A 56,923-nucleotide genomic window follows, 5' to 3' on the forward strand; every position below is an offset into this window, starting at 1 on the left:
CCGTCCCCCCGTCCCCCCGTCCCCCCGTCCCTTCGGCGCGGCCGCGCGGCAGACACTCCGTCACCACCGGAAGCGGGATACGGAAACGTTCATCCGGCAGATCAGATCGGCGAACCGGATCGGCGAATCGGATCGGCGCCGCATTCGCCTGCCCTTGTGTGCGCGGACCGCCGGATGAAAGGACCGCGAACAATACCCGCACGGACCTCACGGAATCGACCGGCCGCGCGCCGCGCATATTCCATCCGTCAGGATCCGCCGGTCCGGCCGCAAACCATTTCTTCGAACTCCCCGGCAATGCCCCGCGGTTGGCTAGCCTGGCTGCCATGACCCTTTCCTTACTGGAATACACCCGATTCGGTTTTCCGCTCTACATGGCCATGCGCTGGGGTCTCGCGCACCGGGAGCGGCCGGCGGTGTATCCGGTCAATACCGTGCTGCGCGACCGGGCCGAGATCGACGCCGCGGTCGCGGAGGCCGAGCGGCTCGGGCTGCCGCCGGTGTGGGACGCGCCAAAGTCGTGGGACTCGCTGGGCGCGCTGCACGAGGTGCTGAGCCGCACCGGTCCGCGGGCGCGGGTGCTGGACGCGGGCGCCGAGTACTACTCGCAGATTCTGCGCTGGCTCTATCTCTACGGCTATCGCGACCTCACCGGTATCAATCTGGTCTTCGAACGCCCGGTCCGCTGCGGCCCGATCCGGCTGGAAACCGGCGATCTGACCGCCACCCGGTTCGCCGACGGGTCCTTCGACGCGGTCACCTGCCTGAGCGTGATCGAGCACGGCGTCGACCCGGCCGCGTATTTCCGGGAGATGGCGCGGATCCTGCGACCGGGCGGAGTGCTCGTCACCTCCACGGATTATTTCGCGGAACCCACCGACACCCGTGGCCGGCAGGCCTACGGCGGGCCGGTCCGGGTTTTCGACCGGCGGGAAATGGAGGCGATGTTCGCGCTGGCGGCGGAATTCGGGCTGGAACTCACCGGACCGGTGGATCTCACGTCGGAAGAGCGCTGCGTGCACTGGGCGGAACAGGATCTGCGGTATTCGTTCCTGATCTGGACGATGGTCCGGATCTGATCCGGGCCTGATCCGGGCCTGATCCGGGTCGGGTTTCCCCCGTCCGGATCGGGCCGGCCCCCGCGGACCCGGCCTGATCCGGAGGCGGGGTCTACGCCCCGGCCGCCCGACGCACCTGGGCGGCCGCGTGCTCGGGCAGGTACCGGCCGAGGTGCAGGCGGCTCGCGGCGGCGGCCATCGCGGTCCTGCGGGCCCGGTCGGTGAGCAGGTCGGCGCAGTGCCGGGCCAGTCCGTCGGCGGTGTCGGCGACGGCCAGGTGCTCCCCGGTGACAACGTCGAGGCCCTCGGCTCCGATCGTCGTGCTGACCACCGGGACGCCGTGCGCGAACGCTTCCAGGATCTTGATACGGGTCCCGCTGCCGACCCGCAGCGGGACCACGACCAGGTCGGCGGCCCGCAGACAGGGCGTCATGCTCGGTACGGCGCCCGCGACCTCGACATGCGGGCCGGCCAGGGCGGCCACGTCCGGGGTGGACGCGCCCGCCAGCACGACCTTCGCCTCCGGCACCCGCTCGTGGATCAGCGGCAGGATCTCAACCGTCAGCCAGCGGGCGGCATCCGCGTTGGGCGGCCAGTCGAAGGCGCCCTGGAACAGGATGGTCGCGCCGCCGGCACCGGCATCGCCACCGTCTCCGTCACCTCCGCCGGGGCGCGGCGGCATCGGCGGTGGAGCGGGGTAGGTGTTCGGCACCACCACCGTCCGTCTCGCGCCGAGCCGGGCCGCGTCTCCGGTGGCGGCGAGCACGGCCACGTCGGCCTCCCGCGCCACGCGCCGGTGGACCCGGCCCCACCAGCTGATCGAACGGCGCGCCTGCACACGCTGCCACGGGGTCAGCGGTACGCCCCAGACGCCCCGGCCGAGCCGCGTCCAGCGGCGGATCAGTACGTCCTCGAAATCGTCCACGTCGACGACGGTGCGGCCGGTGAAGCGGCCGCGCAGTGGCAGCCAGGCGCGTTCCCGGTTGAACCACACCAGGTCGTAGCGGGTGCCGGTCGACCAGCGGGGCAGGGCGGGGGCCAGCGTGCGCCGCTGGTGGCGGGCGTAGGCGGCCGAGGGTCCGCGCGCGGTGATCTCCAGGAAGGCGCGCGGGCCCGTGTACGCCGGCACGGTGGCGATCCCGGTCCGGGCGAAGCGGGTGGTCTCCTCCGCGGGCAGCACGGCGTCCGGCGGGGCGAGGAAGAGGGCGTCGACCGGCCCCAGTCCGGTGAGTGTTCCGGTGACCACGTCCATCCGCCGCACCGCGCCCCCGGCGGGGCGGCGGGGCAGGATGTCGCTGACGAAGAGCGACCGGATCACCGCTCGGCCCTCCTGCCCGGCTCGGGCACCGGCTCCGGTTCCGGCGCCGGTTCCGGCGCCGGTTCCGGCATCGGCTTGGGCACCACCAGCGGCCCGGGCTCCGTCACCGGCTTCGGCACCGTTACCGGTACCGGCTTCGGCACCGCCGCCGGTTCCGGCACGGGCTGCGGCACCGACACCGGCTTCGTCTCCGTCACCGGCACCGGCTTTGCCACCGTCACCGGTTCCGGCACGGGCTTCGGGACCGTCCCCGGCGCCCTCCCCGGCCCGGACTCGGTCACCGGCACCGGCGCCGGCGTCCCCGGCTCCGTCGTCCGTCCGCCGTCGCCGCCCCGGTCACCCCGGCCGCCCCGGCCGCTCCACCCGCCCCGTGGTCCGGTCGCCGTGGACCGGGCCGCCAGCAGTGTGTAGCCCAGGCCCACGGCCCAGCCGATCGCCGTCGCCCACATGACGCCGTCGACCCCCCAGGCGTGGCCGAGCGCGTACGACAGCGGCAGCCGGACGACGCCGAGCGACAGCACCGTGCAGATCAGCGGCACGACGGTGCGGGCGATGCCGTTGAACCAGCCGTGCAGCACCACCGTCAGCGTGTAGCACAGGAAGAACGGCGCCGTGATGAGGATGTACCGCTCGGTCACCATCCGGGTCTCCTCGCTGCCGGAGAACAGCGCGGCGACCGGCCCGCGTCCGGCGAGCAGCAGCAGGGACACCAGCACGGTGAGCGCGGTGCCCAGCCAGACGGTCCTGCGGACCCCTTCGCGGACCCGCGCGGTGTGGCCGGCGCCGGTGTTCTGCGCGGTGAACACCATCAGCGCGCCGGACAGATTGAGGAACAGCACACTGGTCAGCAGTTCCAGCCGGGAGACGACGGTCAGCGCGGCGAGGGCCTCCTCCCCGAACGGCGTGATGATCCACACCAGCGCCAGGACGCCGACGCCGATCAGCAGGTACTGCACGGCCATCGGCGTGCCGATCCGCAGGCCGCGCCGCACTTCGGCGCCCACCGTGGCGGCCGTGACCGCCGTGTCCCCGGGCGGGCGGCGGCGCTGCTCGCGCACCAGGCGGGCCAGGCCGGCCGCCGCGGCGAGGGCGTTGGCGGCCACCACGGCCAGCGCCGCGCCCGCGATCCCGAGCCCCCAGGCGCCCACGAACAGCCAGGCGAAGAGAGCGTTCAGCACGCTGGCGGTGATCAGCAGACCGGTGGCCCGGCGGGCGTCGCCGCGGCCGGTCAGGACGGCGCAGACCGCGCCGAGCGCGTAGACGGCGGCCAGGCCCGAGCACAGCGTCACCACGAAGGTGCGGGCCTCGGCGGCGACCTGGCCGGTCACCCCCGCCAGCGCCAGCAGCGGCCCCGTGACCGGCACGGCGACCGCGGCGCAGAGCGCCGACCACACTCCGGTGCACAGCGCGAGCGCCAGCAGCGCACTCGGGTCGTCGCGCCGCCCGGCGCCGGCGAGGTGCCCGAGCCGTACCGCGAACGCGCCGGAGACACCGGTGAAGAGGGAGGTGAGGATCGCGTACAGCGGCTGGCCCGCGCCCATCGCGGCCAGTCCGGTGACACCCAGGTACTGGCCGACGACCGCGCTGTCCACCAGCAGATAGCCCTGCTGGAGCAGGTTGGCCAGGGCCAGCGGGGCCGCGATCCCGGCGACGCCGGCCAGGACCGGGCCCCGCGTGAGGTCCGGCACGTCAGTCTCCGGGCGTGGTCAGGAGGTCGTCGAGCCACGCGTCGTCCCCGCCGCCTTCATCGTCCGGTGCGTCCGTGGCGTACTTGGTCTCGATGAGCCGGGCGACGGCGGTCACGGTGCGCTCGCTCATCAGATCGACGGTGTCGAACGGGCGGCCCAGGCAGGCGGAGATGCTGTTGCCGACGGTCAGCGCCATGATGGAGTCGGCGCCCAGGTCCCGGAAGTCGGCGTCCACGTCGATCGCGGGGTGGCCGAGGGCGTGCGCCAGGCAGCGGCCCACCATCCGTTCCGTGTCGGTGTACTCGCCGTCCGGACGCCCGGTGAGCCGGACCTCGGTGGCTTCCACGGTCTCGCGTATGCGCGCGTTGTTCCGCTCGATCCGCTCCGTGAGCGCCGCCATGGCCGTCTCGATCTTGCTCTGGATGTCCGCGGAGAGAGCCAGGTCGTAGGAGGGGAGCACGCTCATCAGCTCGCTGCCGTAGTTGATCTCCCCGGCCAGGAAGTTCGCACGGTCCCCGCGCAGCGCCACGTCGATCAGGTCGAGGCCGGTGCGGGTGGGCAGCGAACGAAACGTCAGATCGTCGTTGACGCCGGAGCCGACCGCCATGCCGGTCTCCCGCCAGGCCACCCAGTTGACGCTGACCACTCGGTGCTCCGGCGTGTCCAGCGTCCGGGCCAGGTGGTCCAGGTAGAGGTTCGCGGCGGCGTAGTCGGCCTGGCCCAGGGCCGGGAAGACCGCGGCCACCGAGGACATGTGCAGGACGAAGTCGGGCCGGTCGTCCCGGGTCAGCCGGTGCAGCAGGAACGCGCCGCGCACCTTCGGCCGCAGCACGGACGCGAACCCGTCGGCCTCCCGGTACGCGATGAGGTTGTCGCCGGGCACACCGGCGCCGTGCACGATGCCGTCCAGCCGGCCGTGCGCGGCGCGGATCATGGCCAGCACGCCCGCGAGCGCGGTCTCGTCGGCGACGTCGGCGGCCACCGGGTGCACGGTGGCACCGAGCGCGGCGATCTCGCGGACCGCCGCGACCCGCGCGGCGGCGGGATGGCGGGGGTCCGCGGCGACCGCTTCCCACTCGGTCCGCGGCGGCAGGCCGGTGCGGCCGAGCAGATACAGGTGAACGCCGGGGGCGCCGGCCGCGAAGTGCCGGGCCGTCTCCAGGCCGATGCCGCCGAGACCGCCGGTGATGAGGTAGGCGCCGCCGGGCCGCAGGTACGCGTCGCGGACCGGCGGGATCTCCGGCAGTTCGGCGAAGGACTCGCGGTACTTGTCCTTGCCGCGCAGCGCGAACACCCCGGCCTGCGGGGCGAGGATCTCCTCGCGCAGCAGCGCGGGCGGCACCGCGTCGTCGGCGTCCAGGAAGCGGACGGTCGCGTACGGGTACTCCCGGCCGATCGCCTTGGCCAGCCCGGCGAGCGCCGCGTGTTCCGTGACGACGCCGGGCTCGCCGGGAACGACCGCCAGCGCCCGCCGGGTCAGCACCACGAGTTCGATCGCCGCGCCCGCGTGCATCAGCGCCTTCGCCAGCCGGAAGAGGCCGGTCAGATGCTCCTCGACGCGGCGGTCCAGCTCCGCGAGTCCGGCTGCCGGTTCGTCGTCGCAGGCCGCCGCGTACACGAGATGGGTGTATCCCTCGTCGACGAGTTCCTCGGCGAGCCGGTCCGGTTCGGCGTCCGCGGCGCCCGGCGTCCGCAGCACCGCGTCCGCCGGCAGGGCGGTGGCCACGGCGTCGGCCACCGCCGGGTTGACCAGCGCCAGCACCCGGGCCGCAGGATCACCGGACTGCGCGAGCGGCGCCGGCGCGAACTCCACCGCGTGGGTCACCGGGTGGGTGATCCGCGGCCCGGCGAGCGCGAAGCTGTCGCGCCATGTCTCCGGGAAGTCGACCCAGGCGCGGGTCTCGTCGAACTCGTACGGCGGCAGGTGCACGGTGCGGGGGCTCTGCCCCTCGTACAGGGCGCGCGGGTCGAGGTCGGAGCCGTCGGTCCAGTCGCGGGCGGCCGCGGTGCGGGCGGCGTCCGGCACCGTACCGGCCTCGGTGGCCGCCAGCGCCGCCCGCAGCTCGCCCAGGTCGGTGACCGTGTAGGCGAGCCGGTGCTTGTGCCCGGCGCGGGAGATGTTCGACGTCCAGCACACGTCCCGGATGTGGCCGTCGACGCGGCCGGCGTCGATGGCCTCGCGGTAGCGGGTGACCAGCCGGGCGAGGGACACCGGGCTCTGCGCACTGAGTGTGAACAGGTACGGCGGCCGGCCCCCGCCGGACTCCGCCGGGGCCGGGGCCGCCGGGGTGAACTCCTCCAGCACGACATGCGCGTTGGTGCCGCCGAGGCCGAAGGCGCTGACGCCGGCGCGGCGGGGGTGCTCCTCCTCCGCCGGCCACGCGCGGGCCTCCCGCGGCACGTACACCGGGCCGTTGTCCAGGTCGATCGCGCTGTTCGGCCGCTCGTGGTTGGCCAGGGGCGGGATCACGCCGTGCCGCAGCACGAGCGCGGTCTTGATCACGCCCATGACGCCCGAGCCCTCGAAGAGATGGCCGATGTTCGCCTTCACCGTGCCCACCGCGCAGAACCGCCGGTCGTCGGTCCGGGCGGCGAACGCCCGCCGCAGTCCCTCGAATTCGATCGGGTCGCCGACGCGGGTGGCGGTGCCGTGCACCTCCAGGTAGCCGATCGTGCGGGGATCCACCCCCGCCTCCCGCCACGCCGCCTCCAGCAGGTCGGCCTGGGCCCCGGCATCCGGCGCGGTCATCATCTCGGACCGGCCGTCGTGGTTGACCGCACTGCCCTTGACGACCGCGTACACCTGGTCGCCGTCCGCCAGCGCCCGGTCCAGCCGTTTGAGGACGACCGCCCCCGAGCCCTCGCCGAAGCCGGTGCCGTCCGCGTCCTCGTCGAACGTCCGGGTCACGCCGTCGGACGACTCGATGCCGATCCGGGTGTGCGGGTGCCGTGCCGGCGCCGGCACGACCCGGGTGCCGGCCACCACGGCCATGTCGCAGTCGCCGAGCAGCAGCGCGGCCCTGGCCTGGTGCAGCGCCAGCAGCGACGCCGAGCAGGCGCTGTCGATCACCATGCTGGGTCCGCGCAGGTCGAACAGGTACGAGAACCGGTTGGCCAGCATCGTCACGATGTTGCCGGTCAGGCCGAGCTGGCCCAGCGCGGGATCGATACGGCAGAAGTAGTCCAGGTACGACCAGCCGGGGTTGCCCGCGTAGCCGACGTACACGCCGGTGCGGCTGCCGGCCAGCCGGTCGCCGGTGTAGCCGGCGTCCTCCACCGCGCGGTACAGCGTCCGCAGGACCAGCCGCTGGTGCGGGTCGGTGACGGCGGCCTGCTTCGGGCTCATACCGAAGAAGGCGTGGTCGAACAGGTCGATCCGGTCCAGGAAGCTGCCGTCGTGGAACGCGATCCGGTCCTCGGCGTCCGGCGTCAGCGACGATTCCCAGTGGTAGCGCAGATACTCCTCGACCTCGCGGCGCCGCCGCGCGGGGAACGGCCGGGTGAGGCTGCGGCCGGTGCGGACGATGTCCCAGAAGGCGTGCTGGTCGGACGCGTCCGGTACCTCGACGGAGAGTCCGACGACAGCGATGTCCGTGGTCATACCCGTTCCTCCGTCGGCCGAGCCGGGATCCGTGCGATGAAGTCGGTGAGCGTGGTGCCGCCCACCTCGTCGAACTGGCGGACGCCGGCCGCGCGCAGGGCGCGTACCGTGCGCACCCACTCCACCGGGCGGGAGATCTGCCGGCTGAGCAGCTGGACCGCCTGGTCCGGGTCGAACACGGTGCCGGAGACGCTGGACATCACCGGTGTGTGCCCGGGGCGGAACGCGTGGGCGCTCAGGACGGTGGCGAACGCCCGTCCGGCCGAGGCCATGAGGGGCGTGTGGAACGGGCCGCTGACGCGCACCGGGACGACCCGGGCGCCCGCGCCGCGCAGCGCCTTGACCGCGAGGGCCAGCTGCCGCCGGTCTCCGGCCACCGTCACCTGCTGCTCGCTGTTGCGGTTGGCGACGTGCACCCTGTTGAGCCCGGCGCCGCGCAGCGTCGCCTCGGCCCGTGCCGCGCCCGGCCCGATCACCGCGGCCATCGCGCCGCCCGTGATGCCGGCCATCAGCTCGGCGCGGCGCCGGACCAGCGCCAGGCCGTCCATGAGGCCGATGACGCCGGCGGCCACGAGCGCGTTGAACTCGCCCAGGCTGTGCCCGGCGAAGTAGTCGTACCGGCGGCCCTCGCGTTCCAGGTCCATCCAGGACAGCGCGTTGACGAGGAAGACGGCCGGCTGTGCGTAGCGGGTGTCGGCGAGCCGGTCGCCGGGGTCGTCGCGGCACAGCCGGGCCACCGGGTAGCCGAGCAGTTCGGTCGCGGCCGCGGTCTCCCGCGGGTACCGCTCGAACAGCCCCTGTCCCATGCCCTTGTGCTGTACGCCCTGACCGGGGAAAACCAGACAGTGCATGCGTGGACGCTCCTCACTCAAGCGGTTGGTGCGGGAACGCTGCGGTAGCGCAGGCCGTCGTGGCTGCCGCGCAGGCTTTCCCTGGTGAACACCCGGGCTGCCAACCCCGGGCCGAAATCGATCACTTGCTCGGGCCGGGCGTCCTCGATCGCGGCGCGGACCGTGCCGGGCCAGTCCAGTGGACGGCTCACCGCGTGGGCGAGGATGTCCGGCAGCAGGTCGCCGCGGTGCTGGAGGTTGACCGGCTCCTCGGCGACGTACACCGGTACGGCCAGCCGCTCGCCGAGGAGCGGGAACGTCATGAGGTGCCGGTCCGCCAGGGTCGCCCGTACCGCCGGCTCCATCAGCGGGGTGTGGAACGGCACGGTGCTGCGCAGGTACGTCCACTGCGCACCCGGTGCGGCGAGCCGCCGCGCGTGCCGTTCCCGGAGCGCGGCCAGGTCGGCCGGGTTCCCGGCCAGTACGTGGGAGCGGCCGGAGTTCGCGAGGGCGAGGTGCACCGGGGAGTCCGCCACCAGCTCGCGCAGCTCCTCCGTCGGCACCCCCAGGACGGCCGCCATGGGCGTGGCGTCACCCGTCGGCGGCGGTGCCGCCTGCTGGCAGCGGACCAGTGTCAGCACGGTCATCGCGATGAGGCCGTGACAGAGTTCCGTGTACTGCCGGCGGCCGGCGATCCTCAGGCCCGCGGCCACGGCACCGATCAGGCCCAGGCTGTGGCCGATGGCGGCCACCGGCGCGGGCCGGCCGCCGTCCGCGCCGCCGATGGCGGGCTGCAGCAGGCAGAGCTGGTAGATGTGGGCGCACAGACCGTCCACGATGGAGTGCTCCAGGGCGCCGGCGTCCGGTGTGCCGCCGCGCAGCCAGGCGGTCAGCGGGATGCCGCCCGGCAGCTCCCGGCGGTAGGCGTCCGCGCCGGCGTGGTCGAGCGCGCGTTCCACCGCCTCGGCCGCGGCGGTGAAGTACCGCGCGTTCTCCGGCCGCGCGTACAGCGCTCGCAGGGCGGCGAGCGGTGGGCCCTGGAGGCCCGCCATGCCGCTGAACAGGTATAACTGGCGCACGTGTGTCCTCTGTTGTCCGGCTACCGGCCGCGGACCGCGGTCGGCAGGATGTGCGGGAGGGCGGCCGCCTCGTCGGCGAGCAGCCGCGCCGCCCGCTGTTCGAGCAGCCGCAGCTGGGCGAGGCCGTGGCGGAGCCGGTCCGCCGGCGGCGCGGGCTGACCGGCCTGGAAGGCGCTGACCCGGTCCGACAGCGCGGCGGCCAGCCGTGCGATGCGGGTGTAGGCGGCGCGGACCGGCTCGCTGTGTTCGGTGAGCTCCAGGAAGCGGCGGAAGAGGGCCCGTGAACCGGCCAGCAGCGCCAGGCTGTTGACACCGGGTGCCCGGTAGAGGGCGACGTTCGACGCCCGTTCCAGGACGAGGTTGCCGGCCACGATGTCGTACAGCTCGAAGCCGTCGCGGAACCCGTTCAGGAACGCCCGGTAGGCGGCCTCGAACCCCTCGCGGTCCGGCTCGGAGACCTGCTCGACCGTGACGCAGCCGGTGAACCAGCGGCCGGGTTCCCGCGCGTAGCCCTCGCGCAGCACGTCCCAGCCCACGGTCACCGTGAAGTACTCGTGGTCGTCGGCGATGTTGTCCACCAGCAGGACGTCGGTGCCGCTCACGCCGCAGACGAGGAACGAGTGCGGCAGCCCGTACTCCTCGGGGACCGTGCCGACCCGGCGCATGAACTCCACCCAGTAGGGGAAGTGGTGCCGGGGCGCGTAGAAGAACACGGGCTGTCCGGCGGCGAGGAACTCGGCGGCTCCGGCCTCGAAGAGGGGCAGGGCCACGGTCCCGGCCGAGAACACCTCGAACCCGAGCAGGCGCAGGTCGTCGTCGGTCACATACGGGGTGTCGAACGCCCAGCGGTCCCCGCCGCGCAGATAGCAGTGGCGGTGGATGGCCGCGGTGGAGCCCAGCGCCCCGTACATGAGCAGGTCGGACCAGGGGGTGCGGCTGCCGGCGTACGCCAGGAGCTGGCCCTTGCGGCAGTGCAGGTGGTTGTTGGGATCCCGGGTGCGGATGCGGTGGACATCCGGCAGCGTGGTCATCCGGTCGGCGGACAGCAGTGCGGACCTCCCTTCGGTGACGCCCCCGCCGTGCTCGCGCGGCCGGCCGGCGGTCCCGCGGGTCCGGTCCGCCGCCGGTGCGACCGGCGGTGCGACCGGCGGTACCGGGGCAGGCGTCATCGTGCGGCCATGTCATGGATCCGCGGTGGTTGTCGTGGCTCAGTGGCTCAGTGGCTCACGCCGTGGAGTCCCGCCATTGGGCTCTCCGCTGAGGCGTCCGGCCGGGACGGGCGGACGGTGGTCCGGCGGCGTCCGGCCGGCGCATGTCCCGACCGCGGCGCGGGGGGCCATGCGTTGGTTTCTGGTTGCGCTTTGAACGATGGCAGCCGTCCCGGGGCCGGTCAACGGAAACCGGCGCGGTGCGGGACACACCGGTTTTCCGGGGCAATCCGGCGGACCGGACGGCCTCGATCACGGCCTTGAGCTGGGAGAACGCGGAAAGGCGCGCCCTGGGGCGCGCCGTCGGGCGGTCACGCCGTCACGGGACGGTGTCCGCACTGGTCAGCCAGCTGATCGGGGCGAGTCCCGCGCCGTCGTGAACGGCGTGCCGCGGTGGGGCCATTGTCTTCCCGAAAGGCACCCCGTGCCAGGGCCGGCGGACAGGCGGGAGGGACCCCCGGGCCCCGGGTGCCGGCTCCCGAGCGGGCCGGCACCCGGGGCCCTCCCGCCCGGGGGCGGCTCAGGAACGCCGGTACAGTTCCTCGACCTCGGCCGTGAAGTCCCGCAGGATGACCCGGCGCTTCAGCTTCATCGACGGCGTCAGATGGCCGGTGTCCTCGGTGAAGTCCACCGGCAGCACCCGGAAGCGGCGGATCGACTCGGCCCGGGAGACCGAGGCGTTCGCGTCGTCCACGGCACGCTGGATGTCGGCGAGGAGTTCCTCGTCCCGTACCAGCTCCGCGACCGGGACGTCCTCCTTCTTCCGCATCCGCCGCCAGTGCAGCAGCCCGTCCGGCTCCAGGGTGATCATGGCCGTGATGTACGGGCGGTCGTCGCCGACCACCAGGCACTGGCCGACCAGCGGATGGGCCCGCAGCCGGTCCTCCAGGGGTGCCGGGGCGACGTTCTTCCCGCCCGCGGTGACGATGATCTCCTTCTTGCGGCCGGTGATGCTGAGATAGCCGTCCTCGTCCAGGGCTCCGAGGTCGCCCGTGGCGAACCAGCCCCCGGCGTCGGTCTCGGCGCCCCGGACGGCCTCGCCGCGCGCCGCGTCCCAGTAGCCGCTGAACACCTGGCCGCCGCGGAGCAGCACCTCGCCGTCCTCGGCGATCCGGACCGCCGCGCCGGGCAGCGGTCGGCCGACCGTGCCGAGCCGCGGCTTCAGCGGCGGGGTGACGGTGGCGGCGGCGGTGGTCTCGGTGAGTCCGTAGCCCTCGAAGATCTCGATGCCCGCGCCGGCGTAGAAGGCGGCGAGCCGCCGGCCCAGTGGGGAGCCGCCGCAGATGGCGTAGCGGACCTTGCCGCCGAGCGCGGCCCGGATGCGCCGGTAGACCAGCGGGTCGTACAGCGCGCGGGCGGCCCGCAGGCCGGGGCCCGGGCCGGGGCCGGTGCCGTGCTGCTCGGCCTCCCGCGCCTCCCCGTAGCGCTGGGCGATTTTCGCGGCGCGGTCGAAGGAGGCGGCCCGGCCCATCTTCTCCGCGGTGGCGCGGCCGGTGTTGTAGACCTTCTCCAGGACGTACGGGATGGCGAGGAGGAAGGTCGGCTTGAAGCCGGCCAGCGCGGTCAGCAGTTCCTCGGTCTGGATGCTGGGCTGGTGCCCGAGGCGGACCCGGGCGCGGAGGCAGCCGATGGCCACCATCCGGCCGAAGACGTGCGACAGCGGCAGGAAGAGCAGGGTGGAAGCGGGCTCCTTGCTCACCGACTTGAAGACGGGGTGCAGCAGTTCGACGGCGTTGTCCACCTCGGCGAAGAAGTTGCCGTGGGTCAGCACGCAGCCCTTGGGGCGCCCAGTGGTGCCGGAGGTGTAGATGAGGGTGGCGATGGTGTCCGGGCCGAGGCCGGCCCGGCGGGCGGCCACCTCGGAGTCGGGGATGTCCTTGCCGGCCGTCACCAGGAGGGGGACGGCGTCGGTGTCGAACTGCCAGAGGTGCTTGAGCCCGGGCAGGTCGGGGCGTATGCCGCTGATCAGCCGGGTCTGGCCGACGTCCTCGACGGCGCAGGCGACGGCGCCGGAGTCCTGGATGATCCAGCGGGCCTGCTCGGCGGAGGAGGTCGGATAGATGGGCACGGTGACGAGGCCGGCCGCCCAGGCGGCGAAGTCCAGCAGCGTCCACTCGTAGCTCGTGCGGGCCATGATGGCCAGCCGTTCGCCGGGCGCGAGGCCGTGGGCGATCAGGCCCTTGGCGACGGCCAGCACCTCCTGGGCGAAGGTCGCGGCGCTGACGTCGCGCCAGCTCCCGTCCCCTTGGACCCGGCTGAGGACGATCTCGCCGGGGGCCTCGACGGCGTTGCGGAACGGGATGTCGGCGAGCGAGCCCTCTTCGACGGGCGCGACGAGCGGGGGAACGGCGACCTCGCGGACGGTGCCGTCGGCGTCCGCGGTCAGCGACGGCTCCGGCGTCTCGGGCGGCATGGCGCCGTGGCGGGGACGAAGGCGGGGGGTACGGGACACGGGCGGCTCCTCTTGTCTCGGCCGCCCCCGCGCGGACGGCGCCGGACGGGTGGTCCGGGCGCCCGGGGGCCGGGGGCGGCGGCCCGGCTCCGCGGGGGGGGCGGAGCGGGCGGCGGGATCAGCGGGGGCGTGCGGAGGGGGCGGGTCCTGCGGTGGTGCGGGGTTCCGTGTGGGGGGTTGGCTCACGCGATGAGAGGTGGGAGTCGGTGTCGGTGCGGGCGGGGAACCGCCCGCCGGGTCACGGCCGTTCGAGGATCGCCGTCACCCCCTGGCCGCCGGCCGCGCAGATGGAGATCAGGCCACGCCCCGGCGCGTCGCGCTCGGCGAGCAGCTTGGCCAGGGTGGCGACGATGCGCGCGCCCGTCGCGGCGAAGGGGTGGCCGGTGGCCAGGGAGGATCCCGCGACGTTGAGCCGGTCCCGGTCGGCCTCGGGCAGGCCCTGCTTGCGCCAGGCCGCCAGCGTCGCCAGCACCTGGGAGGCGAACGCCTCGTGGATCTCCAGCAGATCGAAGTCGTCCAGCCCGAGGCCGGCGCGTTCCAGCATGCGCGGTACGGCGTATGCGGGCGCCATCAGCAGACCGTCTTCGCCGTTGACGTAGTCGACGGCCCCCGTCTCGTAGGCCGTGAGGTAGGCCAGCGGTTCGAGGCCGCGTTCGGCCGCCCACTCCTCGCTCGCGAGCAGGACGGTCGCGGCGCCGTCGGTGAGCGGGGTGGAGTTGCCCGCCGTCATGGTGGCGCCGCCGTCCCCGTCCCCGCCCCCGTCCGCGACGCCGAACACCGGCTTCAGGCGGGCGAGTTTCTCCGGGCTCGCATCGGGGCGCAGATTCTGGTCCCGCTCCAGGCCGCGGAAGGGGACCACCAGGTCGTCGAGGAAGCCGCGGTCGTACGCGGCGGCGAGGCGGCGGTGGCTGGTGGCGGCCAGCTCGTCCTGCTCCGCGCGGCCGATGCCCCACTCCTTGGCGGTGCGGGCCGCGTGCTCGCCCATCGACAGGCCGGTGCGGGGTTCGGCGTTGCGCGGGATGTCGGGGACGAGGTGGCGGGGCCGGACCCCGGCCAGCTGCCGGAGCCGCCCGCCGAGGGAGCGGGCACGGCGGGTGGCCAGCAGCAGCCTGCGCAGTTCGTCGTTGACGCCGAGCGGGGCGTCGCTGGCCGAATCCACGCCGCCGGCGACGGCCGAGTCGATCTGCCCCAGCGCGATCTTGTTGGCGGCGGCGATGACGGCCTGGAGCCCGGTGCCGCACGCCTGCTGGACGTCGTACGCGGGGGTGCGCGGGTCCAGATCGCTGCCGAGCACGGTCTCCCGGGCGAGGTTGAAGTCCCGGCTGTGCTTGAGGACGGCACCCGCGGCGAACTCCCCGAGCCGCACGCCTTCGAGACCGAAGCGCTCGACCAGCCCGCCGAGCGCGGCGGTCAGCATCCGCTGGTTGGAGGCGGTGGCGTACGGGCCGTCGGCCCGCGCGAAGGGGATCCTGCTGCCGCCGAGAACGGCGACGCGCCGCACCCCGGAGGCGAGGAGGGCATTGCGGGTACTCATCTCGACCAACTCCTGACCCGGCAGTAACCTTACTGCGAAGTAAATTTACGCCACGGTGAGGAGTTGGCCAATGGCCGATCGCTATCTTCGTTTCACCGGGACCGCCCCCGGCCGGTTCCTCACCCGCCGGCTGGGCCTGCCCCGGCCCGCGCCGCTGCACCGCTGGACCGCCGAACGGCCGTCCCTGGACGGAGCGTTGCTCCACCTGACGGCGGCCGCGCCCTGCCCCGGACTCGCCGACGTACTGGCCCGGACCGGGCTGCCGGTGCGGACGGAGCACCGGAGCGGGGACGGGCACGGTGCCGGAGCCGGTGCCGGTGCCGATGGCGGGCGCGGCACCGGAAGCGGCGAGAACGCCGGGGCGCGGGGCGCCGCCCCGTACGCCGCGGTCGTCGTCGACGCCACCGGCGTGGACGGCCCGGACGCGCTGCACGGGGTGCACGCCGCGCTCCACCCGGTGGTGCGCTCGGTCGCCGCCGGCGGACGGATCGTCGTCCTCGGCACCGTGCCCGACCCGGCGGACCATCACCGGGCCGCCGCCCAGCAGGCGCTGGAAGGCTTCGTCCGGTCGCTGGGCAAGGAGATCGGCAAGGGCTGCACGGTGAACCTGCTGCGGCTGGACCCCGGTGCGGACGGCGCGGCCGCGATGGGCGCCGCGGCAGCGGCGGCGGAGTCGACGCTCCGCTTTCTGCTGTCGCCCAAGTCGGCCTATGTGAGCGGGCAGCCGATCACCGTGCGCGGAGACGCCGCCGGCGCGGGCGAGGCGGACGGCCCGGCGGCCGGAGACACGGACCGGTCCCGGCCGCTGGCCGGCCGGACCGCGCTCGTCACCGGCTGTGCCCGCGGCATCGGCGCGTCGGTCGCCGAGACCCTCGCCCGGGACGGCGCGCGGGTCGTCTGCCTCGACATACCGTCCGCGGAGGGCGAGTTGGCCGCTCTCGCCGGCCGTCTCGGCGGCACGGCGCTGCCCCTGGACATCACGGCGCCCGACGCCGCCGAGCGCATCGCCGCCGCCGTGCCCGGCGGGCTCGACATCCTCGTCCACAACGCGGGCATCACCCGGGACCGCCGGCTCGCCAATATGGCGGCCGACCGCTGGGACCAGGTGATCGACGTCAACCTGGGCAGCGTGCTGCGGGTGACGGACCGACTGCTGAAGGCCGGTGTTCTGCGCCGGGGCACCGGCCGGATCATCGCCACCGCCTCGATCGCCGGCATCGCCGGCAACGCCGGGCAGACCAACTACGCGGCGAGCAAGGCCGGGATCATCGGCTTCACCCGCTCGCTGGCGCCGCGCGCGGCGGCCGAGTACGGGGTGACGGTCAACGCGGTCGCCCCCGGCTTCATCGAGACGAAGATGACGGCCGCCGTGCCGCTGCTGATCCGGGAGGCGGGGCGGCGGATGAACTCCCTGGCGCAGGGCGGCCTGCCGGTCGACGTCGCCGAGACGACGGCGTGGCTCGCCCAGCCGGCCTCCGGCGGGGTCAACGGACAGACGGTACGGGTCTGCGGGCAGAGCCTCCTCGGGGCGTAGCGCCTCCGGCGCGGGCCGGCCGGCGGACGGGGCGGCCGCGGGCCGGCCCGGGGCGGCGGTGTCGCGCGGGGTACCGGGTACGGGTTCCGGGGCGGCGGTGTCGCGCGGGGTGCCGGGTACGGGTTCCGGCCGCGACCCGCGCGGGTCGCGGCCCGGGCTGGTATCCGGGTCCTCCGCGCGGATCGCGGCCCGGGCTGGTACCCGGGTCCCCCGCACAAGACGCCACCCGGGGCCGTCCCCGGCGCCCCGCACGGAGACCCGCCCGAGCCACTCCCGCCACCCCGCACGGGATGCCATCCGGGGCCCGTGCGGAAAGCGGCGCGGGTCCCGCGGCCGCGGCGCCGCCGGCTCTCCTCCCGCGCTGCGCGCGGACGTTGACCCTCCCACCCGTCCGATACCCCGTACCGGCAACGCAGCGCGAACGCGGCAGGGCCCTCCGGAAGCGGCCCCGCCCGGACCAGCCCCGACCAGCCCGGACCAGCCCGACCCGACCCCGGCCGACCCGGCCGAACCAACCCCGGCCCGCCCCGACCCAGCCCGGCCCGGCCCGGCCCGACCGGGCCAGACCCGACCGGACCCGACCGGACCCACCGCACACGATCCCGACGGAGCCCCCATGACCGCCCCGACCACCCAGCGCCTCACCCGCTCACCGCGCCTGATGCCCGCCCTCGGCCGGGGTGTGCTGACCGGGATCGGCAAGCGCCCCTCCCCCGGCGCCCCGCTCCCCGGCACCCGGCTCCTGCTGCCGGCCGCCAGGATCGACGCCGGCCGCGTCGTCCGCTACGCCCGCGTCTGCGGCTTCCGGGAGACCGATCCGCTGCCGCTCACCTATCCGCACATCCTGGGCTTCCCCCTCGCCGCCCGCCTCATGGGCGACCGGGCCTTCCCGCTGCCCCTCCTCGGCCTGGTCCACACCGGCATCGAGATCACACAGCACCGGGCGCTGCGCCCGCACGACCGCCCCGAGCTGACCGTCGCCATCCCCCGCCTGCTGCCCCACCGGCGCGGCACGGAGGCCGAGGTCGTCACGGAGGCCCGGATCGACGGCGAACTGGTCTGGACGGACCGCAGCACGTACTTGGCCCGCCACCGCACCGCGGAAGCCCCGGAAGCCGCGGAAGCCGGGCACGGCGCGGACGCCTCCGGCGCGGCGGAGACCGGCGGCGCCCGGGAGTCCGCCCCCGCCCCGGAGTCCTCCCAGTCCGCGTCCCCCGCCCCCGAGTCCGCCGCGCCGGAGGCTTCCGCGCCGGACGCCCGCGCCTCTCGCGGCGATGGCGCCGACGGGCTCCCCGCCGCCGCCGTGTGGCAGCTCCCCGCCGGACTCGGACGGCACCATGCCGCCGTCTCCGGCGACTACAACCCGATCCATCTCCACCCGCTGACCGCCCGCCCGCTGGGTTTCCCCCGGGCCATCGCCCACGGCATGTGGACGTTCGCCCGCTGCGTGGCCGAGACGGACGCGTCGAGCGCGGAACGGGTCACCGTGCGCGCGGAATTCAAGGCTCCGGTCCTGCTTCCGTCGACCGTCGTCTACCACAGGCTCGGCGCTGCCTTCGAACTGCGCGGCGGCCGGGACGGCTCCCGTCTCCACCTCACGGGGACGGTCACGACCCCGGCCGGGGCCTGATCCGCGCGGGGCCCGGCGTTCCGGCGCGGGCCCCCGGGCTCTCCCGGGCCGCGGCCGGCACCGCGCGGCCCGGCCCGCCACGGGGCCACTCGGCCGGCCGGCACGCCTCCCGGCTCAGGATCCGCGGGTGGCGCTCTTCCCGCGCGGGTGCCAGGGGCGGCCCTCCATCAGGTTCGCGAGGCCCGCCCAGGCGAAGTTCATCAGCAGCGCCGCGGTCTCCTTCGCCGACGGCCGGTCCGCGCCCCCGCCCGTGGAAGCACCGGCATCACCGACACCGCCACTGGCACCGCCCCCACCACCGGCTCCGCCGCCCCCGGGCTCGTTGGCCCATCCGGCCAGCGATTCGGCGGCCCCGACCAGGGCGTGCGCCAGCCCGGCCACCTCGCGGTCGGCCAGGTCCGGAACGCAGTCGTCCTCGCGCGCCGCGGCGGCGATCAGCTGCGTCACGAAGGTGACGATCTCCTCCCGCATCGCCGCGAACTCGCTCACGAACGGCTCTCCGTGCGTACGGGCCTGGTTGTGCAACACGGCCCAGCCGTCCGGGCGTTCTGCGGTATGGGCGAAGAAGCCGCGCAGCCCGCTCCAGAGTTGCTGGTCCGGTGGTGCGTCCCGCGGCTCGACGGCCTCCCGCACGGCGGCGACCAGGGCCGCCGCCTCGCGCCGGATGCAGGCGCTGAACAGCTCTTCCTTCGAGTTCAGATAGAGGTAGACCAACGGCTTCGAGACACCGGCCAGTTCCGCGATCTCGTCCATCGAGGCGGCCCGGTAACCGCGCCGGGCGAAGATCGTCACGGCCGCGTCGAGCATCTGCTGCTCCCGCACCGCCCGCGGCATCCGCTTGCCCTTGGTGCCCGCCACTGTCCCGCCCCTCCGCCTTGCCTACCGAGAGGTAAGTTTACGGCCCGCTCCCCTCGCCGCATATGCCAAACACCTTTCCCGCACGGCGAGAAGCGCTCACCGGCTCCGGTGGCTCGCGGAGATCCTGCCGGACAGGTCGCGGCTGCCGGCCATGCCGGCACCCACGGCCTCGTCCGGCACGGCGAGGGCCCGCACCGAGCCCCCACCGCACCGGGGCCCTACCGCACGAACGCGTCCCTGCGCGCCGTGCCGTCCCAGCCGCCGGCCGGCCGTCGCAGGCCGTACAGCGCGGCGACCGTGGGGGCGACGTCGATGGTCCGGGCCGGGGCGTCGCTGACCGCGCCGCGCCGGACCAGCGGTGAACCGCCGGACACGAAGAAGGGGATGGGCAGGGTGGCCGGGTGGCCGTGGTTGCCGGGGATGGGGTTGGAGATCGGCAGCGGATCGGAGAAGCGGTAGCCGGGGCGGACGTACGCGACGAGATCACCGGCCTCCGGGCCCAGCCGCAGCTCCCCGGGCGTGTGCACGGACAGCACGCCCTCCTCGGCGAGGACGATCTCCCGCATCCGGGCCACGGCCCGGGCCCGGTCGGCCTCCGGCCCGGTCCAGTAGAGGAGGTCCGCACCGCCGTTCTGCGCGATGACGCAGCGGTCCTTCAGCAGCGGGTCCCGCGCCAGCAGCGGGGCGAGGCTCACCATGGCGAACGGCAGCGACCAGTCCATGGAGTGGTCGGCGAGGACGAGGAGGACGGAGTTCTCCCAGCGGCCGGTGTCCCTGAGGTGCTCGACGACCCGGCCGATCTGGTAGTCGGTGCTGATCAGGGCGGCCCTGCGGGCGAGGTCGAGCGTGCCGCCGGTGAGGTCGCTGTGCCCGACCCGGTCGACGTCACCGAAGTTGACGAACATCAGATCGGGGTCGGCGCTGTCGATCATCGAGATCACCGCGTCGGCCGTGAAGCCGTCCGGCGCGTGCTCCGTGATGGGCAGCATCGGCTCCGGTTTCCAGTGGAAGTCGGCCCGGGTGTCGAAGATCCCGTGCAGATAGCGCTTGGACAGCACGGAGCCGCTGGTGCGCCCGGTGGCGCGGAGCAGTTCGAAGAGGGTGACGGCCCGCAGGTCGGTCGGCCGGTCCAGGTCGCGCACGGTCTGCTCGGCCCGGTCGTACACCGCGTTCGCGGGCACACCCGAACGGTCGGGGCGCACGCCCGTCATCATCATGACGTGGTTGGGGATGGTCTCCATGACCGGCAGCGACTGGGCGGCCGGGTAGGTCGTGCCGGTGTCGCGCAGCTTGGACAGCCGGGGCATGTACAGCGGCCGGATCTCGTCGGGCCGGCAGCCGTCGACGACGATGACGTAGGTGCGCAGCCGGCCGGCGGCGCGCGCGGTGGGGGCGCCGAGGCCGCCGACGATGACGCCGCCGGCGCCGCCGGCGACCGTGGCGAGGAACGAACGGCGGGACCAGCGGGACCGCTCGGTGGGGGGCATGGAGGGCTCCGGGTGGGGCTGGGCCCGCGGCCGGCGGTGGGCGCCGGACTGCGGGCGGGCGAGGGGGACGGGGCGGCCCCCGGTTCCGTCGGAGAACGGCACCGCCACCGCGGGCCCTTCCCCGCGGTGGCGGGGCGGACGGCCCGGGGCGGAGCGGCGGCGGCGCGGGGGTGGTGCGGCCCGCCGCTGCGAGGGCGTGCGCCGCATTCCAGGGCACGCGGGTGTCCTTACGGCAACTCGCCGGTAACTTCTCGGTCCCAACCGGACGGTGTGGCGCATCCGACAGCCCCGGGCCCGGCCGGTAGCTGCCCGCATGCCCCGATTGCCCTCCTTGCGGCGCGAGTTGACGCCGCCTCCGGTCCAACGCGGAGGGCCGCCGGGGCGGGTGAACGCGTTCACCCGCCCCGGTGGCCCTCACACGGAACCCGGTTCTCGCTACCGCGGTCCGGTCACGCCCGCCCGGCGGCGGCGCCCACGGGCTCGCGCCCGGCACCGCCCTCCGGCGAACTCCCCGCACCCGGGCCCGCGTCGGGGCCGACCGGGTCGAACAGGGTGGCGCTGTCGTACGCCTCCCGGTCGAGGATCTTCTCCCGGGCCGCGACGACGATCGGCACGGCCGACTGCCCGGCCACGTTCGTCGCGGTGCGCATCATGTCCAGCACCGGGTCGATGGCCAGCAGCAGGCCCACACCCTCCAGCGGGAGGCCCAGCGTGGAGAGGGTCAGGGTGAGCATCACGGTGGCACCGGTCAGCCCGGCGGTGGCCGCCGAACCGATCACCGACACGAACACGATCAGCAGGTAGTCCCCGATGCCGAGCTGCACCCCGAAGATCTCCGCGATGAAGATCGCGGCGAGGGCCGGGTAGACCGCGGCGCAGCCGTCCATTTTCGTCGTCGCGCCGAACGGGACGGCGAACGACGCGTACTCGCGCGGCACGCCCAGGCGTTCGGTGACCCGCTGGGTGACGGGCATCGTCCCGACCGAGGAGCGGGAGACGAAGGCCAGCTGGATCGCGGGCCAGGCACCGCGGTAGAACTGCAGCGGGCTCACCTTGGCGACCGTGGCCAGCAGCAGCGGGTAGACGCCGAACATCACCAGCGCGCAGCCGATGTACACATCGGCGGTGAAGGTCGCGTACTTGCCGATCAGGTCCCAGCCGTACGCGGCGATGGCGTTGCCGATCAGGCCGGCGGTGCCGAGCGGGGCGAGCCGGATGACCCACCACAGGGCCTTCTGCAGCAGCGCGAGCACCGACTCGCTGAACTCCAGGACGGGGCGCGCCGGTTCACCGATCTTCAGGGCGGCGATGCCCGCCACGGCCGCCATGAAGACGATCTGCAGCACGTTGAGCTCGGTGAACGGCGTGATGACGTTCGCCGGGACGATGCCGGTCAGGAAGTCGAGCCAGGAGCCGGCGCTCTCCGGCCGGGCGCCGTCGGCGGGGGTGAGCCCGGTGCCGGCGCCGGGGTTGGTGAGCAGGCCGATGGTGAGGCCGATGGCGACGGCGATCAGCGAGGTCGCCATGAACCAGAGGAGGGTGCGGGAGGCCAGCCGGGCCGCGTTGTTGACCTTCCGCAGATTGGTGATCGACACGAGGATCGCGAAGAAGACGAGCGGGGCCACCGCCAGCTTCAGCAGCTGGACGAACAGGCCGCCGGTGCGCTCCAGGGTGGCGGCCAGCCAGGCGACGTCCCAGGTGCGGGCGGCCCAGCCGAGCAGCACACCGAGGACGAGGCCGAGGAGTATCTGGGCCCAGAAGGGCACCCGGGGCAGCCTCGGCGTCCGGCCGGATGTCCGTGCCGTGCCGGACGGGCCCGGGGAGCCGGAGGGCTCGGGCGTATCAGGGGAGTCGGGGGAGGACGCGGTGGTCACGGACACACTCCGTCGGTAAGGGGTGGAAGGGGAGGAGGGGGACGGGCCGCACCGCCCCGGACCGCGCCCCGGCCGCCGCGGACCCCGGCGGCGCGGACGCGCGGAGGACGACGGCAGGGACCCGGGGGACGGAACGATCGCCGGGGACGGGACGGACGCCGAGGGCGGCGGCCGTCCGGCCGGCCGGGCCCCGGAGCAGACCGCGCCGGAAGCACGAGGCCGTGCGGGAACCGGGGGACCCGGGGCGGTGGGCGGCCGTGGTCGCACCCGGCGCCCTCACTCGGGCGGTACGGGGCGGCAGTACGGCTGCTCGGTCGCGTCAGTGGCGGCGACAGGCCGCGGAGAGACAGCGGCAGAGATCGACATGCAGGCGCGCCACGAGCGGGATGCCCGGTGTGCAGGGGCGCGCGGTCGTCGTCATGCGCACTACCGTAACACCGGGCCTGGGAACCGCAAAGATGAGCGGCGGAACTGCTTCACATCGAAGGCGCGGAGGCGGTCCTGCCTGGAGATCATCCGCCTTCGGGCCGGCCGGCTCCACCGGAAGCGGTCGCGTCGTCGGCCGGGTGCCGGACCGGCGTGCGGGACCGGAGAGCCATGTCGACGACGGTGCCCCGGGCCGGAGCCGGATCATCCGGAGCGCACCTCCCGGCGGCTCGGGCCGGGACGCGCGTGGGGGCGAAGAGGGCGGGAGGACGGGAGGACGGGATAAGGGGGCGCCGGGAAGCGACGCGGGGAAAGACCCCGGAGCCGGCGCGAGCCCCGGCCGGGAAACAACTCGGGGCGGGAACTCGGCCCCGGTCCCTGGGCCCGGGGCGCCGGATCAGCCCCGGGCCCGCAGCGGGCTCAGCCCTGGGCGCGGGCGGCGTCGTCGGCGCCGTCCTCGCGGCTCTGGTCGGCGGACAGCCGCTGCTTGGCCCGCTCCACCTTCTCCACGACCTGCTCCGACATCGCCAGACGCTGCTTCCGCAGCAGCACCCAGCTCAGCGGGGCGGAGAGCACGAGACCCAGCAGGATCACCCAGAACACCTGCGAGTCCCCCACCCCGGCCGGCACCACACCGAGGTAGCTGAGCCCCCAGGCCGCCAGGAAGCAGGCGGCGAACAGGGCGAAGCGCAGAAGGGTGTAGCGGATCGCGGCATTGGCGTTCCGCTTGTCGGTGCCAGTGCCACTGCCGCCACTGATGCTGCTCGTGCTGCTGCTCAAGGGAGGAACCTTCTTCTCGGCTGCGACCGAAAGGGCCGGTATGGCTGGTATGGCTGTCCTCCAGTGAAGCACAGCGCTTTCGCCGTCAATCCAGCGGCAGCCACATGGTGACGTCGTCCCGGTAGTCGTCCTCCGCGACCTTGATCGCGTCGGGCACCCGGCCGGCCTCCTGGTAGCCGCAGGCGGCGTAGAAGCGGTCGGCGCCGGTGCCGCCCCGGCAGGTGAGCCGGATGCCGCGGATGCCGTCGAGACCGCGCGCGGCGTCCGCGACGGCGGCCATCAACTCCCGGCCCACGCCCCGGCCCTGGAGGGACGGATGCACCATGACGGTGTACACCCACAGCCAGTGGCGCATCAGCCGGTGGGTGTTGAGGGTGAGGAAGGCCGTGGCCACCGGGCGCCCCCGCCCGTCGGTCCCGACGAGCAGACGGCTGCGCCCCTCCGCCATCGCCTCCAGCTGTTTCAGCAGCTCCGGCCGGATCTCCTCGGCGGTCACCGGCGGCACGAAGCCGACGGCGCCCCCGGCGTTGGAGACGTCCGCCCACAGCGAGAGGACCCCGTCCCGGAGTTCGGGGGTCACGGGCGGGTCCAGGGTGAAGACGAGCGGGGAAAGGGCAGAGGTAAGCGGCATGGGCCGATGCTAGGTCTTACGCGATGACCGCGGCGACGGCTTTCCACTCCGTGGACACCCGGGCCGCCGGCCCCGTCACGGGCCCTGTCACGGCCCCCGGCGCGGCTCCCCGTCCGTACGGGCACCGGACCGTCACGCGGCGAGTCCGGGCGTACGGCCGGGCGCGCCTCCGCCCGGGCAAGCGCCGCCGCCCCGGGCGGTGGCTCCGCCCCGGACACACGTCCGCCCCGGACACACGTCCGCCCCGGACGGCGGCGTCGTGACGCGTCCGGGGCGGGCGGGAGGGCGAAGGGCGGAACAGGACGGAGAGCAGGCCGGAAACCGGCCCGGTTCAGACCCGCATGGCCTGCGGCGTCTCGCGCCGGTCCGGGTCCGGGCCCGGGTACTCCTTGATGATCTCGTAGCGGGTGTTCCGCTCGACGGGCCGGAAACCGGCGTCGCGGATCAGCTCCAGCAGATCCTCACGGGTCAGCTTGTCCGGCGTGCCGTAGTTGTCGGCGTCGTGGGTGATCTTGTACTCGACGACCGAGCCGTCCATGTCGTCCGCCCCGTGCTGGAGCGCGAGCTGCGCCGTCTGCACGCCGTGCATCACCCAGAAGACCTTGACGTGCGGCACGTTGTCGAACAGCAGCCGGGAGACCGCGAAGGTCTTCAGCGCCTCGGCGCCGGTGGCCATGGTGGTCCGGGCCTGGAGCCGGTTGCGGATCTTGCCGTCCTTCATGTCCACGAAGTCGTGCTGGTAGCGGAGCGGGATGAAGACCTGGAAACCGCCGGTCTCGTCCTGGAGTTCGCGCAGCCGCAGCACGTGGTCCACGCGGTGGCGCGGCTCCTCGATGTGCCCGTAGAGCATGGTGGAGGGCGTCTTGAGGCCCTTGGAGTGGGCGAGGCGGTGGATGCGCGACCAGTCCTCCCAGTGGGTGCGGTGGTCGACGATGTGCTGCCGCACCTCCCAGTCGAAGATCTCGGCGCCGCCGCCGGTCAGCGACTCCAGACCGGCGTCGATCAGCTCGTCGAGGATCTCCGAGGCGGACAGGCCCGAGATCGTCTCGAAGTGGTGGATCTCCGTGGCGGTGAACGCCTTCAGCGAGACGTCCGGCAGCGCCTTCTTCAGCTCCCGCAGCGAACGCGGGTAGTAGCGCCAGGGCAGCGTGGGGTGGAGGCCGTTGACGATGTGCAGCTCGGTGAGGTTCTCGCTCTCCATCGCCGTGGCGAGGCGGACGGCCTCCTCGATGCGCATCGTGTACGCGTCCTTCTCGCCCGGCTTCCGCTGGAAGGAGCAGTAGGCGCAGGAGGCGGTGCACACGTTCGTCATGTTGAGGTGCCGGTTGACGTTGAAGTGCACGACGTCGCCGTTCTTGCGCGTGCGCACCTCGTGGGCCAGACCGCCCAGCCAGGCCAGGTCGTCGCTCTCGTAGAGGGCGATGCCGTCCTCCCGGGTCAGCCGCTCCCCGGCGAGAACCTTCTGCTCCAGCTCGCGCTTGAGGCCCTCGTCCTGAGCAGATGCAGCCATGCGGCAGCCTCCCATTACCTCGTCAATCGGACTCCGTCGAGCCTACGCCCTCGCGCCCGGCTCTCATTCCCCGGGCAGTTCCCCGACCCGGTCCTCCCACTTGGTGGAGAGCACGATCGTGGTGCGGGTGCGGGAGACGCCCTTGATCGCGGAGAGGCGGCGGATGATCGACTCCAGCCCGTCCACGTCGGTGGCGCGCACCTTGAGCATGTACGAGTCGTCACCGGCGATGAACCAGCAGTCCTCGATCTCAGTGAGATCGCGCAGCCGGTGCGCCATGTCCTCGTGGTCCGTGGCGTCCGAGAGCGAGATCCCGATCAGCGCCGTGACGCCGAGGCCGAGGGACGCGGAGTCGACGGTCGCCCGGTAGCCGGTGATGACGCCCGCCGCCTCCAGGCGGTTGATCCGGTCGGTGACACTCGGCCCGGAGAGCCCCACCAGCCGCCCCAGCTCCGCGTACGAGGCCCTGCCGTTCTCCCGCAGGGCCTGGATGAGCTGCCTGTCCACCGCGTCCATGACGTTGAAGCCTTCCGATGCTCAGCACTGTCGCGCGATGCGCGAAGATCGTGGATGAGGGTTGTGATTCCAAGAATCGCAGGGCCCGCCGCCTGCGAAGCACCCGGCCCATCGGGGACGGGCCTTCGGATGCGGGTTTCACTCACCCGCGCCGCCCGTTCGGGGCCCGGGACGGTCCGCGGCGGCCCGGCCTTCGGTGCCGGCGGCACCGGCCGCGGCCGCGCCGCCGAGCGCCCCGTCCCACCGGCGGTACAGCTTGTGGGGTACGCCCGCCGCGTCCAGCACCCGGCCCGCGACGAAGTCGACCAGGTCCTGGATGTCCGTCGCGCCCGCGTAGAAGGCCGGTGAGGCGGGGAGCACCACCGCGCCCGCCTCGTCCAGCGCCACGAGCTGGCGCAGCGTCGGCCCGCTCAGCGGCGTCTCCCGTACGGCCATCACCAGCGGGCGGCGCTCCTTGAGGGTGACGCTCGCCACCCGCTGCAGCAGGTCCTTCGACAGCCCGAGCGCGATCCCGGCCACGGAGGCCGTGCTCGCCGGGACGACCAGCATGCCCCGCGCCGGATACGAGCCGGAGGACGGCCCCGCCGCGAGATCCCCGGCCGGCCAGTACCGCACCGCGTCCAGGTCCGGCAGGCCCGCCTCGAAGCGGTCCAGGGTGCCGTCCGCGCCGCGGGCCAGCCAGGCGCGCAGGTCGTCCCGCCAGTGCGCGTCCCGGAAGGAGATGCCCGTCTCGTCCAGCAGCGTCAGCCGGGAGGCGCGGCTGACCACCAGGTCCACCGCCTCGCCGGCGTGCAGCAGCGCCCGCAGCACCGCGGCCGCGTAGGGCGTGCCCGACGCCCCGGACACCCCGACGACCCAGGGGCGGCGCCCCGCGCGGGCCGGGGGCGCGCCGGTCGTCTCGTACGGTTCTTCGTGCGGCGGCTCCACGGTTCGAGCCTATCGGGAGCCTCCGAGCGGAACAGGACAAGGTACCCCGGCCGTTCTTCTGGGCAGAAGTACACGGAGTGTGAGGGGGCACCATGACCTACGGAAGCCACGGATCCGCCTGGCCGCCACCGGGACGGCCGGCCCGGCGGCCCGAGCGCGGCGGCGGCGAGAAGGCGAAGGCCGCGGCCGGGCTGATGGCCGTCTGGGTGGCGCTGCTGTGGCTGCTGGAGTTCATCGACGTGGCCACCGGCAACTCCCTCGACACCTACGGCGTCTCCCCGCGCGACGTGGACGAGCTGCGCGACGTGGTGCCGGCGTCGTTCCTCCACTTCGGCTTCGACCACGTCGCGGCGAACACCGTTCCGCTGGCCCTGTTCGGCTTCCTCGCCGCGCTGCGCGGCATCGGCCGCTTCCTGGCCGTCGTGGGCGTGATCGTCGTGACCGGCGGGCTCGGGGTCTGGCTGACGGCACCCGCCGGGTCCGTCACCGCCGGGGCCTCGATCGTCGTCTTCGGCCTCTTCGGCTATCTGGTGGTGCGGGGCTTCATCGACAAGGTGGTGACGGACGTCATCGTCGGACTGGTGATCGCCGTGCTCTACGGCTCCATCATCTGGGGCGTGCTGCCCACCGCGGGCTCCGTGAGCTGGCAGGGGCATCTCTTCGGACTGATCGGCGGCGTGCTCGCGGCGGTCGTGTTCCGCCGCCGGGCCGGTGCGGGCGGGCGCCGGGAGACCATCGTCGGCTGACCGCCGCGGACGGGCCCGGGACGGCACCGGCCGCCCCGGGCCGTCTCACACCGTCAGCCCGCGCACCACCAGGTCGAGCAGGGCGAACACGAACAGCACCACACCGATCACACCGTTGACCGTGAAGAACGCCCGGTTCAGCCGGGACAGGTCGTGCGGCCGCACGATCGAGTGCTCGTAGACGAACGCCACGACCACGATCGCCAGACCCGCCCAGAAGAACGCGCCGGCGCCCGTCACCGCCCCGTACCAGGCGAGCAGGCCCGTGGTGACGACGTGGGCCCCGCGCGCCCCGTGCAGCGCGGCGGGGACGCCAAAGCGGGCGGGCACGGAGCGCACGCCCTCGGCGCGGTCCGCCGCGACGTCCTGGCTGCCGAAGATCAGGTCGAAGCCGCCGATCCAGACGCCGACGGCGAGCCCGAGGATCACCGCGTCCCAGGACCAGGCCCCGGTCACCGCGATCCACGCCCCGACCGGGCCGATCGCCTGGGCCAGCCCCAGGATGGCGTGCGGGAAGTCCGTGAACCGCTTGCCGTACGGATAGACCACCATCGGTACGACGGCGATCGGCGCCAGCGCCAGGCAGAGCGGGTTGAGGAGGGCCGCCGCGGCCAGGAAGACGGCCAGGGCGATCAGCGCGCCCGTCCAGGCGGAGCGCACCGACACCGCGCCCGTCACCAGTTCACGCCCCGCGGTGCGCGGATTGCGGGCGTCTATCTCCCGGTCGATGATCCGGTTGGCGGCCATGGCGAAGGTCCGCAGCCCCACCATCGCCACGGTGACGAGGAACAGCTCCCACCAGTGGACGGTCCCGTCGGCCAGGAACATCGCGGTGAGCGAGGCGATGTAGGCGAAGGGCAGCGCGAAGACCGAGTGCTCGATCATCACCAGCCGCAGGAAGGCCCGGACCCCGCCCCTCCCGGACCCCGCCCCGGCGGGCCGCGCGGGCACCGGCCCCGGCTCGGGTACGGGCTCCCGCTCCGGGACGGGGCGCCCGGAGGCCGCGGATTCCGCGCTCACAGCCCGTACTCCGCCCAGCGCCGGCTGACCAGCTCGGCGGTCTCCGGGTCCGGCAGCACCATCCGCGGCCAGCCGCCGTCGCGCGTGTAGCCCTCCTCCGGCAGCTTCGCGGTGGCGTCGATGCCGGCCTTGCCGCCCCAGAACTGCTGGTAGGAGGCGTGGTCGAGATGGTCCACCGGGCCCTCGACGACCGTCAAGTCGCGGGAGTAGTCGGTGTTGCCCAGCGCCCGCCAGGCCACCTCGTGCAGGTCGTGCACGTCGCAGTCGGAGTCGACCACGATGATCAGCTTGGTCAGCGACATCATGTGGGCACCCCAGATGGCGTGCATCACCTTCTGCGCGTGCTTCGGGTACTTCTTGTCGATCGAGATGATCGCGCAGTTGTGGAAACCGCCCGCCTCGGGGAGGTGGTAGTCCACGATGTCCGGCACGATGATCTTGAGGAGCGGCAGGAAGAACCGCTCGGTGGCCCGCCCCAGCGGACCGTCCTCCGTCGGCGGCCGGCCGACCACGATCGACTGCAGCAGCGGCCGCTTCCGCATCGTCACGCAGTCGATGGTCAGTGCGGGGAACGGTTCCTGCGGGGTGTAGAAGCCGGTGTGGTCGCCGAACGGCCCCTCCGGCAGCATGCGCCCCGGCTCCAGCCAGCCCTCCAGCACCACTTCGGCCCGGGCCGGCACCTGCAGCGGCACCGTCTTGCAGTCGACCATCTCGACCCGCTTGCCCTGCACGAAGCCGGCGAAGAGGTACTCGTCGATGTCGCCGGGGAGCGGGGCCGTGGAGGCGTACGTCACCGCCGGCGGGCAGCCGAAGGCGATGGCGACCGGCAGCCGCTCACCGCGCCGGGCGGCCGTCTGGTAGTGGTTGCGGCTGTCCTTGTGGATCTGCCAGTGCATGCCGATGGTTCGCCGGTCGTGCCGCTGCAGCCGGTAGAGGCCGAGATTGCGGATCCCGGTCTCCGGGTCCTTCGTATGGGTGAGGCCGAGGTTGAAGAACGAGCCGCCGTCATCCGGCCAGGTGAACAGCGCGGGGAGCTGGTCGAGGTCGACGTCGTCGCCGGTGAGCACGGTCTCCTGGACCGGCGCGTCCTTCACCTTCCTCGGCGGCACGTGCGTCATGCCGGCGAGCTTCCCGAACGCCTCGCGCATGCCGACGAAGCCGTGCGGCAGCTCGGGCTTCAGCAGCCCGCCGATCTTGTCGCTGATGTCGGAGTAGGAGGTCAGGCCGAGGGCCTTGAGCAGCCGGCGGTCGGTGCCGAAGACGTTCATCGCCAGCGGCATCGAGGAGCCCTTGACGTTCTCGAAGAGCAGTGCGGGACCGCCGGCCTTGTTGACCCGGTCGGTGATCTCCCCCACTTCCAGATGGGGATCGACCTCGGCCTTGACGCGCTTGAGGTCACCGTCGCGCTCCAGCGCCCGCAGCAGCGAGCGCAGATCGTCGTAAGCCATGCGGACCAGTATCCGTCACCCCGTACGCTGGACTTGTCACCGGGGCTGCCCCGGATCCGCCACCGTACTTCAGGGGGCCTGCTCCGACATGTTGAGGTATCTGCCGTTTCTCCTGGTCCTGGCGTTGTGGATCTACGCGTTCATCGACTGCCTCAACACGCCGGAGGACCAGGTCCGCAAGCTGCCCAAGCCGGTGTGGGTGCTGATCGTGGTGCTCTTCGGCTATGTCCTGTTCGGCTCGCTCGCCTGGCTGCTGGCCGGCCGCCCACGGCGCACCGCGGGAGCGGGCGGCGGCTGGGGCGGACGGGGCGTGCGGGGCGGCGGGCAGTGGATCGCGCCGGACGACAACCCGGACTTCCTCCGCTCCCTCGACGACGAGCACAAGGACCGCAAGCGGGACGGGAACGGCCCGGACGACGGCCCGAAGGGCTGAACTGACGGCCGCACCGGCTCGTGCGCGCGGCCGGGCCCGGCCCGTACAAGCGCCCGTGCGGCACCCGTTCAGCGCGCATGCCGTTCAGCACGAACGAGAAGGCGCCCCCGGTGACCGGGGGCGCCTTCTCGTGTTCTCGTGTCGCTGCCGCGCGGAGGGGTCCGAGGGGACCCCGCTCGGACCCCGCGCTCACACCCCGGCGTAGGAGTGCAAGCCGGTCACGAACATGTTGACGCCGTAGTAGTTGAAGAGGAAGCAGGCGAAGGCGGCCAGCGCGATGTACGCGGCCTTCCGGCCCTTCCAGCCGGCCGTCGCGCGGGCGTGCAGATAGCCGGCGTAGGCGACCCAGGTGATGAAGGACCAGACCTCCTTCGGGTCCCAGCCCCAGTAGCGGCCCCAGGCGGCCTCGGCCCAGATGGCGCCCGCGATGATCGTGAAGGTCCAGAGCGGGAAGATCAGCGCGTTGACGCGGTACGCGAACTTGTCGAGCGTGGCGGCGGCGGGCAGCCGGCTCAGCACCGAGTCGGCGAAGGCGCCGGGCTGCTTGCCCGCCGGGTCCGCCAGCTTGGCCTCGTAGCGGTCGCGGAAGAGGAAGAGCACCGTGGAGACGGCGCCGAGGTAGAACACCCCGCCGGAGATGATCGCGCAGGAGACGTGGATCCACAGCCAGTACGAGTCGAGGGCCGGGACGAGCTGGTCGCTCTCCGTGTAGAGCACGGAGACGGCGAGGCCGAGGTCGAGCAGCACCGTGGTGACCAGCGGCAGACCGAGCCAGCGCACCGGCTTCTTCGCGAGGAGCAGAGCGAGGTAGGAGCCGACCACGACCATCGAGAAGGTCGTCGAGAACTCGTACATGTTGCCCCAGGGGGCGCGCTCCACGGACAGGGCGCGGGTCAGCACCCCGCCGGCGTGCAGCAGGAAGGCGAGGGTGGTGAGCGACACGGCGATCCGGCCGTAGAGGTCGCCGCCCTCGTCACCGCCCGCCGCGCCCGGCCCGTCGGGTACGTCCCGGCTGCCGGCCGGGCCGCGGGTCACGACCTCGGGCCGTTCCAGCACGGTGGTGCCGCCCCGGCCGGTGACCTTGACGGCGGGCGCGGAGGCGGTGCCGGACGCGGCGCCCGCCGGCCCGGCGGACCGGTCGGTCAGGGCGGCGGCCGTGCGGCCGACCTTGCTGCGGCTGCCCAGCACCCACTCCGCCATGTGGGCGCCGAAGGCCAGGGTGTAGACGGCCATCGCGGAGTAGATCAGCACATTGCTGATACTGGCCAGGTTCTCATTGGCTGCGGCTGCCAGGTTCACGCGCGCGCTCCTTCGGCGGGACCAGCGGGATCATCAGGGTTCTCACGGTCGTCGCCGGCTGCTTCTCCGGCGGCAGTCTCTGCTGCCGGCTTCGCGGCGGCGGTTTCTCCGGGCGGGGTCTTCCCGGGCGGGGTCTTCCCGGGCCGGGGGTCCGTCGCCGCGGGGGTCTCCGCCGGCCCCTCCGGCTCGGGTGCCGGCGGGGCCGTCTCCCGCAGGGCCACGGCCAGCTCGGCCAGCTCCTCCGGGAGCCGGGCGGACTCGCTGCGGCCCAGCGCGGCCATCTCCACGACCGTGCCGCTGCCGTCCGCGGCCGGCCGGGCCCGGACCCAGACCCGGCGCCGCTGGATGAAGAGGGAGGCCGCGAGCCCGAGCAGCGCCGCGACGGAGCCGCCGAGGGCCCAGCCCTTGCCGGGCTGGCTGGAGACCTGGAAGCTGGCCCATTCCTCGACGCGGTCGAAGGTCAGCGAGCCCTGCCCGTCGGGGAGCTGCGCGGTCTCGCCGGGCCGCAGGAACTTCCGGTAGAGGTCGCCGTTCTCCTTGAACTGCTTCATCTTCCGGGTGTCGAGCTGGTACACGTTCTGCGGGATGCCCGAGTCGACGCCCAGGCTGCCCATGAAGGCGTTGATCGACAGCACCGGGTAGTCCAGCGCCGGGAAGGTGGAGTGCGGGCCCTGCACCTCGTCCAGCGCGAAGGTCGGCAGGAAGCGGCCCTGGAAGCCGAGCTGGGTCTTCTTGCCGTCCTTGTCGCGGGCGTCGGGCACCTTGACGACGCCGACGGAGGTGTTGTTGGTGTCCTGCGGCAGGAACGGCACCGGCCCCCGGTACGCGATGTCGCCCTGGCCGTCCTTGACGGTGACGACGGGCGCGTAGCCGTAGCCGATCAGATAGACCTTGGTGCCGTCGACCTCCAGCGGGTGGTTGACCTCGATGCTCCCCTTCTTCTCCGCGCCGTCCGCGCCCTCCCAGTGGGTGACGTCGGCGCGGAAGGTGCGCGGGGTGCCCTTCTGCGGGCCGCCGCGTTCGAAGGTGGCCTCGAAGTCGTCCAGCCGGAAGCCGAACGGAGTGAGCTCGTCGGTGTCGTAGAGGCTCGCGGCGCGGAAGTCGTCGTACTGCGGGAGGGTGTTGGTGAAGCCGTCGCCCTTGACGATCAGCTTGCCGCCCTCGGCCTTCCACAGGCTGCCCGCCGCGAAGGCGATGAGCATCACGATCAGCGCGATGTGGAAGACGAGGTTCCCCGCCTCCCGCAGATAGCCCTTCTCCGCGGCTGCGGTGTCCCCGCCCCGCCAGGCGCGGAAGCGCCGCCGCCGCAGCGTCCGGTGGGCGGCGTCCAGCACCTCCTCCGGCGCGGCGGCGGTCCGCCACGTCGTGTACGCGGGGAGCCGGGTGAGCCGGCTCGGCCCGGCCGGCGGGCGGCCGCGGAGCTGGCCGGTGAACTGCCAGGTGCGCGGCACGATGCAGCCGATGAGGGAGACGAACAGCAGGATGTAGATCGCCGAGAACCACACCGAGCTGTAGACGTGGAACAGGCCCAGCTTGTCGTAGACGGGGGCCAGCGTCTCGTTCTCGGCCCGGAACTCCTCGACCGCCATCGGGTCCACGCCGGTCTGCGGGATCAGGGAGCCGGGGATGGCGCCCAGCGACAGCAGGAACAGCAGCAGCAGCGCCACCCGCATCGAGGTGAGCTGCCGCCAGAACCAGCGGGCCCAGCCGGTGACGCCCAGGCCGGGCAGCGGGGCGCTCTCGTCGGGAGCGGTGGACAACTGGGACCCGGCCGCGCCGAGCCCGGAGGCCGCGGGGTCGTCCGGCTTCGCCGCGGCGCCGGCGTTCTTCGCCGTCTTCGCCGTCTTCGTCGTCTCGGCCATGGTTCAGATTCCCGGAGTGAAGGTGGAGGACCAGACCTGGAGGCCGCCGATCAGCCGGTCCCAGACGCCCGTGACGAGCAGCAGGCCGACGAGGACCAGCATCAGGCCGCCCGCCCGCATCACCCACACATAGTGCCGCTTGACCCAGGAGAAGGCGCCGAGCGCCCGCCGGAACGCGACCGCGGCCAGCAGGAACGGCACCCCCAGCCCCAGGCAGTAGGCGACGGTGAGCAGGGCGCCGCGGGCGGCGCTGGCCTCGTTGAAGGCGAGGGTGTTGACGGCGGCGAGGGTCGGGCCGATGCACGGCGTCCAGCCGATGCCGAAGAGCACGCCCAGCAGCGGCGCCCCGGCCAGGCCCATGGCGGGTCTGCGGTGGAAGCGGAACTCGCGCTGGGTGAAGCCGCCGATCACGCCCATGAAGGCGAGGCCCAGCACGATGGTGAGGGCGCCGAGGACCTTGGTGATCGTCTCCCGGTGCTCCTCCAGCGTGAAGCCGAAGTTGCCGAAGAGGGCGCCGTAGGAGACGAAGACGGCCGTGAAGCCGAGGATGAACAGCGAGGCACCGGCCGCCATCCGCCCCTTGCGGGCGTCGGCCAGATCGCTGCCGCTGACGCCGGTGACGTAGCTGAGGTAGCCGGGCACCAGCGGCAGCACGCAGGGGGAGAAGAAGGAGACCAGTCCGGCGAGCACGGCGATCGGCAGGGCGAGCAGCAGCGCCCCGCTGAGGACGGTCTCGTTGAACGTCTCCGCGGCGAACGCCTCCGCGGTGTGGAGCGTCGTCACGGAATCACTTCTCCGCGATCAGGGGTTCGATCATCTCGCGCAGCTCGTCCTCGCCCAGCGGCTTGAGGGCGCGGGCGGCGATCTTCCCGTCCCGGTCGATGACGAGGGTGGAAGGGATGGCTTTGGGGTTGAGGCTGCCCTTGGGGAAGCGGAGCATGAGCTTGCCGACCGGGTCGTAGAGACTCGGATACGGCACCTCGAACTCCTCCTCGAACTTTCTCGCCGGGGTGAGGTTCGGGTCGCGCGTGTTGATGCCGAGGAACCGCACGCCCTGGTCCTTCGTGTCGTTCGCGACCTTCACCAGATGCGGCATCTCGGCCCGGCACGGGGCGCACCAGGAGCCCCAGACGTTGACGACCACGACCTCGCCCTTGTGGTCGGCGAGCGCCGCCCGCCCGCCGTCCACCGTCTCACCGGACAGATCGGGCGCCTGTTGCCGGTCGCCCTTCGCCGCGCGGTCGATGCCGCCCTCCCCCGCCACGAAGCCGGTGTTGCCCGAGCCCCCGGCCGTCTCTCCGCCCCCGCAGGCCGTCAGCAGCAGTGTTCCGGCCGCGGCGGCGGCTGCGAGGACGGCGGTGCGGCGGTGCGGCATGCGGGCGCGGGGGGCGTGGCGGGCACTCATGTGAAAAGTTTCGCATGACCGATTCGCCGATCTTCCACGCCCCCCTGCGGGCCTCCCGCGGGCCCCGGACACCGCCCGCGGCCGGGGCCCGAGGGGGCCACCCGGGCCCGGACCGAGCCCCGCCTCAGGCGCCGAAGCCCTTGGCTCCCTTGACCGGTTTGGCACCCGCGAGCAGATGCGCCGGGACGAGGTCGCGGGCCGGCTCGGTGTACCCGACCGACACGATCCGGTCACCCTGGAAGGTAAAGGTGGTCAGGCTCGCCAGGGTGCACTGCCGCTTGCGCGGGTCGTGCCAGAGCCGCCGCTTCTCGACGAAGCTGCGCACCGTCCAGATCGGCAGCTGGTGGCTGACGGCCAGCGCCTCGTGCCCGCGCGCGGCGTCCCGCGCCGCGTGGAGCGCCGCCATCATCCGGACGACCTGCTCGACGTACGGCTCGCCCCAGGACGGCTTGAACGGGTTGGTCAGATGGCGCCAGTTGGCGGGCCGGCGCAGCGCGCCGTCCCCGACACCGAAGGTCTTGCCCTCGAAGACGTTGGCCGCCTCGATCAGCCGCTCGTCGGTGGCGACGGTCAGCGAGTGGGCCGCGGCGACGGGGCCGGCCGTCTCCTGGGCCCGCTCCAGCGGGGAGGCGACGACGTGGGTGAGGTCGCGGCCCGCGAGGTGCTCGGCCACGCGCTCGGCCATCCTCCGGCCGAGGTCGGAGAGGTGGTAGCCGGACCGGCGCCCGTAGAGCACCCCGTCCGGGTTGTGCACCTCGCCGTGGCGCATCAGGTGGACGACGGTGATCTCGTCACCACCGGCCGGGCCGCCGCTGCCCGCGCCACCGGTGCCGTTGCCCCCGGTGCCGTTGCTGCCGCCGTTGCCGCCGCTGCTGTTGCCGGCCGTCATACCGTTCCGCTCCCCTTCCGCGTTCCCGTCCCCGTCGCGCCCGCCGCCCGGACCCACCATCACGCGCCCGCCTCCGGGACCGCCGCCGCGGCGGCCCGGGCGGCGGCCGGCAGCGCGGCCGCGATGCGCTCGACCGCGGCAGCGTCGTGCGCCGTGGAGACGAACCACGACTCGAAGGCCGACGGCGGGAGGTACACGCCGTGCGCCAGCATCGCGTGGAAGAAGGCGGTGAACCGGTGGACGGCCTGCGTCTTCGCCGTCGCGTAGTCCGTCACGTCCTCCTCGGTGAAGAAGACGGAGAACATGCTGCCCGCGGTCTGCAGCCGGTGCGCCACGCCCTCCTTGGCCAGCGCCTCGGTGACCAGCCCCCGCACCTCGGCGGAGACCGCGTCGAGCGTCTCGTACGCGGCGTCGTCCAGCAGCCGCAGCTGCGCGACTCCGGCGGCGGTGGCGACCGGGTTACCGGAGAGGGTGCCCGCCTGGTAGACCGGGCCGGCCGGGGCGAGCGCCGCCATGACGTCGGCCCGGCCGCCGAAGGCCGCCGCCGGGAAGCCGCCGCCCATGACCTTGCCGAAGGTCATCAGGTCCGGCCGCACCCCGTCGAGGCCGTACCAGCCGGCCTTCGAGACGCGGAAGCCGGTCATGACCTCGTCGGAGATGTACAGCGCGCCGTTCTCCCGGCAGAGGTCCGCCAGCCCCTGGTTGAAGCCGGGCCCCGGCGGGACGACGCCCATGTTGCCGGGGGACGCCTCGGTGATCACACAGGCGATCTGCCCCGGGTTGGCGGCGAACGCGGCCCGCACGGCCTCCAGGTCGTTGTACGGCAGCACGATGGTGTCGCCCGCCTGCGCGCCCGTCACCCCGGGGGTGTCCGGCAGCCCGAAGGTGGCCACCCCGGAGCCGGCCGAGGCCAGCAGGGCGTCCACGTGCCCGTGGTAGCAGCCGGCGAACTTGACGACCTTCGCGCGGCCGGTGAAGCCGCGGGCCAGCCGGATCGCCGACATGGTCGCCTCGGTCCCGGAGGACACCAGCCGCACCCGCTCCACGGGCGCCACCCGGGCCACGATCTCCTCGGCGAGCTCGACCTCGCCCGCACCGGGCGTGCCGAAGGACGTACCGCGCGCGACCGCCGCCCGTACCGCGTCCAGGACCTCCGGGTGCGCGTGGCCCAGGATCATCGGACCCCAGGAGCACACCAGATCGACGTATTCGCGGCCGTCGGCGTCGGTGAGGTACGGACCCGTACCGGACACCATGAACCGGGGCGTACCGCCCACGGCGCCGAAGGCGCGGACCGGGGAATTCACCCCACCGGGTGTCACGGCGGCCGCACGGTCGAAGAGCGCCTGCGAGACCGGAGCTTCATACGGAAAAGACACTTTGATCCTGACCTGCGGGTACGTAGGTGGGGGCGGCGGCGGCCGCGCCCGGCTGACACATGCGCGCGACTTTCCTCCGACACTGAGACGAGACCTTCAGCCGTCCGTACGTCTGCGAGACTGGGGCATGCAGGAGTAAGTCACACAAGCCATGGTCTCAGAGGCCCGCAGGATCGTGTGCGGCCGGGCGTTTCGGCCGCCGGTCCCTGGGGATGTCTCTGAGACGATGATCGGGTTGCGCGGCCGTGAGCCGCGATTTATCGGGTGGAGACTATGCATCGCGGTGGCGGACTGGGCGAGGGGACCGACGATCTGGACCCCGAGCGCGCCCGCGCCTCCCGTGCGGCCCGCCGGGGGAGGGGCCGGCACCGGGGCGAGCGCGATCCCGAGCAGGCGAGGGGAAGCAGGAGTGGCCGCGTGGGGGTGACCTACAAGTACTTCGGGGCGCCCGACGGAGCGACCGCCGCCCGCGTCCCGGTCTCCATGCGCCCGGAGGAACTCGGCGGTGACGAGCTCGGCATGGGCGGCATGTTCACCAAGATCAAGCCGGAGACGATGGCCGCGATGGTCCTCACCGGCATCGAGGGCGTCCCGCTGCACAAGGTCCCCCCGCTGGAACTCGTCGTCCTCCACCCCGACTACGCCGTCGTCAAGCTCCCCGTGACGGCCGTCGACCCGCTGCGCGGTGTCGGCGAGGAGGCGGTGGGCGCGGCGGCCTTCATCTGGTCCACCGTCCCCGACCGCGGCGGCCCGCGCGACGCCTTCACCGTCTACCAGCTGCTCCACGAGTGGCAGGACTTCTCCGAGCGCCTCCACCACGCGGGCCACCAGCCGTACTGCCTGGTCTGGCCCTGAGCCGGGGACCCCGGGGGTTAGCGGAGTCGGGTGGGCCCCGCCTCCCGCCCGCCCCGCGCACCGGGGAAGGCCCTCTACGATCTGCCGCCATGGACTGGCTGGAGCGGGTCGCGAAGCTGAGGCAGTGGACCAAGGGCGGAACGCGCGCTCCGCACAAGCCGCTGCTGCTCCTGTACGCCCTCGGCCGGTTCCAGGAGGACGCCGACGGGGGTCTGCGATACACCGCGGTGGAGCAGGACCTGCAGCGCCTGCTGACCGAATACGGCCCACCGAACAAGACGACACCCGCCTACCCGTTCCACCACCTGACCAGCGACGGCATATGGGAAGTCCGCACCGATCGCGGGCCGGGCAGCCCCGGCAGCGGGGTGCGGGACCTCCGCGAGACGGGCGCCACCGGGCGGCTCGCGCCGGACCTGAGAGCGGCGCTGCGGCACGACCCGGACCTGCTCGGCAGGATCACGCGACTGCTGCTCGACCTGCACTTCCCGCCCTCCCTGCACGGAGAACTGTGCGAAGCCGTCGGCCTGGAACCGGAGCCGGCGGGGGAGGCCGGACGGCTCTCGGCGGTACGCGGGCGGCGGGACCGGCGGATGCGGGAACTGGTGCTGACCGCCTACGAGTACCGGTGCGCCTTCTGCGGATACGACGGCAGGATCGGCGCGGTACCGGTGGGGCTGGAGGCCGCTCACGTGCGCTGGTGGGCGTTCGGCGGACCCGACGTCGTCGAAAACGGGCTGTGCTTGTGCGCGCTGCACCACAAGCTCTTCGACAAGGGCGTCCTCGGCGTGGGAGACGACCAGCGCATCCTGGTCTCCCAGCGCTTCGCCGGCCACAGCCCCGCCGCCCGCGAGCACGTCACAGCTCTCGCGGGCCGCCCGCTCACCGGCCCGCAGCCCGGCACGCGCCCTGTCGCCGCGGCCCACCGCGACTGGCACGCCCGGCAGGTGTTCCTCGGCGAACCACGCCCCGCCACGGCCGCCTGACCGCGGCGGCCGGCCCCTGGCGGGCTCCAGCCGCGGCGCAGCGGGACACCCTGCCGAATAACAAGAGTTTTGTTAAAGTGCCTCCATGGTCACCGCCCCCGAGCCCGCTCCCGGAGAGGGCCCTGTCCGCCCGGTCTCCGTCTCCCTCCACGAAGGCACCATCGCCGCTCTCAGGGCACGCACCGGCAAACGCGGCATGTCCGCCTACGTCGAAGCACTCATCCAGCGCCAGCTCGAACGCGACCGGCTCCGCGAGCTCATCGAGGACGCGGAGACCGAGCACGGGCCAGTGGATCAGGCAGCGGTCGAGGCCAAGCGGGCGCTCCTGCGCGGCGACGCGGCCGGCTCGGCGGACGCCGCGTGAGCGGCACCCTCATCCTGGACTGCGAAGGACTGTCCGCACTCGTACGCCGCACGCCCGAACTCACCGAGTGGCTGGCCGCGGCTGAAGCGGAGGACATCCGCGTCGTCACCAGCTCCGTCACCCTCGCCGAAGCCCGCGACCCCCGGACCAACCAGGCCCGCTTCGACTACGCCGTCTCCCGCGTCAACATCATTCCGTCCAGCGAAGCCATCGCCCGCCACGCGAGCAAGCTGCTCGCCGCAGCAGGGCTGCACGGCCACAAGTACGCCCTGGACGCGATCGTCGCCGCCACCGCCCTCACCTCACCCGCCCCGGTGACCGTCCTGACGTCGGACCCCGAAGACCTCGTCATGCTGTGCGGCCGCGGCGTCCGCGTGGCCAAGGTGTGAACGACGGAACCAGCGCGGACCGCACGCACCCTCTCCACCCGCCTCCGCCCCGACCGGGATCCCGGCCACGCAGGGTCCCGCCCGACCGCGACCGCCCCCGGTTCACGGCCGCGCCGCCGTCAGATAGCGCTGCACCGTCGGCGCGAGCCAGGCCACGACCTCCTCGCGGGGCATCTCCGCCACCGGCGGCAGCCGCAGCACGTAGCGGGCCAGCGCCATGCCGAGCATCTGGGAGGCCGTGAGTCCGGCGCGCACCGCGGCCTGGGCGGGGTCGGGGCAGACGGCGGCGGCCACCGGGCCGAGTTGCTCCCGGAAGATCGCGCGGGTCCGCTCGGCGCCCGCCTCGTTGGTGGCGCCGACGCGCAGGGTCGCCGTCATCACCTCGTCCTCCTCCCACCGGTCCAGGAAGTGGGTGACGAGCACGGTGCCGATCTCCTCGCACGGTACGGCCCCGAGGTCCGGGAGCCGCAGGTCGATGACGGACGCCGCGGCGAACAGCCCCTCCTTGTTGCCGTAGTAGCGCATCACCATCGACGGGTCGATGCCCGCGTCCCGGGCGATGGCGCGGATGGTGGCGCGTTCGTACCCGTCGGCGGCGAAGCGCTCGCGGGCCGCGGCGAGGATCGCGTCGCGGGTGGCCTGGGAGCGGCGGGCGGGTGCGGGATCCATAGCGGTCAGCCTAGGCCCGTGCGGGTGGGTCAACAGCTGTGGGCCGGCGGTCTCGCGCCGGCGTCCGCGCACCCGGCTACGCGCCAACCTCCTGGCTCCCAGCGGTTGTTGACTGCCTCGGGGCCCCGCACCTACGCTTGCCAACGAGCGTTGGCCAACAAGTGTTGGCACCGTAGTGCTGACATCACCGGCGGGCGCGGTCCCTCGGATCACCGCCGTACGACCGCGCCGTTCCCAGGAGGCGGACATGCGCACCCCCAGCACCACCTCGGACGTCCTCGTCGTCGGCGCCGGGCCCACCGGGCTGCTGCTGGCCGGTGATCTGGCCGCCGCCGGGCTCACCGTCACCGTCCTGGAGAAACGCCCCCCGGGCACCTCCAACCTGACCCGCGCCTTCGCCGTGCACGCTCGCACCCTGGAGCAGCTCGACGCCCGCGGCCTCGCGGACGAACTCGTCGCGGGCGGCACGCCCCTGCGTCGCGTCCAGCTCTTCGGCGACCTCGCTCTCGACTTCGGCGAACTCCCGAGCCGCTTCCCGTTCCTGCTGGTCACACCCCAGTACGAGGTGGAGCGGCTGCTGGAGCACCGCGCCGCGGAGCACGGGGTCCGCTTCCGGTACGGCTCCGAGGTGACCGGGGTGCGGCAGGACCCGGACGGCGCCGAGGCGACCGCCGCCGAGGGGGACGGCACGGCGACCCACCGTGCCCGCTACCTCGTCGGCACCGACGGCCACCGCAGCACCGTCCGCCGCGCTCTCGGACTGCCCTTCCCCGGCGGCTCCGTGATCCGCTCCCTCGTCCTGGCCGACGTACAGCTGGACCGCGGGCCGGCGGACCTGCTCGCGCTCCGGGGCGACGGCGAGGGCTTCGCGCTCGTCGTCCCGTTCGGCGACGGCTGGTACCGCGTGGGCGGCTGGAACCGGCGCCACCAGGTCCCCGACCACGCGCCGGTGGACCTGGCCGAGGTGCGGGACATCCTCCGCCGCGCGCTGGGCGACGACTTCGGGATGCGGGACCCGCGCTGGCTGTCCCGCTTCCACAGCGAGGAACGCCAGGTCCCCGCCTACCGCACCGGCCGGGTGCTGCTGGCGGGCGACGCCGCCCACGTCCACTCCCCCGCCGGCGGCCAGGGCATGAACACCGGCCTGCAGGACGCGGCCAATCTCGGCTGGAAGCTCACCGCCGTCCTCCGCGACGGGGCGCCCGGCACCCTGCTGGACAGCTACCACGAGGAACGGCATCCGGTCGGCCGCATGGTGCTCCGCAGCAGCGGCGCGATCCTGCGCCTGGCGACGGCGCGCGTCCCGTCCGGGCCCGGCCTGCGCCGGCTGGCCGCGCTCATCGCCGGCCGGGCCCGCCCCGTCACCCGGCGCGCGCTCGGCAGCGTCACCGGCATTGGCATCGCCTACGGTGCCGGACGCGGGGCGCACGCCCTGACGGGCAAGCGCGCCCCGGACCTCCGGCTCGCCGTACCCGCCCGCCCGGCCCCGGACAGGGCCGCGGCGGACGGTGCGACGGGCAGCCCGGGGGACGGCGCGACGGGTGCCCCGGCCCCCGGCGCCGCCGTCTCCGGGGGCGCCGCTGCGGCGGAGGCCGCTGCGGGCACGGCCGCCCCCGCCCGGCTCTACGAAGCCCTGCGCGGGGGCGTGTTCGTCCTCGTCACCCCGGCCGCCGGGGCGGAACGGGCAGATCTGCGCGATGCCCTGACCGGCTACGAGAGCCGGGTCCGGACCGTGCACTGGGCGGGCGGCCGGCGCACCTCCCTGCTCGTCCGCCCCGACGGTTACGTCGCTTGGGCCTCGGACGCCCCGTCCCCGCCCCCGTCCGCGCTGCGTGCGGTCCTCCACCGCTGGGCCGGACCGCCGTCCCCGCCGCGGCCAGGCGCCTGACCGGCTGGTCGATCCGGGCCCCGGCCCGCCCCCGTGACCGTGCACAGGGGCGGCGCAGAGGCGGAGGCAGGGCCCGCGGCCACAACCGCGACCGGGCAGGGACCCGAGCCGGAGCAGGGCCGCAGCCGTGACCGGACAGCGATCGGTAGGGAGCGGAAACCGGAGCCGACCGAGCCGCAGTGAGGCCGGACCGGAGCCGCGACAGAACCGGAGCAGGGCCGGAGCCGGACCCGGGCCCGACCGGGGCAGGCACCCCGGGCCGGAAGCACCGCCGGCCCGAAGCGCCCCCGGGGCGCGCCACTGTCCCGGCGCCCCGGGTCAGGGCTTGCTGCCCGCCGCGGCCGAGGCGTCCGTACCGGCGCCGCCGTCCGCGGCCGCCGCCGGGGGCTTCCCGCCGCCGCGCAGCCGCATGGCGACCGGCTCGGCGTAACGGGCCGTCAGCGGGCCGATGATGACGAGCAGCAGCACATACGCCGTGGCCAGGGCGCCCAGCTGCGGCTCGACACCGGCGGCGATCGCGAGCCCCGCGATGACGATGGAGAACTCGCCGCGGGCCACCAGCGCGCCCCCGGCCCGCCAGCGGCCCTTCTCGCCGATCTTCGCCCGCCTCGCCGCCCAGTACCCCGTGGCGATCTTGGTTCCGGCGGTGAGAACCGCCAGGATCAGCGCCGGGATGATCACCGGCGGAATCGTCTGCGGATCGGTGTGCAGCCCGAAGAAGACGAAGAAGACCGCGGCGAAGAGATCCCGGAGCGGGACCAGCACCGCGTGCGCTCCCTCCGCCACCTCACCGGAGAGCGCGATGCCGACCAGGAACGCGCCGACCGCCGCCGACACCTGCAGGTGCTGGGCGATGCCCGCCACCAGCAGCGTCAGCCCCAGCACCACCAGCAGCAGCTTCTCCGGGTCGTCGCTGGAGACGAAACGCGAGATGACCCGGCCGTAGCGGACCGCGGCGAAGAGCACGAGACCCGCGACACCCAGCGCGATGCCGAGCGTCACACTGCCGGCCGCGATGCTCAGCCCCGACAGCAGCGCCGTGAGCAGCGGCAGATAAACCGCCATCGCCAGGTCCTCCATGACCAGGACGCTGAGGATGACCGGCGTCTCCCGGTTACCGACCCGCCCGAGGTCGCCCAGCACCTTGGCGATGACCCCCGAGGAGGAGATCCAGGTGACGCCCGCCAGCACCACGGCGGCGACCGGACCCCAGCCCATCAGCAGGGCCGCGGCCGCGCCGGGCAGCGCGTTGAGGACGAAGTCGACGATCCCGGCCGGGTACTGCTTGCGGAGATTGCCCACCAGGTCGGCGGCGGTGTACTCCAAACCGAGCATCAGCAGCAGCAGGACGACGCCGATCTCCGACGCCTGGGCGACGAACTCCTCGCTCGCGCCCAGCGGAAGCAGCCCGCCCTGCCCGAAGGCGAGACCGGCGAGGAGGTAGAGCGGGATCGGCGAGAAGCCGTAGCGGCCGGCGAACCGGCCCAGCAGGCCCAGCACGAGGATGAGGCCGCCGAGTTCGATCAGGAATATGGCTCCGTGCATGCGCTCATTCCCGTTCGAGGATCGCGGCGGCGGCGTCCACACCCTCGCGGGTGCCGATGACGATGAGCGTGTCACCCCCGGCCAGGCGGAAGTCGGGGGTCGGCGAGGGGATCGCCTCGGAACGGCGCAGCACGGCGACGATGGAGACGCCCGTCTCGGTGCGGAGGCAGGTGTCGCCCAGCACGCGGCCGTTCCAGTGCGAGGACCCGCCGAGCGGAATGCGCTCGGCGACCAGGCCCAGGTCCGTGGTGTAGAGCAGGCTCGGGCTGTGGTCCTGCGGGGTCAGCACGTCCGCGATGAGGGCCGCCTCCGAGCCGGTGAGGCGCAGCGACAGCGCGCAGGCGTCGGGGTCGTCGGACCGGTAGGCGTTGAAGCTGCGGGTGCCGTCCCGGTTGGCGATCACGGACAGATGGCGCTGCTCGCGCGTGGTCAGGTCGTACTGGACACCAATACCGGGCAGCGGTGTCGTGCTCATGCGTGGTGCCGGCACGGTGGACCCCCTCTTTCCGGCCTCACTGGGCCGATGTCGCTGGACGAGGACGCGGCCGCATCGGCGGGGCCACGCCCACAGAACCCTGCCACACGGCCCCGCGGCGCCCGACGCCGCCGGTCGGCCGCCGGAACCCGGTCCGTCCGGCGATGCCGCACGACCGCACCCTTTCCCAGCCGCCCGCCGGTCCGCGCCGTCGCCGGCCAGGCGTCCCCCGATCGGACCCTCCGCTGATCCTTTTCGCAGCGGCATATCCTGCGTGCGGACGATCGACGATCACAGCCGAGCCCGGCTCGCAACGGAGGCACCATGAGCACGCGTACCGCAGTCGTCACCGGCGCCAGCGGCGGAATCGGCGCGGCGACCACCCGCAAGCTGGCCGAGGCCGGCTACCGGGTGCTGCTCACCGCGCGCCGCGCGGACCGCGTCGAGGCGCTCGCGGCCGACCTGACGGCCGCCGGCCTGGAGGCGGCCGCCCACCCCCTCGACGTCACGGACCGCGCGGCGGTCGACGCCTTCGCCGCCTCCCTGGACCGCTGCGACGTGCTGGTCAACAACGCCGGCGGCGCGCTGGGCCTCGACCCGGTGGCCACCGGCGACCCGGCCGACTGGCGTGCGATGTACGAGGTGAACGTCCTCGGCGTCCTGCACGTCACCCAGGCGCTGCTGCCCGCCCTCACCGCCTCCGGCGACGGCACGGTCGTCGTACTCAGCTCCACCGCGGGGCACGGCACCTACGAGGGCGGCGGCGGCTACGTGGCCGCCAAGCACGGCGCCCACGCCCTGGCGGAGACCCTCCGGCTGGAGCTGTGCGGCGAGCCGGTCCGGGTGATCGAGGTGGCCCCCGGCATGGTGCGGACCGACGAGTTCGCGCTGACCCGCTTCCGCGGGGACGAGGAGCGGGCGGCGGCCGTCTACGCGGGTGTGGCGGAGCCGCTGACCGCTGAGGACGTGGCCGACACCGTGGCGTGGGCGGTCACCCGCCCCTCGCACGTCAACATCGACCTGCTCATCGTCCGGCCGCGCGCGCAGGCCTCCAACACCAAGGTGCACCGGGAGAGTTGAGAGGCGGGAGCCCGGGCCCGGACGCACGGGTCCGGGCCCCGGGCCTCATCCCTTCACGCAGATGACCTGCTTGAGCTTGGCCACGACCTCCACCAGATCGCGCTGCTGGTCGATGACCTGCTCGATCGGCTTGTACGCGGCCGGGATCTCGTCCACGACCCCGGAGTCCTTGCGGCACTCCACGCCCCGGGTCTGCTCCTCCAGATCCCGGGCCGTGTACCGCCGCTTGGCGGCGTTGCGGCTCATCCGCCGGCCCGCGCCGTGGGAGGCGGAGTTGAAGGACGCCTCGTTGCCGAGCCCGCGCACGATGTACGAACCGGTGCCCATCGAGCCCGGGATGATGCCGTGGTCGCCACCGCCCGCGCGGATCGCTCCCTTCCGGGTGACCAGCAGGTCCATGCCGTCGTACCGCTCCTCGGCCACGTAGTTATGGTGGCATGAGATGACCGGCTCGAAGACGGGCCGCGCCTTCTTGAACTCCTTGCGCACCACGTCCTGGAAGATCCCCATCATGATCGCGCGGTTGTGCTGGGCGTACTCCTGCGCCCAGAACAGGTCGTTGCGGTACGCCGCCATCTGCGGGGTGTCCGCGACGAAGACGGCGAGGTCCCGGTCGACGAGGCCCTGGTTGTGCGGCAGCCCCCGCGCGACGCCGATGTGGTGCTCGGCCAGCTCCTTGCCGATGTTGCGCGAGCCGGAGTGCAGCATCAGCCAGACGGTGCCGGACTCGTCCAGGCAGAACTCGATGAAGTGGTTGCCCGAACCGAGCGAACCCATCTGCCTGGCCGCCCGGTCCCGGCGGAACCGCACCGCCTCGGCCACCCCGTCGAAGCGGGACCAGAAGTCGTCCCAGCCCGCCGTCGGGAAGCCGTGCAGCCGCCCCGGGTCGACGGGGTCGTCGTGCATGCCCCGCCCCACCGGTATCGCCTGCTCGATCTTCGACCGCAGCCGGGAGAGATCGCCGGGCAGATCGTTGGCGGTCAGCGAGGTCTTCACCGCCGACATCCCGCAGCCGATGTCCACCCCGACCGCGGCCGGGCAGACGGCGCCGCGCATCGCGATCACCGAGCCGACCGTCGCGCCCTTGCCGTAGTGCACGTCGGGCATCACCGCGAGGCCCTTGATCCAGGGCAGCGTGGCGACGTTCTCCAGCTGGCGCATCGCGCCGTCCTCCACCGTCGCCGGGTCGGCCCACATGCGGATCGGCACCCGCGCGCCGGGCAGCTCGGTGTATCCCACGACGTCCTCGATTCCCCCGCCGGCCGGGCTCTCCCCCGTAACCGGAACTGATGTCTCCCGCTGATCGAAAGCACACGGCACAAATCCCTGCATCCCCCCGGATAACCGGCATCGGCCCGGCGGAGGCGGCGGCGCGTGCGGTACACATTGTCTCCATCGGCCGCCGACCGGCGGCAACCACTTTTCCCGAAGGGAGCCGGGCACCGTGCAGCGATGGGCGTACGGAACGAGCGCCGTGGCAGCCGTGCTGCTGGTGGGGCTGACGGGCTGCACCGGCTCCTCCGGTGACGACGGCGGGGCCGGCTCCGAGCAGGGCGGCCCCTCCGCCACCTCCTCCGCCGAGCCCGGCAAGTACCGCACCCTCCCCGAGGCCTGCGGCGCCGTCGGGCGCGGCACCCTGCGCGCCCTCCTCCCCGGCATCGACGGCCTGGACAGCGCGAAGCGCGAGAAGGCGTACGACGGCCAGCCGGCGCTCACCTACGACACCGACCGCCGCACCGGCTGCCGCTGGACCACCGGACTGCCCGACGGCACCCGCAACCTGGTCATCGACTTCGAACGGGTCGTCTCCTACGACCCGGCCCTCAGCGACGACGACCGCGCGCAGCAGCTGTACGACAAGAAGGCCGCCGCTGCCGGCATTCCCGCTCCCGTCGACGAGAAGCCGGACGACGGCAAGCCCTCCGCCGCCGCCTCCGAGTCCGAGGCCGGGAAGGCCGACCCGGCGCGGACCACGGGCGCGGCGGGGGACGAGCGGGACGAAGGGGACAAGGGGGCCGAGGACGGGAAGGGCAAGGGGGGCGGGGGAGCCACCGGGGACAAGAGCGGCGACAACGGCACCAATGGAACAGACGGGAAAAAGGGCGAGAAGGGCTCCGAATCGCCCGATCCCTCCGCGTCCGCCGACCCCGCCACCGCCCCCCGCGCCCTCGACGGACTGGGTGATGTCGCTTACATCGACGACCACCTCGGCACCGCCGATTCCGGCGCCCACCGCGACATCACGATCGTCTTCCGGGCCTCGAACGTCCTGGTGACCATCACGTACGACCAGTGGTCCACGCACCGTTCGGACATTCCGGGGAGCAAGGAGCTCCAAGCCAAGGCGCAGCGCCTGGCGCGTGAGCTGTCGGACACCTTCGACGCATGACCGCCACCCACCCCGCCGTCCTCCCTTACGGTGGTGCGGCGTACGGGTGGCACCACCGCCCCTGGATGACAGATGAGCGAAGGAACCATGCACAGACAAGCCACGCGACTCCTCGCCGCCGCAGCCGTCATACCCATGATGTTCGTCGCCGGCTGCTCCTCGGACTCCGGTGACAAGGCCGACGACAAGCCGTCCACGCCGTCGGCGGAGACGAGCGCCTCGCCGACCGTGGCCCCCGCGAAGTACGCCGAACTCCCCAAGGCGTGCAAGGCCGTCGGCAAGGACACCGTCGAGGACCTCGTCCCCAAGGCCGACAGCAAGTCCGGCACGGCCGGGAAGTCGAGCGACATCAACGCGCGCAGCACCTGCTCCTGGTACGGCCTCGACGGTTTCCAGTACCGCTGGCTGGACATCTCCCTGCAGCGCTTCGAGTCCGACCCGACACTGGGCAGCGCCGAGTCGCGCGCCCAGCAGTACTTCACCAAGCAGGTCGGCGACGCCAAGTCCGTCAAGGGCGGCAAGGATGTGAAGAACGCGACACCGGCCGGCATCGGCGACCAGGCGGCCACCGTGCGCTACGACATCACCAAGGACGGCGACGGCTTCAAGAACCAGACTGTCGTCACCCGCACCGAGAACGTCGTCATCACGCTGAACTACAACGGCGCCGGCTACGAGGACGCCAAGCCCCCGAAGGCCGACGAGCTGCTCAAGGACGCCGAGAAGGCCGCCAAGGAGGCGGTCGAGGCCGTCGCCGACGCCAATAAGTGAGGGCCCTGTGAGAGCTGGGCACCTCCCCGCTGCGATTCCGCTGAGATTCCGCTGAGATTCCGCTGAGATTCCGCGCGTAACCGGGGGATACCGCCCGGGAGCCCGGGCCCGCGACGGGTCCGGGCTCCTCGCACTCGCACACATGTGCCAGGCTGTGCCCGCCAGTTCTCGAAGCCGGAAGGGGAGCGCGGGTGGCCGCCATGCAGCTGACACGCACACACCGCATATTGATCGGGGTGGTGGTCGCCGGTGCCGTGCTGATCGCGGCGATCGGCTTCGCCGGTTCGTACGCGGCGGTCCGCGACCTCGCCGAGCAGAAGGGCTTCGGCGCCTTCTCCACCGTCTTCCCCATCGGAATCGACGCGGGGATCGTCGTCCTCCTCGCCCTGGACCTGCTGCTGACCTGGATCCGCATCCCGTTCCCGCTGCTGCGGCAGACCGCCTGGCTCCTCACCGCCGCCACCATCGCCTTCAACGGCGCCGCGGCCTGGCCCGACCCGCTCGGCGTCGGCATGCACGCCGTCATCCCCGTCCTCTTCGTCGTCTCCGTCGAGGCCGCCCGGCACGCCATCGGCCGCATCGCCGACATCACCGCCGACAAGCACATGGAGGGCGTACGCCTCTCCCGCTGGCTGCTGGCCTTCCCCTCCACCTTCCGGCTCTGGCGCCGGATGAAGCTGTGGGAGCTGCGCTCCTACGAGGAGGTCATCCGCCTCGAACAGGACCGCCTCGTCTACCAGGCCCGCCTGCGCGCCCGCTACGGCCGCGCCTGGCGCCGCAAGGCGCCCGTCGAGTCGATGATGCCGCTCCGGCTGGCCCGCTACGGGGTCCCGCTCGCCGAGACCGCGCCCGACGGGCTCGCCGCCGCCGGCATCGACCCGGCCGGGCCGGCCGGCCCCGCCGCGGTACGGCCCTCCCCGCGCCGGCCCGAACTCACCGCCGGGGAGCACCCGTCCGGGGCCGTTTCCGGGGCCGCCTCACCCGGCCCGTCCGCGAGCGGTCGAGCCGGGCAGGCTGCACAGTCCGGGCAGCCCGGGCAGGCGCCCGGCGGCGACCGCCCGGCGGATCACGCCCCGGCCGGGGAATCCGTACGGGAGGCCGCACAGCCCGCCGGATACGGCCCCGCCGACCACACCGCCGCCGGCCCCGAGTACACCGGAGCAGGCGAATACACCGGGACCTCCGAGTACGCCGGAACCCCCGAGTACACCGGAACCCCCGAGTACACCGCCGCCCCCGGCGGCGCCCCGGCCGCGGAGTACGCTGCCGCCCCCGGCCCGGACCCCGCCCCCGCCTCCCCCGCCGAGCCGGTCTCGCCCCGCGTCACCGTGCCCGTCGCCCCCGGCCGTGAACGCCCGCTGGGCAGCCCCCAGCCCTACGTGCCGGCGCAGAGCGGGCCGTTCCGGGCCGAGCCCGACCTCGCCGCGGAGGAGGAGGCGGCCACCGCCCCCGGCCTGCCCGACGACATGTCCCGCGAGGAGGCGTACTTCAGCGCGTTCCGCCGGTACGTCGCCGAGCGCGGCGACTTCCCCAACGCCCGCCAATTCGGCCTCTACCTGATGGACCTCTACGGCATTCGCGGCCGCACCGGCGGCCCGCTCAGCGAGAGCTCGCTCCGCGGCTACCTCCGCGAGTTCCGCCACCGCTACACGGCGGAGATGGACACCGAACACATCGCCTGACGGCCCTGCCAGGTGCCGCCGGACGTCGTCAAACCCCCGACACCGCCCGGTCCCGCCACGCACCGCCCGGACCTACCCGGCCCCGCCGGGGGACCCGAGCCGGCTCCCCGCCAGCCCCGCACGCGCCGGAACGCCGGCGGCGCGGTGCCACGGCCCGAAGCCGTACCACCACGCCGCCGCCGTGCCGCGCGCTGCCGCCCGCCGTCCGGGGGTCCCGGTCCCGGCTCAGACCGCCAGCAGCCTCCGCACCCGGTCCGCGCCGACCGCCAGCAGCAGCGTCGGCAGCCGCGGCCCCGTGTCACGGCCGACCAGCAGCCGGTACAGCAGCGCGAAGAACGACCGCTGCGCCGCCTTCAGCTCCGGCGTCGGCTTCGCGTCCGCCGGGAAGCCCGCCTGGAGCTTCGGCACCCCGTACACCAGCGTCGTCAGCCCGTCGAGCGACCAGTGCTCGTCCAGCCCCTCCAGCAGCAGCCGCAGCGACTCGCGCTCCGTCTCCCCGAGCGAGCCCAGCAGCTCCGTGTCCGGCTCCTCCCGGACCCGGGTGCGCTGCTCGACCGGCACCTGCGTGCTGATCCAGTTCTCGGCGCGGTCCAGCCGGGGCCGGGCCTCGTCCAGGGAACCGATCGGGTTCTCCGGGTCCAGGTCGCGCAGGATCCGCAGGGTCTGCTCGGCGTGCCCGGTGGTGATGTCCACCACCGAGGCGAGCGTCCGGTACGGCAGCGGGCGCGGCGTGCGCGGGAGTTCACCGGCGGCCGTGCGGGTGGCCCGGCGGTACGCGGCGGCGTCCGCCGGCTGCGCCGAGCCGTCGGCGATCTTCCGCTCCAGGGCGTCCCACTCGTCGTAGAGCCGCTGGATCTCCTGGTCGAACGCGATCTTGAAGGACTGGTTCGGCTTCCGCCGCGCGTACAGCCAGCGCAGCAGCGGCGCCTCCATGATCTGCAGGGCGTCCTCGGGCGTCGGCACACCGCCCTTCGAACTCGACATCTTGGCCATACCGCTGATGCCGACGAAGGCGTACATCGGCCCGATCGGCTGCTCGCCGCCGAAGACCTCCTTCACCAGCTGCCCGCCGACGACGTACGACGAGCCGGGCGAGGAGTGGTCCACCCCGGACGGCTCGAACACCACGCCCTCGTAGGCCCAGCGCATCGGCCAGTCGACCTTCCACACCAGCTTGCCGCGGTTGTGCTCGGAGAGCCGCACCGTCTCCGCGTGCCCGCAGCGGCAGACGTAGGCCAGGTCGGTCGTCTCGTCGTCGTATCCGGTGACGGTCGTGAAGTCCGTCCCGCAGACCGAGCAGTACGGCTTGTACGGGAAGTAGCCCGCGCCGGCACCCGAGCCGTCGTCCTCGCCCGCCGCGCCCGACCCCTCGGCGGCGGCCTCCGCCGCGGCGGCCTCGGCCTCGTCGAGCTTCTTGCCCTTCTGCTGCCGGGCCTGGGTCTCCTGCGCCTTGGCCTTGGCGGCCTTCTCCGTGCCCGCCTTCTCCCCGCCCGCCTTCTCCTTGGTGCGGTAGCGGTCGAGGACGGCGTCGATCCGCTCGCGCTCGCGCATCGCGAAGAGGATCTGGTCGCGGTACGCGCCAGAGGTGTACTGCAGCGTCTGGCTGATCGGGTGCACCTCGATGCCGAGCTGCTCCATCGCCGCCACCATCGGCGCCTTGAAGTGCTCGGCCCAGTTGGCGTATTCGCTGCCGGGCGGCGCGGGCACGCTCGTCAGCGGCTTGCCGATGTGCTCCGCCCAGGACGGGTCGATACCGGCCGGCACCTTGCGGAAGCGGTCGTAGTCGTCCCAGGACAGGATGTGGACGCAGTCGTATCCGCGCCGCTTGATCTCGTCGGCGACGAGGTGCGGCGTCATCACCTCGCGCAGATTGCCCAGGTGGATCGGGCCGGAGGGGCTCAGACCCGAGGCGCAGACGATCGGTTTGCCGGGGGCACGGCGCTCCGCCTCGGCGATGACCTCGTCCGCGAAACGGGAGACCCAGTCGGTCTCAGTGCTCTGAGCCACGATCGGCACGTCCTCTTCTTTCTCCGCTTATCCGTTGCCCGGAAGCCTGACGGTGAGCCTGACGGTGCCATTCTCCCAGACCCGTTAATGCCCCGGGCGCCACGGGAGCGCCGTGGGATACTGACGGCGAACACCGCCGGCCCGCTCGGCACCGCGGCCCGGCAGCGCCGGGCAGCAACGGGCGGCACCGGACGGCGCAGACCGCCCAGCGGCCGGCACGGCCGCCCCGCACCGCACCACCGCGAACCCGCACCCCACCGCGAAAGAAGGCGCTAGCTCCTCATGGCCCCGGTCCCTTCCCTTTCCGCAACCGTCCACCAGCGTCTCGCCGAGGCCCTCTCCGCCGCCCTGCCGGAGGCCGGGGCCGCCGACCCGCTGCTGCGACGGAGCGACCGGGCGGATTTCCAGGCCAACGGCATGCTGGCGCTGGCCAAGAAGCTCAAGGGCAACCCCCGCGAGCTGGCGGGCCAGGTGGTGGACCGCATCCCCACCGCGGACGACGCCGACCCCGACCCGGTCATCCGGGCCATCGAGGTCTCCGGCCCCGGCTTCCTCAACATCACCGTCGCCGACTCGGCCATCACCTCCACGCTCGCCCTGCGCGCGGCGGACGACCGGCTCGGCGTGCCGTACGCGGAGCGCCCCGGCACCACGGTCATCGACTACTCGCAGCCCAACGTCGCCAAGGAGATGCACGTCGGCCACCTCCGCTCCACGGTGATCGGTGACGCCGTCGTGCAGATCCTGGAGCACCGGGGTGAGACGGTGGTCCGGCGGCACCACATCGGCGACTGGGGCACCCAGTTCGGCATGCTCATCCAGTACCTGATCGAGCATCCGCACGAGCTGGACCACGCCTCCGACGCCGCGGACGCGACCGCCGAGGGCGAGGCGGCGATGTCCCGGCTCAACCGGCTCTACAAGGCGTCCCGCGCGCTGTTCGACTCCGACGAGGAGTTCAAGGACCGGGCCCGCCGCCGGGTGGTCGACCTCCAGGCGGGGGACGAGGAGACCCGTGCCCTCTGGCACAAGATCGTCGACGAGTCGAAGATCTACTTCCGCGGCGTCTACACCAAGCTCGACGTGGAGATCCGCGACGAGGACGTCGTCGGCGAGAGCGCCTACAACGACGATCTGCACGCGGTCTGCGAGGAACTGGAGTCCTCGGGGGTCGCCGTGCGCTCCGAGGGCGCGCTCTGCGTCTTCTTCGACGACGTGAAGGGCCCGGACGGCAAGCCGGTGCCGCTGATCGTCCAGAAGTCCAACGGCGGCTTCGGCTACGCCGCCACCGACCTCGCCGCCATCCGCGACCGCGTCGGCAGCCTCAAGGCCGACACCCTGCTGTACGTCGTGGACGCCCGCCAGGCGCTGCACTTCAAGATGGTGTTCGAGACGGCCCGCCGCGCCGGCTGGCTGCCGGAGGGCGCCGCACGGCAGCTCCCCTTCGGCACGGTCCTAGGCAAGGACGGCAAGCCGTTCAAGACCCGTGAGGGCGAGACCGTACGGCTGGTCGACCTGCTGGACGAGGCGGTGGACCGGGCCGCGGCCGTGGTCGCCGAGAAGGCCCCGGACCTGACGGCGGAGGAGGTCTCCGAGCGCGCCGCGCAGGTGGGCATCGGCGCCGTGAAGTACGCGGACCTCTCCACCTCGCTGACCCGCGACTACGTCTTCGACCTGGACCGGATGGTGTCCCTGAACGGCGACACCAGCGTCTACCTCCAGTACGCCTACGCCCGGATCCAGTCCATCCTCCGCAAGGCCGGCGGCACGGCCGTACCCAAGGCCCGCCCCGAACTGCCGCTCTCCCCGGCCGAGCGGGCCCTGGGGCTGCACCTGGACGAGTTCGCCGAGACGCTGGCGTCGGTCGCCGAGACGTACGAGCCGCACAAGCTGGCCGCGTACCTCTACCAGCTGGCCTCCGCGTTCACGACGTTCTACGACCAGTGCCCGGTGCTGAAGCCGGACAACGCCCCGGAGCTGGTGGAGAACCGCCTCTTCTTCTGCGAACTCACCGCCCGCACCCTGCGGCAGGGCATGGCGCTGCTCGGCATCCGCACCCCCGAGCGGCTCTGACGGAGGGCCGCCGGGCCGCCCGGCGGCAGGATTCCGACGGGCCCCCACCCACCGGCGACGGACCGGCGGGCGGGGGCCCACGGCGTTTCCACCGTCCCGGAGCGGGAGGGCACCGCTCCATGCCGCTCCGGACACCCCTTGCCCGCTTGCGGCCCGCTTGCCGCCTGTTTGCCGTACGGGTCCGCGCGCGGAGGCCCGTCTCCGTAGCCGCCCCACCGTCACCGCCGCGGCGGCGCCCGCTCCCCGCCCGGGCGTCCGTACGCGGCCCGAAGCGGATCACGGCTCGAAGTGGATCACAGCGGTACGCTCGCCCCGACAACCGATACCGCACCACCCCGCGCGCCTCCCGCCCCCGCCCCGCCCCCGCACCCCGCCAGCCCTCCGAACGAAACGAGTGAGCGAGCCCCATGCCCCACCCCCTCCTCGACCTCGCACCGCTCTCCGCCGAGCACTTCGCCGCCATCGAACGGCAGGTCGCCTCCGTGATGGGGACCGACGCCGACGTGATCGTCATGCAGGGGGAGGCGCTGCTGCCGCTGGAGGGCTGCATCCGCAGCGCGGCCCGCCCCGGCTCCACCGCGCTCAACGTCATCACCGGCCCGTACGGCCAGACGTTCGGTGGCTGGCTGCGGGACAGCGGCGCCACGGTCGTCGACATCGAAGTCCCGTACGACACTTCCGTCTCCGCCGAGACGGTCCGGCGGGCGCTGCAGGAGCACCCGGAAACCGAACTCGTCTCCCTGGTGCACGCGGAGGCCGCGACCGGCAACACCAACGCCGTCGCGCCGATCGGCGCGGTGGTCCGCGAACACGGTGCGCTGCTGATGCTGGACGCGGTGGCCTCCGTCGCGGCCGAGCCGCTGCACACCGACGCATGGGGTGTCGATCTGTGCGTGATCGGCGCGCAGAAGGCCATGGGCGGCCCGGCGGGCGTCTCGGCCGTGTCGGTGAGCGAGCGGGCCTGGGGAAGAATTCACGCGAACCCGGGTGCGCCGCGCCGTTCGTACCTCTCCCTCCTGGACTGGAAGGAGCGGTGGATCAACCCCGGCCGCATCGCCCTGCCGCACGCACCGGCGCAGTTGGAGATGCTCGCCCTGGAGGCGTGCGTCCGGCGCATCGAGGAGACGGGCGGGCTCGACGCGTCCATCGCCCGCCACCGCGCCACGGCCGCGGCCATGCGCGCCGGTGTCGAGGCCCTGACCGACCAGGGCAGCGAGGGTCTGCGACCGTACGTGACCGATTCCCGGGATGCCGCCCCGGTCGCCACCACCCTGCGGGCCCCGGACTCCCTCGACGCCCGTGAACTCGTGGCCGCCGCATTGGCCGTCGCCCCGTCCAGCTCGCCCGCCCCACCGCTGGCCGCGGGCGGCGGTGCCCTGGGCGGCGAGATGATCCGGGTCAACCACTACGGCCCCGACGCCACTCCGGGCACCGTCGTCCGCGTCCTCTCCGCCCTGGCGGAGGCCCTGAACGCGGCGGGCGTCCGGGCCGACCTGGACGCCGCCTCGACGGCGGCGGAAGCGGTCTGGTCAGGACCGGAGGAGTAGACCCCCGCCTCGGCCGACCCCCGCGGCCATCCGGCCGGCCCCGGTCGTACGCGCCCTGCGTAAGTGGCCGGTGAGTGGTTTCTCCGTATCCGTTCGCGGGCCCGGCCCGCAGGGCTCGAACCGGTTTACCGGGATACGGCTCGGATGACGCTGACCGGGCGAATGTCACTGGGCCTGTCCCGGCGTGCGGCCCCCGTCAACGGTCCCGCACCGCGGCTCTGCGGTGGATGTGACTCCGGGCGCGGAAACCGGCCGTAGGAGAACCTGAACCGGTGTGGCCGCCTGCGTGAATGTGCTCGGTCTGTTCATGGCCGGGAAGTTGCCGGTGGAGCCTTCAAAACCGAAGTCAGCAGAGCTGATTCCGCAGAGCTGATTCTGCAGAGCTGATCGCGGAGACGGCAGCAGAGAGTCCGCACGCCGTTGGCGGACTGCCGGGTGGGCGGCGCGGTGGTGGTGGCGGGTGCGTCGCGGTCCGGCGGGTGTCGCTGCGGCTGGGGTTACGGCATCCGTGCCGAGGGCGGGCCCGTGGTCGGTCGTCTATCCGGGGCCTTATGCCGCCGGGGTCGGTTCGAGGTGTGTGGCGCCGGGGCCCTGTGGATCGGATTAGGGCGAAGGGCTTTCCCGGTGGCCGGTCTGTCGCGGTCGGCGGGTCGGTCACGGGTGAGCACTCAGTACCGGTGGGCGGTTTCGGGGCGCACGCGTCGGTGTTGTCCGGCCTTCGGGCCGTCGTGGCGGGCTACCGCCGGCAGCGGTGCCCAGAGGTGGCGCCAGGGGGTGTGCG

Annotated in this window: 45 protein-coding genes; 16 read left to right on the forward strand and 29 right to left on the reverse strand. The window is 73.5% G+C overall.

Going from position 1 to position 56,923, the window contains the following annotated elements; genetic code table 11:
• Positions 1 to 326: 326 nt before the first annotated feature.
• Complete coding sequence (locus IF83_RS31385; protein WP_078843894.1) at positions 327 to 1,079, forward strand: class I SAM-dependent methyltransferase; 753 nt, start codon at positions 327 to 329, stop codon at positions 1,077 to 1,079.
• Positions 1,080 to 1,170: 91 nt separating this feature from the next.
• On the opposite strand, the gene IF83_RS31390 is transcribed toward IF83_RS31385, so the two are convergent.
• The 8 genes from IF83_RS31390 to IF83_RS0126365 all read right to left on the reverse strand — a co-directional run bounded on the left by IF83_RS31390 (position 1,171) and on the right by IF83_RS0126365 (position 14,768).
• Positions 1,171 to 2,376, reverse strand: coding sequence for a glycosyltransferase (locus IF83_RS31390; RefSeq protein WP_051723439.1), 1,206 nt, complete (start codon positions 2,374 to 2,376; stop codon positions 1,171 to 1,173).
• Positions 2,373 to 4,064 (reverse strand): MATE family efflux transporter, encoded by a 1,692-nt coding sequence (locus IF83_RS0126335; protein ID WP_030548319.1) that lies wholly within the window; start codon positions 4,062 to 4,064, stop codon positions 2,373 to 2,375. The genes IF83_RS31390 and IF83_RS0126335 overlap by 4 nt, the downstream gene beginning before the upstream one ends.
• Position 4,065: 1 nt before the next feature.
• On the reverse strand, positions 4,066 to 7,665 hold the full coding sequence (locus tag IF83_RS0126340) for a type I polyketide synthase (RefSeq protein ID WP_030548321.1): 3,600 nt from the start codon (positions 7,663 to 7,665) through the stop codon (positions 4,066 to 4,068).
• A complete protein-coding gene (locus IF83_RS0126345) occupies positions 7,662 to 8,516 on the reverse strand; it encodes an ACP S-malonyltransferase (protein WP_030548323.1) in 855 nt (284 codons plus the stop codon). Before IF83_RS0126345 ends, IF83_RS0126340 begins: the two co-directional genes overlap by 4 nt.
• Before the next feature lie 17 nt (positions 8,517 to 8,533).
• Complete coding sequence (locus tag IF83_RS0126350) at positions 8,534 to 9,574, reverse strand: hypothetical protein (protein WP_158711110.1); 1,041 nt, start codon at positions 9,572 to 9,574, stop codon at positions 8,534 to 8,536.
• Between the two features lie 20 nt (positions 9,575 to 9,594).
• Positions 9,595 to 10,743: a hypothetical protein gene (locus IF83_RS0126355; protein WP_030548326.1), complete on the reverse strand. Its 1,149-nt coding sequence runs from the start codon at positions 10,741 to 10,743 to the stop codon at positions 9,595 to 9,597.
• Between the two features lie 559 nt (positions 10,744 to 11,302).
• Positions 11,303 to 13,195, reverse strand: a complete 1,893-nt coding sequence (locus tag IF83_RS0126360; protein WP_030548328.1) for an AMP-dependent synthetase/ligase — start codon at positions 13,193 to 13,195, stop codon at positions 11,303 to 11,305.
• Between the two features lie 277 nt (positions 13,196 to 13,472).
• Positions 13,473 to 14,768 carry an acetyl-CoA C-acetyltransferase gene (locus IF83_RS0126365; RefSeq protein WP_051723440.1) on the reverse strand — a complete coding sequence of 432 codons (1,296 nt, stop codon included), beginning with the start codon at positions 14,766 to 14,768 and terminating at the stop codon, positions 13,473 to 13,475.
• A 70-nt stretch (positions 14,769 to 14,838) separates the two neighbouring features.
• On the opposite strand from IF83_RS0126365, the gene IF83_RS0126370 reads away from it, so the two are divergent.
• The gene (locus IF83_RS0126370) at positions 14,839 to 16,302 is read left to right on the forward strand and encodes a 3-oxoacyl-ACP reductase (RefSeq protein WP_030548333.1); all 1,464 of its coding nucleotides are present in this window, start codon (positions 14,839 to 14,841) and stop codon (positions 16,300 to 16,302) included.
• A gap of 616 nt (positions 16,303 to 16,918) precedes the next feature.
• The gene (locus IF83_RS0126375; protein WP_030548335.1) at positions 16,919 to 17,932 is read left to right on the forward strand and encodes a MaoC/PaaZ C-terminal domain-containing protein; all 1,014 of its coding nucleotides are present in this window, start codon (positions 16,919 to 16,921) and stop codon (positions 17,930 to 17,932) included.
• 114 nt (positions 17,933 to 18,046) lie between these two features.
• Here IF83_RS0126375 and IF83_RS0126380 read toward each other — a convergent pair whose 3' ends face one another.
• From IF83_RS0126380 to IF83_RS0126420, 8 genes are all read right to left on the reverse strand, one after another.
• Positions 18,047 to 18,766, reverse strand: coding sequence for a TetR/AcrR family transcriptional regulator (locus IF83_RS0126380; RefSeq protein ID WP_030548337.1), 720 nt, complete (start codon positions 18,764 to 18,766; stop codon positions 18,047 to 18,049).
• Between the two features lie 242 nt (positions 18,767 to 19,008).
• Complete coding sequence (locus tag IF83_RS0126390; protein WP_030548339.1) at positions 19,009 to 20,277, reverse strand: alkaline phosphatase family protein; 1,269 nt, start codon at positions 20,275 to 20,277, stop codon at positions 19,009 to 19,011.
• A 449-nt stretch (positions 20,278 to 20,726) separates the two neighbouring features.
• Complete coding sequence (locus tag IF83_RS0126395) at positions 20,727 to 22,157, reverse strand: dicarboxylate/amino acid:cation symporter (RefSeq protein ID WP_051723441.1); 1,431 nt, start codon at positions 22,155 to 22,157, stop codon at positions 20,727 to 20,729.
• Positions 22,158 to 22,997: 840 nt separating this feature from the next.
• The gene (locus IF83_RS0126400; protein WP_394297383.1) at positions 22,998 to 23,357 is read right to left on the reverse strand and encodes a DUF4229 domain-containing protein; all 360 of its coding nucleotides are present in this window, start codon (positions 23,355 to 23,357) and stop codon (positions 22,998 to 23,000) included.
• Positions 23,358 to 23,442: 85 nt separating this feature from the next.
• Positions 23,443 to 23,988: a GNAT family N-acetyltransferase gene (locus IF83_RS0126405; RefSeq protein WP_030548344.1), complete on the reverse strand. Its 546-nt coding sequence runs from the start codon at positions 23,986 to 23,988 to the stop codon at positions 23,443 to 23,445.
• 331 nt (positions 23,989 to 24,319) lie between these two features.
• Positions 24,320 to 25,498, reverse strand: coding sequence for an aminofutalosine synthase MqnE (gene mqnE / locus IF83_RS0126410; protein WP_019707732.1), 1,179 nt, complete (start codon positions 25,496 to 25,498; stop codon positions 24,320 to 24,322).
• A 63-nt stretch (positions 25,499 to 25,561) separates the two neighbouring features.
• A complete protein-coding gene (locus IF83_RS0126415; protein WP_030548346.1) occupies positions 25,562 to 26,014 on the reverse strand; it encodes an Lrp/AsnC family transcriptional regulator in 453 nt (150 codons plus the stop codon).
• Positions 26,015 to 26,152: 138 nt separating this feature from the next.
• The gene (locus IF83_RS0126420; protein ID WP_078843895.1) at positions 26,153 to 26,941 is read right to left on the reverse strand and encodes a UbiX family flavin prenyltransferase; all 789 of its coding nucleotides are present in this window, start codon (positions 26,939 to 26,941) and stop codon (positions 26,153 to 26,155) included.
• Positions 26,942 to 27,135: 194 nt separating this feature from the next.
• Between IF83_RS0126420 and IF83_RS0126425 the strand changes: the two genes are divergently transcribed.
• A complete protein-coding gene (locus tag IF83_RS0126425; RefSeq protein ID WP_051723443.1) occupies positions 27,136 to 27,687 on the forward strand; it encodes a rhomboid family intramembrane serine protease in 552 nt (183 codons plus the stop codon).
• Positions 27,688 to 27,732: 45 nt separating this feature from the next.
• Here the strand turns inward: IF83_RS0126425 and mqnP are convergent, their stop codons facing one another.
• On the reverse strand, positions 27,733 to 28,638 hold the full coding sequence (gene mqnP, locus IF83_RS0126430; RefSeq protein WP_030548352.1) for a menaquinone biosynthesis prenyltransferase MqnP: 906 nt from the start codon (positions 28,636 to 28,638) through the stop codon (positions 27,733 to 27,735).
• A gap of 65 nt (positions 28,639 to 28,703) precedes the next feature.
• Positions 28,704 to 30,155, reverse strand: coding sequence for a menaquinone biosynthesis decarboxylase (locus IF83_RS0126435; protein WP_030548353.1), 1,452 nt, complete (start codon positions 30,153 to 30,155; stop codon positions 28,704 to 28,706).
• 88 nt (positions 30,156 to 30,243) lie between these two features.
• On the opposite strand from IF83_RS0126435, the gene IF83_RS0126440 reads away from it, so the two are divergent.
• Positions 30,244 to 30,588 carry a PLDc N-terminal domain-containing protein gene (locus tag IF83_RS0126440; RefSeq protein ID WP_030548355.1) on the forward strand — a complete coding sequence of 115 codons (345 nt, stop codon included), beginning with the start codon at positions 30,244 to 30,246 and terminating at the stop codon, positions 30,586 to 30,588.
• Positions 30,589 to 30,777: 189 nt separating this feature from the next.
• Here the strand turns inward: IF83_RS0126440 and ccsB are convergent, their stop codons facing one another.
• The 6 genes from ccsB to hemL all read right to left on the reverse strand — a co-directional run bounded on the left by ccsB (position 30,778) and on the right by hemL (position 37,422).
• Positions 30,778 to 31,887, reverse strand: coding sequence for a c-type cytochrome biogenesis protein CcsB (gene ccsB, locus IF83_RS0126445; protein ID WP_030548356.1), 1,110 nt, complete (start codon positions 31,885 to 31,887; stop codon positions 30,778 to 30,780).
• On the reverse strand, positions 31,884 to 33,749 hold the full coding sequence (gene resB, locus IF83_RS0126450; protein ID WP_078843898.1) for a cytochrome c biogenesis protein ResB: 1,866 nt from the start codon (positions 33,747 to 33,749) through the stop codon (positions 31,884 to 31,886). The genes ccsB and resB overlap by 4 nt, the downstream gene beginning before the upstream one ends.
• 3 nt (positions 33,750 to 33,752) lie before the next feature.
• Positions 33,753 to 34,532 carry a cytochrome c biogenesis CcdA family protein gene (locus IF83_RS0126455; RefSeq protein ID WP_030548360.1) on the reverse strand — a complete coding sequence of 260 codons (780 nt, stop codon included), beginning with the start codon at positions 34,530 to 34,532 and terminating at the stop codon, positions 33,753 to 33,755.
• Positions 34,533 to 34,536: 4 nt separating this feature from the next.
• Entirely contained in the window at positions 34,537 to 35,154 is a 618-nt protein-coding gene (locus IF83_RS0126460) for a TlpA family protein disulfide reductase (protein ID WP_030548362.1), read from the reverse strand.
• Positions 35,155 to 35,278: 124 nt separating this feature from the next.
• The gene (locus IF83_RS0126465; protein ID WP_030548364.1) at positions 35,279 to 35,923 is read right to left on the reverse strand and encodes a histidine phosphatase family protein; all 645 of its coding nucleotides are present in this window, start codon (positions 35,921 to 35,923) and stop codon (positions 35,279 to 35,281) included.
• Positions 35,924 to 36,102: 179 nt separating this feature from the next.
• Positions 36,103 to 37,422 carry a glutamate-1-semialdehyde 2,1-aminomutase gene (gene hemL, locus IF83_RS0126470; protein WP_030548365.1) on the reverse strand — a complete coding sequence of 440 codons (1,320 nt, stop codon included), beginning with the start codon at positions 37,420 to 37,422 and terminating at the stop codon, positions 36,103 to 36,105.
• A 273-nt stretch (positions 37,423 to 37,695) separates the two neighbouring features.
• On the opposite strand from hemL, the gene IF83_RS0126475 reads away from it, so the two are divergent.
• The 4 genes from IF83_RS0126475 to IF83_RS0126490 all read left to right on the forward strand — a co-directional run bounded on the left by IF83_RS0126475 (position 37,696) and on the right by IF83_RS0126490 (position 40,016).
• Positions 37,696 to 38,277 (forward strand): hypothetical protein, encoded by a 582-nt coding sequence (locus IF83_RS0126475; protein WP_078843899.1) that lies wholly within the window; start codon positions 37,696 to 37,698, stop codon positions 38,275 to 38,277.
• An 89-nt stretch (positions 38,278 to 38,366) separates the two neighbouring features.
• Positions 38,367 to 39,263, forward strand: a complete 897-nt coding sequence (locus IF83_RS0126480; RefSeq protein ID WP_030548367.1) for a phosphorothioated DNA-binding restriction endonuclease — start codon at positions 38,367 to 38,369, stop codon at positions 39,261 to 39,263.
• Between the two features lie 85 nt (positions 39,264 to 39,348).
• A complete protein-coding gene (locus IF83_RS0126485; protein ID WP_030548369.1) occupies positions 39,349 to 39,627 on the forward strand; it encodes a hypothetical protein in 279 nt (92 codons plus the stop codon).
• Positions 39,624 to 40,016 carry a type II toxin-antitoxin system VapC family toxin gene (locus IF83_RS0126490; RefSeq protein ID WP_030548371.1) on the forward strand — a complete coding sequence of 131 codons (393 nt, stop codon included), beginning with the start codon at positions 39,624 to 39,626 and terminating at the stop codon, positions 40,014 to 40,016. Before IF83_RS0126485 ends, IF83_RS0126490 begins: the two co-directional genes overlap by 4 nt.
• A 102-nt stretch (positions 40,017 to 40,118) precedes the next feature.
• On the opposite strand, the gene IF83_RS0126495 is transcribed toward IF83_RS0126490, so the two are convergent.
• Positions 40,119 to 40,685 carry a TetR/AcrR family transcriptional regulator gene (locus tag IF83_RS0126495; protein WP_030548372.1) on the reverse strand — a complete coding sequence of 189 codons (567 nt, stop codon included), beginning with the start codon at positions 40,683 to 40,685 and terminating at the stop codon, positions 40,119 to 40,121.
• A 247-nt stretch (positions 40,686 to 40,932) separates the two neighbouring features.
• Here IF83_RS0126495 and IF83_RS30705 point away from each other — a divergent pair, with 247 nt between their 5' ends.
• Positions 40,933 to 42,573, forward strand: a complete 1,641-nt coding sequence (locus IF83_RS30705) for an FAD-dependent oxidoreductase (protein ID WP_078843900.1) — start codon at positions 40,933 to 40,935, stop codon at positions 42,571 to 42,573.
• Positions 42,574 to 42,891: 318 nt separating this feature from the next.
• Here the strand turns inward: IF83_RS30705 and IF83_RS0126505 are convergent, their stop codons facing one another.
• Together IF83_RS0126505 and IF83_RS0126510 are read right to left on the reverse strand one after the other, a co-directional pair.
• Complete coding sequence (locus IF83_RS0126505) at positions 42,892 to 44,118, reverse strand: cation:proton antiporter (RefSeq protein WP_030548375.1); 1,227 nt, start codon at positions 44,116 to 44,118, stop codon at positions 42,892 to 42,894.
• A gap of 4 nt (positions 44,119 to 44,122) precedes the next feature.
• Complete coding sequence (locus IF83_RS0126510) at positions 44,123 to 44,608, reverse strand: cation:proton antiporter regulatory subunit (protein WP_107046888.1); 486 nt, start codon at positions 44,606 to 44,608, stop codon at positions 44,123 to 44,125.
• Between the two features lie 309 nt (positions 44,609 to 44,917).
• Between IF83_RS0126510 and IF83_RS0126515 the strand changes: the two genes are divergently transcribed.
• Entirely contained in the window at positions 44,918 to 45,673 is a 756-nt protein-coding gene (locus IF83_RS0126515; RefSeq protein WP_030548379.1) for an SDR family NAD(P)-dependent oxidoreductase, read from the forward strand.
• Positions 45,674 to 45,718: 45 nt separating this feature from the next.
• Here the strand turns inward: IF83_RS0126515 and IF83_RS0126520 are convergent, their stop codons facing one another.
• The gene (locus tag IF83_RS0126520) at positions 45,719 to 46,912 is read right to left on the reverse strand and encodes an RtcB family protein (protein WP_030548381.1); all 1,194 of its coding nucleotides are present in this window, start codon (positions 46,910 to 46,912) and stop codon (positions 45,719 to 45,721) included.
• Positions 46,913 to 47,117: 205 nt separating this feature from the next.
• On the opposite strand from IF83_RS0126520, the gene IF83_RS0126525 reads away from it, so the two are divergent.
• The 3 genes from IF83_RS0126525 (at position 47,118) to IF83_RS0126535 (ending at position 50,515) form a co-directional block, all read left to right on the forward strand.
• Complete coding sequence (locus IF83_RS0126525; protein WP_030548383.1) at positions 47,118 to 48,062, forward strand: hypothetical protein; 945 nt, start codon at positions 47,118 to 47,120, stop codon at positions 48,060 to 48,062.
• A gap of 87 nt (positions 48,063 to 48,149) precedes the next feature.
• Positions 48,150 to 48,833, forward strand: coding sequence for a DUF3558 domain-containing protein (locus IF83_RS0126530; RefSeq protein WP_030548385.1), 684 nt, complete (start codon positions 48,150 to 48,152; stop codon positions 48,831 to 48,833).
• A gap of 200 nt (positions 48,834 to 49,033) precedes the next feature.
• The gene (locus IF83_RS0126535; RefSeq protein WP_244177215.1) at positions 49,034 to 50,515 is read left to right on the forward strand and encodes a DUF2637 domain-containing protein; all 1,482 of its coding nucleotides are present in this window, start codon (positions 49,034 to 49,036) and stop codon (positions 50,513 to 50,515) included.
• A 225-nt stretch (positions 50,516 to 50,740) separates the two neighbouring features.
• On the opposite strand, the gene lysS is transcribed toward IF83_RS0126535, so the two are convergent.
• Positions 50,741 to 52,531 carry a lysine--tRNA ligase gene (gene lysS / locus IF83_RS0126540; RefSeq protein WP_030548388.1) on the reverse strand — a complete coding sequence of 597 codons (1,791 nt, stop codon included), beginning with the start codon at positions 52,529 to 52,531 and terminating at the stop codon, positions 50,741 to 50,743.
• Between the two features lie 273 nt (positions 52,532 to 52,804).
• Here lysS and argS point away from each other — a divergent pair, with 273 nt between their 5' ends.
• Entirely contained in the window at positions 52,805 to 54,595 is a 1,791-nt protein-coding gene (argS, locus tag IF83_RS0126545; RefSeq protein WP_030548390.1) for an arginine--tRNA ligase, read from the forward strand.
• 407 nt (positions 54,596 to 55,002) lie between these two features.
• Positions 55,003 to 56,142, forward strand: coding sequence for a pyridoxal-phosphate-dependent aminotransferase family protein (locus IF83_RS0126550; RefSeq protein WP_030548392.1), 1,140 nt, complete (start codon positions 55,003 to 55,005; stop codon positions 56,140 to 56,142).
• Positions 56,143 to 56,923: the final 781 nt, after the last annotated feature.

This window comes from Streptomyces albus subsp. albus (assembly GCF_000719865.1).
GTDB lineage: Bacteria > Actinomycetota > Actinomycetes > Streptomycetales > Streptomycetaceae > Streptomyces > Streptomyces albus_E.

Bases quoted from the DNA above. Each gene is read 5' to 3' on its own strand.
- IF83_RS0126550 (WP_030548392.1), top strand. From the start codon at position 55,003: ATGCCCCACCCCCTCCTCGACCTCGCACCGCTCTCCGCCGAGCACTTC.
- IF83_RS0126340 (WP_030548321.1), bottom strand. From the start codon at position 7,665: ATGACCACGGACATCGCTGTCGTCGGACTCTCCGTCGAGGTACCGGAC.
- IF83_RS0126465 (WP_030548364.1), bottom strand. From the start codon at position 35,923: ATGCGCCACGGCGAGGTGCACAACCCGGACGGGGTGCTCTACGGGCGC.
- IF83_RS30705 (WP_078843900.1), top strand. From the start codon at position 40,933: ATGCGCACCCCCAGCACCACCTCGGACGTCCTCGTCGTCGGCGCCGGG.
- IF83_RS0126535 (WP_244177215.1), top strand. From the start codon at position 49,034: ATGCAGCTGACACGCACACACCGCATATTGATCGGGGTGGTGGTCGCC.
- IF83_RS0126475 (WP_078843899.1), top strand. From the start codon at position 37,696: ATGCATCGCGGTGGCGGACTGGGCGAGGGGACCGACGATCTGGACCCC.
- IF83_RS0126515 (WP_030548379.1), top strand. From the start codon at position 44,918: ATGAGCACGCGTACCGCAGTCGTCACCGGCGCCAGCGGCGGAATCGGC.
- argS (WP_030548390.1), top strand. From the start codon at position 52,805: ATGGCCCCGGTCCCTTCCCTTTCCGCAACCGTCCACCAGCGTCTCGCC.
- IF83_RS0126460 (WP_030548362.1), bottom strand. From the start codon at position 35,154: ATGAGTGCCCGCCACGCCCCCCGCGCCCGCATGCCGCACCGCCGCACC.
- IF83_RS0126380 (WP_030548337.1), bottom strand. From the start codon at position 18,766: ATGCCGCGGGCGGTGCGGGAGCAGCAGATGCTCGACGCGGCCGTGACG.
- IF83_RS0126425 (WP_051723443.1), top strand. From the start codon at position 27,136: ATGGCCGTCTGGGTGGCGCTGCTGTGGCTGCTGGAGTTCATCGACGTG.
- IF83_RS0126355 (WP_030548326.1), bottom strand. From the start codon at position 10,743: ATGACGCCTGCCCCGGTACCGCCGGTCGCACCGCCGGTCGCACCGGCG.
- IF83_RS0126415 (WP_030548346.1), bottom strand. From the start codon at position 26,014: ATGGACGCGGTGGACAGGCAGCTCATCCAGGCCCTGCGGGAGAACGGC.
- mqnE (WP_019707732.1), bottom strand. From the start codon at position 25,498: ATGGCTGCATCTGCTCAGGACGAGGGCCTCAAGCGCGAGCTGGAGCAG.
- IF83_RS0126485 (WP_030548369.1), top strand. From the start codon at position 39,349: ATGGTCACCGCCCCCGAGCCCGCTCCCGGAGAGGGCCCTGTCCGCCCG.
- IF83_RS0126365 (WP_051723440.1), bottom strand. From the start codon at position 14,768: ATGAGTACCCGCAATGCCCTCCTCGCCTCCGGGGTGCGGCGCGTCGCC.
- IF83_RS0126530 (WP_030548385.1), top strand. From the start codon at position 48,150: ATGCACAGACAAGCCACGCGACTCCTCGCCGCCGCAGCCGTCATACCC.
- IF83_RS0126440 (WP_030548355.1), top strand. From the start codon at position 30,244: ATGTTGAGGTATCTGCCGTTTCTCCTGGTCCTGGCGTTGTGGATCTAC.
- IF83_RS0126345 (WP_030548323.1), bottom strand. From the start codon at position 8,516: ATGCACTGTCTGGTTTTCCCCGGTCAGGGCGTACAGCACAAGGGCATG.
- IF83_RS0126360 (WP_030548328.1), bottom strand. From the start codon at position 13,195: ATGCCGCCCGAGACGCCGGAGCCGTCGCTGACCGCGGACGCCGACGGC.
- IF83_RS0126405 (WP_030548344.1), bottom strand. From the start codon at position 23,988: ATGCCGCTTACCTCTGCCCTTTCCCCGCTCGTCTTCACCCTGGACCCG.
- IF83_RS31385 (WP_078843894.1), top strand. From the start codon at position 327: ATGACCCTTTCCTTACTGGAATACACCCGATTCGGTTTTCCGCTCTAC.
- IF83_RS0126495 (WP_030548372.1), bottom strand. From the start codon at position 40,685: ATGGATCCCGCACCCGCCCGCCGCTCCCAGGCCACCCGCGACGCGATC.
- IF83_RS0126370 (WP_030548333.1), top strand. From the start codon at position 14,839: ATGGCCGATCGCTATCTTCGTTTCACCGGGACCGCCCCCGGCCGGTTC.
- IF83_RS0126390 (WP_030548339.1), bottom strand. From the start codon at position 20,277: ATGCCCCCCACCGAGCGGTCCCGCTGGTCCCGCCGTTCGTTCCTCGCC.
- IF83_RS0126505 (WP_030548375.1), bottom strand. From the start codon at position 44,118: ATGCACGGAGCCATATTCCTGATCGAACTCGGCGGCCTCATCCTCGTG.
- resB (WP_078843898.1), bottom strand. From the start codon at position 33,749: ATGGCCGAGACGACGAAGACGGCGAAGACGGCGAAGAACGCCGGCGCC.
- IF83_RS0126375 (WP_030548335.1), top strand. From the start codon at position 16,919: ATGACCGCCCCGACCACCCAGCGCCTCACCCGCTCACCGCGCCTGATG.
- IF83_RS0126435 (WP_030548353.1), bottom strand. From the start codon at position 30,155: ATGGCTTACGACGATCTGCGCTCGCTGCTGCGGGCGCTGGAGCGCGAC.
- IF83_RS0126480 (WP_030548367.1), top strand. From the start codon at position 38,367: ATGGACTGGCTGGAGCGGGTCGCGAAGCTGAGGCAGTGGACCAAGGGC.